This window comes from Salinibacterium sp. SWN1162, assembly GCF_015864675.1.
Taxonomy (GTDB): Bacteria; Actinomycetota; Actinomycetes; order Actinomycetales; family Microbacteriaceae; genus Rhodoglobus.
In genome coordinates, this window is sequence record NZ_JADYWT010000001.1 from 57672 (window position 1) to 113868 (window position 56197).

The 56197-nt window shown below is 63.4% G+C and carries 56 protein-coding genes (2 of these 56 only partly in view); 32 read left to right on the forward strand and 24 right to left on the reverse strand.

What is annotated here, in order from left to right:
- Window positions 1–1191 carry the 3' portion of an MFS transporter gene (locus I6E58_RS00290; RefSeq protein WP_197129109.1) on the forward strand. 147 nt of this gene lie to the left of the window's left edge, so only the last 1191 of its 1338 coding nucleotides appear in the window; the start codon falls outside the window, past its left edge; its stop codon occupies window positions 1189–1191.
- A 62-nt stretch (window positions 1192–1253) separates the two neighbouring features.
- Here the strand turns inward: I6E58_RS00290 and I6E58_RS00295 are convergent, their stop codons facing one another.
- From I6E58_RS00295 to I6E58_RS00305, 3 genes are read right to left on the reverse strand one after another with little or no spacing between them, the layout of a single operon-like run.
- Window positions 1254–2102, reverse strand: a complete 849-nt coding sequence (locus I6E58_RS00295; protein ID WP_197129112.1) for a transglutaminase family protein — start codon at window positions 2100–2102, stop codon at window positions 1254–1256.
- On the reverse strand, window positions 2099–3031 hold the full coding sequence (locus I6E58_RS00300) for an alpha-E domain-containing protein (RefSeq protein WP_197129115.1): 933 nt from the start codon (window positions 3029–3031) through the stop codon (window positions 2099–2101). Before I6E58_RS00300 ends, I6E58_RS00295 begins: the two co-directional genes overlap by 4 nt.
- Window positions 3025–4692, reverse strand: coding sequence for a circularly permuted type 2 ATP-grasp protein (locus tag I6E58_RS00305; RefSeq protein ID WP_197129119.1), 1668 nt, complete (start codon window positions 4690–4692; stop codon window positions 3025–3027). The genes I6E58_RS00300 and I6E58_RS00305 overlap by 7 nt, the downstream gene beginning before the upstream one ends.
- Before the next feature lie 85 nt (window positions 4693–4777).
- Between I6E58_RS00305 and I6E58_RS00310 the strand changes: the two genes are divergently transcribed.
- Window positions 4778–5422: an alpha/beta hydrolase gene (locus I6E58_RS00310; protein ID WP_197129122.1), complete on the forward strand. Its 645-nt coding sequence runs from the start codon at window positions 4778–4780 to the stop codon at window positions 5420–5422.
- A gap of 92 nt (window positions 5423–5514) precedes the next feature.
- Here I6E58_RS00310 and I6E58_RS00315 read toward each other — a convergent pair whose 3' ends face one another.
- A complete protein-coding gene (locus tag I6E58_RS00315; RefSeq protein ID WP_231595097.1) occupies window positions 5515–6213 on the reverse strand; it encodes a TrkA family potassium uptake protein in 699 nt (232 codons plus the stop codon).
- On the reverse strand, window positions 6206–7564 hold the full coding sequence (locus tag I6E58_RS00320; protein WP_129072827.1) for a TrkH family potassium uptake protein: 1359 nt from the start codon (window positions 7562–7564) through the stop codon (window positions 6206–6208). Before I6E58_RS00320 ends, I6E58_RS00315 begins: the two co-directional genes overlap by 8 nt.
- 90 nt (window positions 7565–7654) lie before the next feature.
- Here I6E58_RS00320 and I6E58_RS00325 point away from each other — a divergent pair, with 90 nt between their 5' ends.
- Window positions 7655–8236, forward strand: a complete 582-nt coding sequence (locus I6E58_RS00325; protein WP_129072826.1) for a CrcB family protein — start codon at window positions 7655–7657, stop codon at window positions 8234–8236.
- Window positions 8233–8607, forward strand: coding sequence for a CrcB family protein (locus tag I6E58_RS00330; protein ID WP_197129125.1), 375 nt, complete (start codon window positions 8233–8235; stop codon window positions 8605–8607). The genes I6E58_RS00325 and I6E58_RS00330 overlap by 4 nt, the downstream gene beginning before the upstream one ends.
- A 37-nt stretch (window positions 8608–8644) precedes the next feature.
- Here I6E58_RS00330 and I6E58_RS00335 read toward each other — a convergent pair whose 3' ends face one another.
- On the reverse strand, window positions 8645–9085 hold the full coding sequence (locus I6E58_RS00335) for a nitroreductase family deazaflavin-dependent oxidoreductase (RefSeq protein ID WP_197129128.1): 441 nt from the start codon (window positions 9083–9085) through the stop codon (window positions 8645–8647).
- Between the two features lie 95 nt (window positions 9086–9180).
- On the opposite strand from I6E58_RS00335, the gene I6E58_RS00340 reads away from it, so the two are divergent.
- Entirely contained in the window at window positions 9181–9672 is a 492-nt protein-coding gene (locus I6E58_RS00340) for a hypothetical protein (protein WP_197129131.1), read from the forward strand.
- A 43-nt stretch (window positions 9673–9715) separates the two neighbouring features.
- Here the strand turns inward: I6E58_RS00340 and I6E58_RS00345 are convergent, their stop codons facing one another.
- Window positions 9716–12286, reverse strand: coding sequence for a LuxR C-terminal-related transcriptional regulator (locus tag I6E58_RS00345; RefSeq protein WP_197129134.1), 2571 nt, complete (start codon window positions 12284–12286; stop codon window positions 9716–9718).
- 132 nt (window positions 12287–12418) lie between these two features.
- Here I6E58_RS00345 and I6E58_RS00350 point away from each other — a divergent pair, with 132 nt between their 5' ends.
- Window positions 12419–13336 carry an NAD(P)-dependent oxidoreductase gene (locus I6E58_RS00350; RefSeq protein ID WP_197129137.1) on the forward strand — a complete coding sequence of 306 codons (918 nt, stop codon included), beginning with the start codon at window positions 12419–12421 and terminating at the stop codon, window positions 13334–13336.
- A 36-nt stretch (window positions 13337–13372) separates the two neighbouring features.
- Here the strand turns inward: I6E58_RS00350 and I6E58_RS00355 are convergent, their stop codons facing one another.
- The gene (locus I6E58_RS00355; protein ID WP_197129141.1) at window positions 13373–16048 is read right to left on the reverse strand and encodes an alpha-L-rhamnosidase; all 2676 of its coding nucleotides are present in this window, start codon (window positions 16046–16048) and stop codon (window positions 13373–13375) included.
- A gap of 248 nt (window positions 16049–16296) precedes the next feature.
- Between I6E58_RS00355 and I6E58_RS00360 the strand changes: the two genes are divergently transcribed.
- The 3 genes from I6E58_RS00360 to I6E58_RS00370 all read left to right on the forward strand — a co-directional run bounded on the left by I6E58_RS00360 (window position 16297) and on the right by I6E58_RS00370 (window position 19463).
- Entirely contained in the window at window positions 16297–17607 is a 1311-nt protein-coding gene (locus I6E58_RS00360) for an ABC transporter substrate-binding protein (protein WP_197129144.1), read from the forward strand.
- A gap of 93 nt (window positions 17608–17700) precedes the next feature.
- Window positions 17701–18636 carry a carbohydrate ABC transporter permease gene (locus I6E58_RS00365; RefSeq protein WP_197129148.1) on the forward strand — a complete coding sequence of 312 codons (936 nt, stop codon included), beginning with the start codon at window positions 17701–17703 and terminating at the stop codon, window positions 18634–18636.
- Window positions 18633–19463: a carbohydrate ABC transporter permease gene (locus I6E58_RS00370; protein WP_197129151.1), complete on the forward strand. Its 831-nt coding sequence runs from the start codon at window positions 18633–18635 to the stop codon at window positions 19461–19463. Before I6E58_RS00365 ends, I6E58_RS00370 begins: the two co-directional genes overlap by 4 nt.
- A 93-nt stretch (window positions 19464–19556) precedes the next feature.
- Here the strand turns inward: I6E58_RS00370 and I6E58_RS00375 are convergent, their stop codons facing one another.
- Window positions 19557–20396 (reverse strand): AraC family transcriptional regulator, encoded by an 840-nt coding sequence (locus tag I6E58_RS00375; protein ID WP_197129154.1) that lies wholly within the window; start codon window positions 20394–20396, stop codon window positions 19557–19559.
- Between the two features lie 143 nt (window positions 20397–20539).
- On the opposite strand from I6E58_RS00375, the gene I6E58_RS00380 reads away from it, so the two are divergent.
- From I6E58_RS00380 to I6E58_RS00395, 4 genes are all read left to right on the forward strand, one after another.
- Window positions 20540–21508: a hypothetical protein gene (locus tag I6E58_RS00380; RefSeq protein WP_197129157.1), complete on the forward strand. Its 969-nt coding sequence runs from the start codon at window positions 20540–20542 to the stop codon at window positions 21506–21508.
- 65 nt (window positions 21509–21573) lie between these two features.
- Window positions 21574–21765: a ferredoxin gene (locus I6E58_RS00385; protein WP_129072814.1), complete on the forward strand. Its 192-nt coding sequence runs from the start codon at window positions 21574–21576 to the stop codon at window positions 21763–21765.
- A gap of 3 nt (window positions 21766–21768) precedes the next feature.
- Window positions 21769–23001 (forward strand): NAD(P)/FAD-dependent oxidoreductase, encoded by a 1233-nt coding sequence (locus tag I6E58_RS00390; protein ID WP_197129161.1) that lies wholly within the window; start codon window positions 21769–21771, stop codon window positions 22999–23001.
- Entirely contained in the window at window positions 22998–24206 is a 1209-nt protein-coding gene (locus I6E58_RS00395) for a cytochrome P450 (protein ID WP_197129164.1), read from the forward strand. Before I6E58_RS00390 ends, I6E58_RS00395 begins: the two co-directional genes overlap by 4 nt.
- A 59-nt stretch (window positions 24207–24265) precedes the next feature.
- Here the strand turns inward: I6E58_RS00395 and I6E58_RS00400 are convergent, their stop codons facing one another.
- Complete coding sequence (locus I6E58_RS00400; RefSeq protein WP_197129167.1) at window positions 24266–25288, reverse strand: LacI family DNA-binding transcriptional regulator; 1023 nt, start codon at window positions 25286–25288, stop codon at window positions 24266–24268.
- A gap of 208 nt (window positions 25289–25496) precedes the next feature.
- Between I6E58_RS00400 and rhaI the strand changes: the two genes are divergently transcribed.
- From rhaI to I6E58_RS00415, 3 genes are all read left to right on the forward strand, one after another.
- Complete coding sequence (rhaI, locus tag I6E58_RS00405) at window positions 25497–26663, forward strand: L-rhamnose isomerase (RefSeq protein WP_129072810.1); 1167 nt, start codon at window positions 25497–25499, stop codon at window positions 26661–26663.
- Window positions 26664–26716: 53 nt separating this feature from the next.
- Window positions 26717–28753, forward strand: a complete 2037-nt coding sequence (locus I6E58_RS00410) for a bifunctional aldolase/short-chain dehydrogenase (protein ID WP_197129170.1) — start codon at window positions 26717–26719, stop codon at window positions 28751–28753.
- Window positions 28754–28831: 78 nt separating this feature from the next.
- On the forward strand, window positions 28832–30229 hold the full coding sequence (locus I6E58_RS00415) for a rhamnulokinase family protein (RefSeq protein WP_197129173.1): 1398 nt from the start codon (window positions 28832–28834) through the stop codon (window positions 30227–30229).
- Window positions 30230–30314: 85 nt separating this feature from the next.
- Here I6E58_RS00415 and I6E58_RS00420 read toward each other — a convergent pair whose 3' ends face one another.
- Window positions 30315–31307 carry a Gfo/Idh/MocA family protein gene (locus tag I6E58_RS00420; RefSeq protein ID WP_197129176.1) on the reverse strand — a complete coding sequence of 331 codons (993 nt, stop codon included), beginning with the start codon at window positions 31305–31307 and terminating at the stop codon, window positions 30315–30317.
- A 118-nt stretch (window positions 31308–31425) separates the two neighbouring features.
- Here I6E58_RS00420 and I6E58_RS00425 point away from each other — a divergent pair, with 118 nt between their 5' ends.
- From I6E58_RS00425 to I6E58_RS00435, 3 genes are all read left to right on the forward strand, one after another.
- Complete coding sequence (locus I6E58_RS00425) at window positions 31426–32070, forward strand: GntR family transcriptional regulator (protein WP_197129179.1); 645 nt, start codon at window positions 31426–31428, stop codon at window positions 32068–32070.
- Between the two features lie 8 nt (window positions 32071–32078).
- Window positions 32079–33500 (forward strand): alpha-hydroxy acid oxidase, encoded by a 1422-nt coding sequence (locus I6E58_RS00430; RefSeq protein WP_197129182.1) that lies wholly within the window; start codon window positions 32079–32081, stop codon window positions 33498–33500.
- A 112-nt stretch (window positions 33501–33612) separates the two neighbouring features.
- Window positions 33613–34839 (forward strand): MFS transporter, encoded by a 1227-nt coding sequence (locus I6E58_RS00435; protein WP_307841910.1) that lies wholly within the window; start codon window positions 33613–33615, stop codon window positions 34837–34839.
- A 67-nt stretch (window positions 34840–34906) separates the two neighbouring features.
- Here I6E58_RS00435 and I6E58_RS00440 read toward each other — a convergent pair whose 3' ends face one another.
- The 4 genes from I6E58_RS00440 to I6E58_RS00455 form a co-directional block, all read right to left on the reverse strand.
- Window positions 34907–35755 carry an endo alpha-1,4 polygalactosaminidase gene (locus I6E58_RS00440; RefSeq protein ID WP_197129185.1) on the reverse strand — a complete coding sequence of 283 codons (849 nt, stop codon included), beginning with the start codon at window positions 35753–35755 and terminating at the stop codon, window positions 34907–34909.
- Between the two features lie 10 nt (window positions 35756–35765).
- Window positions 35766–36023, reverse strand: a complete 258-nt coding sequence (locus tag I6E58_RS00445) for a hypothetical protein (protein WP_197129188.1) — start codon at window positions 36021–36023, stop codon at window positions 35766–35768.
- Window positions 36024–36164: 141 nt separating this feature from the next.
- On the reverse strand, window positions 36165–37001 hold the full coding sequence (locus tag I6E58_RS00450; protein WP_197129191.1) for a M56 family metallopeptidase: 837 nt from the start codon (window positions 36999–37001) through the stop codon (window positions 36165–36167).
- 2 nt (window positions 37002–37003) lie between these two features.
- Entirely contained in the window at window positions 37004–37366 is a 363-nt protein-coding gene (locus I6E58_RS00455; RefSeq protein WP_197129194.1) for a BlaI/MecI/CopY family transcriptional regulator, read from the reverse strand.
- Window positions 37367–37479: 113 nt separating this feature from the next.
- Here I6E58_RS00455 and I6E58_RS00460 point away from each other — a divergent pair, with 113 nt between their 5' ends.
- From I6E58_RS00460 to I6E58_RS00485, 6 genes are all read left to right on the forward strand, one after another.
- Entirely contained in the window at window positions 37480–39069 is a 1590-nt protein-coding gene (locus I6E58_RS00460; protein WP_197129196.1) for a cytochrome ubiquinol oxidase subunit I, read from the forward strand.
- An 18-nt stretch (window positions 39070–39087) separates the two neighbouring features.
- Window positions 39088–40149: a cytochrome d ubiquinol oxidase subunit II gene (gene cydB, locus I6E58_RS00465; RefSeq protein WP_197129199.1), complete on the forward strand. Its 1062-nt coding sequence runs from the start codon at window positions 39088–39090 to the stop codon at window positions 40147–40149.
- Between the two features lie 15 nt (window positions 40150–40164).
- Window positions 40165–43566 carry a thiol reductant ABC exporter subunit CydD gene (gene cydD / locus I6E58_RS00470; protein ID WP_197129202.1) on the forward strand — a complete coding sequence of 1134 codons (3402 nt, stop codon included), beginning with the start codon at window positions 40165–40167 and terminating at the stop codon, window positions 43564–43566.
- Window positions 43567–43618: 52 nt separating this feature from the next.
- Window positions 43619–44170 (forward strand): hypothetical protein, encoded by a 552-nt coding sequence (locus I6E58_RS00475; RefSeq protein WP_197129205.1) that lies wholly within the window; start codon window positions 43619–43621, stop codon window positions 44168–44170.
- Window positions 44171–44286: 116 nt separating this feature from the next.
- Complete coding sequence (locus I6E58_RS00480) at window positions 44287–44451, forward strand: hypothetical protein (protein WP_197129207.1); 165 nt, start codon at window positions 44287–44289, stop codon at window positions 44449–44451.
- On the forward strand, window positions 44435–44824 hold the full coding sequence (locus I6E58_RS00485; protein WP_197129210.1) for a hypothetical protein: 390 nt from the start codon (window positions 44435–44437) through the stop codon (window positions 44822–44824). Before I6E58_RS00480 ends, I6E58_RS00485 begins: the two co-directional genes overlap by 17 nt.
- A 10-nt stretch (window positions 44825–44834) precedes the next feature.
- On the opposite strand, the gene I6E58_RS00490 is transcribed toward I6E58_RS00485, so the two are convergent.
- The 7 genes from I6E58_RS00490 to I6E58_RS00520 all read right to left on the reverse strand — a co-directional run bounded on the left by I6E58_RS00490 (window position 44835) and on the right by I6E58_RS00520 (window position 48189).
- The gene (locus tag I6E58_RS00490) at window positions 44835–45938 is read right to left on the reverse strand and encodes an acyl-CoA dehydrogenase family protein (protein WP_197129213.1); all 1104 of its coding nucleotides are present in this window, start codon (window positions 45936–45938) and stop codon (window positions 44835–44837) included.
- Between the two features lie 39 nt (window positions 45939–45977).
- A complete protein-coding gene (locus I6E58_RS00495; RefSeq protein WP_197129216.1) occupies window positions 45978–46382 on the reverse strand; it encodes a type II toxin-antitoxin system VapC family toxin in 405 nt (134 codons plus the stop codon).
- Window positions 46379–46636: a type II toxin-antitoxin system Phd/YefM family antitoxin gene (locus tag I6E58_RS00500; RefSeq protein ID WP_129072792.1), complete on the reverse strand. Its 258-nt coding sequence runs from the start codon at window positions 46634–46636 to the stop codon at window positions 46379–46381. Before I6E58_RS00500 ends, I6E58_RS00495 begins: the two co-directional genes overlap by 4 nt.
- A gap of 30 nt (window positions 46637–46666) precedes the next feature.
- Entirely contained in the window at window positions 46667–46990 is a 324-nt protein-coding gene (locus I6E58_RS00505; protein ID WP_197129219.1) for a hypothetical protein, read from the reverse strand.
- Between the two features lie 25 nt (window positions 46991–47015).
- On the reverse strand, window positions 47016–47288 hold the full coding sequence (locus tag I6E58_RS00510; protein ID WP_231595099.1) for a HigA family addiction module antitoxin: 273 nt from the start codon (window positions 47286–47288) through the stop codon (window positions 47016–47018).
- Between the two features lie 12 nt (window positions 47289–47300).
- Entirely contained in the window at window positions 47301–47690 is a 390-nt protein-coding gene (locus I6E58_RS00515) for a VOC family protein (RefSeq protein WP_197129226.1), read from the reverse strand.
- A 133-nt stretch (window positions 47691–47823) separates the two neighbouring features.
- A complete protein-coding gene (locus I6E58_RS00520; RefSeq protein WP_197129229.1) occupies window positions 47824–48189 on the reverse strand; it encodes a DoxX family protein in 366 nt (121 codons plus the stop codon).
- Between the two features lie 107 nt (window positions 48190–48296).
- On the opposite strand from I6E58_RS00520, the gene I6E58_RS00525 reads away from it, so the two are divergent.
- Window positions 48297–48707 carry a helix-turn-helix domain-containing protein gene (locus I6E58_RS00525; RefSeq protein WP_231595100.1) on the forward strand — a complete coding sequence of 137 codons (411 nt, stop codon included), beginning with the start codon at window positions 48297–48299 and terminating at the stop codon, window positions 48705–48707.
- Here the strand turns inward: I6E58_RS00525 and I6E58_RS00530 are convergent.
- Window positions 48619–49806: a low temperature requirement protein A gene (locus I6E58_RS00530; RefSeq protein ID WP_197129232.1), complete on the reverse strand. Its 1188-nt coding sequence runs from the start codon at window positions 49804–49806 to the stop codon at window positions 48619–48621. The genes I6E58_RS00525 and I6E58_RS00530 overlap by 89 nt on opposite strands.
- A 139-nt stretch (window positions 49807–49945) precedes the next feature.
- Here I6E58_RS00530 and I6E58_RS00535 point away from each other — a divergent pair, with 139 nt between their 5' ends.
- A complete protein-coding gene (locus I6E58_RS00535) occupies window positions 49946–51220 on the forward strand; it encodes an MFS transporter (protein WP_307841911.1) in 1275 nt (424 codons plus the stop codon).
- A 41-nt stretch (window positions 51221–51261) separates the two neighbouring features.
- Window positions 51262–51702 (forward strand): nitroreductase family deazaflavin-dependent oxidoreductase, encoded by a 441-nt coding sequence (locus I6E58_RS00540; protein ID WP_197129238.1) that lies wholly within the window; start codon window positions 51262–51264, stop codon window positions 51700–51702.
- A gap of 269 nt (window positions 51703–51971) precedes the next feature.
- On the opposite strand, the gene ddaH is transcribed toward I6E58_RS00540, so the two are convergent.
- Entirely contained in the window at window positions 51972–52808 is an 837-nt protein-coding gene (gene ddaH, locus I6E58_RS00545) for a dimethylargininase (RefSeq protein ID WP_197129241.1), read from the reverse strand.
- 103 nt (window positions 52809–52911) lie between these two features.
- On the opposite strand from ddaH, the gene I6E58_RS00550 reads away from it, so the two are divergent.
- The 4 genes from I6E58_RS00550 to I6E58_RS00565 form a co-directional block, all read left to right on the forward strand.
- On the forward strand, window positions 52912–53349 hold the full coding sequence (locus I6E58_RS00550; protein WP_129072774.1) for an Lrp/AsnC family transcriptional regulator: 438 nt from the start codon (window positions 52912–52914) through the stop codon (window positions 53347–53349).
- Window positions 53350–53538: 189 nt separating this feature from the next.
- Window positions 53539–54783, forward strand: a complete 1245-nt coding sequence (locus tag I6E58_RS00555) for an ABC transporter ATP-binding protein (protein ID WP_307841912.1) — start codon at window positions 53539–53541, stop codon at window positions 54781–54783.
- 12 nt (window positions 54784–54795) lie between these two features.
- Window positions 54796–55977, forward strand: coding sequence for a spermidine/putrescine ABC transporter substrate-binding protein (locus I6E58_RS00560; protein WP_197129245.1), 1182 nt, complete (start codon window positions 54796–54798; stop codon window positions 55975–55977).
- A 23-nt stretch (window positions 55978–56000) separates the two neighbouring features.
- Window positions 56001–56197 carry the 5' portion of an ABC transporter permease gene (locus I6E58_RS00565; RefSeq protein ID WP_371683533.1) on the forward strand. 754 nt of this gene lie beyond the right edge of the window, so 197 of the gene's 951 nt are visible here — the first part of the coding sequence; the start codon lies at window positions 56001–56003; its stop codon lies off the right edge, out of view.

The following is a 56197-nucleotide window of genomic DNA, read 5'->3' on the forward strand; positions in this document are numbered from 1 at the left end:
CTCGGGTTCACGATGGCGCTGCAGTTCGGTCCCCTGCTGTTGCTCATGCCCATCGCCGGCATCATCGCCGACCGCTTCGACCGCCGCGTCGTGTTGCTGTGGACGCAGTTCAGCCAGTTCATTCTGGCGCTCGGCCTCGGCATCCTCGTAATCTCCGGCCACGTCGAGCTGTGGCACGTGTACGTCTTCGCGCTGCTTCTGGGTGTCGCGACCGCGATCGATGCGCCCGTTCGCCAAGCCTTTGTCTCGGAACTCGTGAGCGACAAAGACCTGCCGAACGCGGTCGCCCTCAACTCCATGTCGTTCCAGAGCGCACGCCTCATCGGCCCCGCCATCGCCGGGGTGCTCGTAGCGGCGATCGGCTCCGGACCCGTGTTCCTCGTGAACGCCGCCTCATTTGCGGGCGTTCTCGCCTCGCTGTGGTTCATCCGCCGCAACCAGCTTTACCCGGTGGCCAAGCTTGGCCGAGCGAAGGGCCAGATTCGGGATGGGCTGCGCTACGTGCGCAATCGGCCAGACATCCTGATCGTGCTCGTCATGGTTTTCCTGGTCGGCACCTTCGGCTTCAACTTCCCCGTCTTCATCTCCACCATGGCGACCACCGAGTTCGGCAAGGGCGCAGCAGAGTTCGGCCTGCTCTCGTCGATGATGGCCGTCGGCGCAATCGTCGGCTCACTCTTGGCCGCTCGCCGCGAGCGCGCCCGCCTGGGTGTTGTCGTGGTCGGCTCCGCCTTCTTCGGCATCGCGTGCATGATCGCCGCTCTTGCCCCCAGTTACTGGACTTTCGGCGCCGCCCTCACGATCGTCGGCGTCTCGTCGCTGACGATGATGACGACCGCCAATGCCTACGTTCAAACCTCCACGACACCGATCATGCGCGGCCGAGTCATGGCGCTCTATCTCGCGATCTTCGCCGGGGGCACCCCGATTGGCGCCCCCATCGTCGGCTGGGCCGCCAACGAACTCGGCGCTCGCTGGGCCCTCGGCATCGGCTCCCTTTCGGGCCTACTCGCCGCAGCCGCCGCGCTCATCTGGTTGTTCTACAGTCGCGGGATGCGGGTCGGCCGCGTTCCCGAAAGCCGCTTCCGTCTCCGGTTGCGCTTCCCACCTGAGCCCACGCCCGACGAAGAACGCGAACTCGCGACGCAAGAGATCGCGATCGTCGAGACCACCACTCGCCGCACTAGCTAAACGCAGAGAGGGGCGGATGCTCGCAGCATCCGCCCCTCTCTGTCGTTATCGCTTATGGCCGCTTAGGCCTCGCGAGTGATTTCCACGCTCACGAACAGCTTTGAACCGAACGGCCCCGCGTACACACCACGGAGCGGCGGCACGTCGTTGTAGTCGCGACCGCGACCCACCAGCACGTGCCGATCGCCAATGTCGATGAGGTTCGTGGGGTCATAGCCGCGCCACTGCCCGGCGCAGAACCACTCGATCCACGCATGGGATTCGCCCGTGACCTTCTCGCCGATAGCAGCATCGGGTTTGGGGTGGAGGTAACCAGAAACATAACGAGCCGGGATGCCGACCGAACGCAGAGCGCCGAGCGCCAGGTGAGCGATGTCTTGGCAGACACCCTTGCCTCCGGCCCACGCTTCCGTGGCGGTGGTAGCCACACCGGTGACACCACTCATGTACTGGATGGCGTTACCGATGGCCTTCGCGATTTCGAGAGCGCTCTCGCAGGCGTCTTCGGACTTCGCCGCAATGTCTTTCGCGAGCGCGACAACCTCGGCTGGCGGCTCGGTACGACGCGTCTGGCTAAGGTTCTCAACCGCATCCATCGAAAGCTCGGCGGCCGCATGCAGATCGGCCCACGACATGCACTCCGAGTCGTGCTCGCGCTCATGAACCTCGACGAGGCTCGTGGCGGTCAACGACAACTCTTTGTGCCCGGTCAGCACCTCGAACGAGGCAACGCGCGAACCCCAGTAGTCGACGTAGTTGCTCTGGCTCGAGAGCGGCAGAATGTCGAGGTTGGAGAACAAGACGAGCTGGCTCTCGACACTGGCGGGCAGCATCCGGGCTTCGTTATACGACGCCGTAACTTCGCCGCCGTAGCTGAAACCGGTGGAATGGACGATCCGTAGACGCTTCATGAGATCTCTCCAACCCACTCGGGAGCAGCATTCGTGGGGAAGTAGCGCTGACGCACTGCCTCCGACGCCGCACTCGTTGCCGCCTGCACCCGATCCATGTGGTGCGGCAGGTCATCCAAGATTTCGGCAATCGGCCGATACTCCAACTCACTGCGAATCTTGCCGAGCAGCCGCTGGGCGGCGTCGTTCACGCCGACGCGATTTGTGCGGTGAGGTTCGAGCTCTCGCATGCAGTCCTCCGCCCGCGTCACCGAGAAGATGATGCTGCGCGGGAAGAGTCGATCGAGCAGCAAGAACTCGGCGGCGTTGCTCGCACTCGGCACACCACGGTACGTGCGCAAGTAGGGCTCATACGCGCCACAGGACCGCAGAATCGTAGTCCACGACGGACCGCTGGCTTCGGTGAGGCTTCGCGTCGCCAAGAGTCGTGCCGTCATGTCCGCACGCTCGAGACTGCGACCGAGAGTAAAGAACTGCCAGGCTTCGTCCCGACTCGTCGCGGACTCCACGATGCCCACGGCCAGAGCGGAGCGCTCGCGAACCCAGGAGAAGAAGTCAGAGACTTTGTCTCCGGAAATGCGGCGCGGCATCCGCGTCTGGGTGGTGTTGAGACACTCCCACAGTTCGGTGGAGACGATCTCGCGAGCACGACGCGCGTTCTCGCGAGCGGCGCCGAGCGAATAGGCGATCGAGGCTGGTTCGGTGCGGTCGACCGCGAGGATCGAGAGCACGTCACCGCGAGTGAGCGTGACGTCGGCCGGAGCCTCGCTGCCCATCACGCTCAAGAGCGCGCGGCAGGCGTCATCCTCTTCGATCCAAGGATCTTCGAGAAGCAGCTGAAGGTGAACATCGAGGATGCGTGCGGTACCGTCGGCGCGCTCAATGTAGCGACCGATCCAAAACAGTGATTCTGCGATGCGGCTCAGCATGATTGACCTCCTTCGGTGTCGACACTCTGTTGTTGTTGCTCTTCTTGACGTTGGCGCTGGGTAAGCGTTCGCGTGTTGTCTTGATCTTCGACGTGATCCTCATGAATCCCGGCTTCGAGCAGCATCTCTGGCGTGATGACGGTAATTGCCTCCGTATCGGCCTGGCGCTCGACGAGCCCCTGCACGGTGCTGTCGGATTCGGCGACCTTCTCGCGACCCACCACCCACGTGTCTTTCGAACCGCCACCTTGAGAGCTGTTGACGACCAGTTGGCCCTCGGGCAGCGCGACTCGGGTGAGGCCACCCGGCAGCACCCACACATCGTTACCATCGTTGACGGCGAAGGGGCGAAGGTCGGCGTGACGCGGGCGCATGCCGTCATCAATCACGGTCGGGATCGTCGACAGCTGAACCACGGGCTGCGCGATCCAGCCCCGCGGGTCCTTGAGAAGCTGCTTGCGGAGCGTTTCCAACTCTGGCTTTGTTGCGGCCGGGCCGATGACCAAGCCCTTACCGCCGGAGCCATCCACGGGCTTCACGACGAGCTCATCGAGCCGGTCGAGCACCTCTTCGAGTGCCCCCGGATCTTCGAGCCGCCAGGTATCGACGTTGGGAATGATCGCCTTCTCGCCGAGGTAGTAGTCGATGAGGTCGGGCAAGTACGTGTACACGAGCTTGTCGTCGGCAACACCGTTTCCGACCGCGTTGGCGATCGTCACGTTTCCGAGGCGAGCGGCGAGCATCATGCCCGGGCTACCCAACATGGAGTCGGCACGGAACTGCAGCGGGTCGAGGAACTCGTCGTCAACTCGGCGGTAGATCACGTCGACCCGAGTGGGACCGGCGGTGGTGCGCATCCAGACTCGACCGCCGGAGCAGAACAGGTCTCGACCCTCCACGAGCTCAACGCCCATGAGGCGGGCGAGCAGCGTGTGCTCGAAGTACGCCGAGTTGTAGACACCCGGAGTGAGCACAACAACGTTGGGTTCCTCCACCCCACCAGGAGCACTGGCGCGCAATGCCTGCAGCAGCTTGTGGGGGTAGTCGCCGACGGGGCGAACCCGCATCGAGACAAACAGTTCGGGAAGCGTTTGGGCCATGACTCGACGGTTCGAGATCACGTAGCTCACACCACTGGGCACGCGCACATTGTCTTCGAGAACGCGCCACGCACCCACTTCGTCGCGGATGAGGTCGATACCGCTGACCTGAATGCGAACGCCATTCGCGGGGTCGATTCCCGCCGCTTGACGATGGAAGTGGCTGGATGAGGTGATCATCCGAGCTGGAATCACACCATCTTTGATGGCATTCTGGGGCCCGTAAATGTCCGCCAAGAATGCCTCGAGCGCTCGAACACGCTGCTTGATTCCCGACTCGACCTGTTTCCACTCAGAGAGGTCAATAACTCGGGGAACTGCATCCAGAGGAAAGGGTCTCTCTTCGCCAGCAAAGTCGAAAGTAACGCCCTGAGCGAGGTAACTGTCGGCGAGTGCTTCAGTGCGGCCGCGCAGCTCTTCCTGCGTCATTTGCGCCAGCGCGTCGTGAATCTCGCGGTAGGGGCGACGTACCGCGCCCTCGGCAGAGAACATCTCATCCCACGCGGCTGGTCCGGTGCGTTTGGAGGCGCCTGATGTGTATCCGTCAAACAAATCTGCCATGTACAGACACTAGGCCGATTGAAGCATTTTCGCTCGCACGTGCGTTGATTCCACCGAAATGTCTTGCACAATTTACAGTTAAGTAATGGCTGCACACCTCCCCACAATTCTCGTTCTCCCCGGTGGAGGGTATTCGCGCCTCGCACCCCACGAAGGCGAGCCGGTTGCTGCCTGGTTGCGGTCAATCGGCTGGAATGCTCGCGTCGTCGAGTACCCCGTGAGCACGAAGCATCCCGCCCCGTTGCTGGCAATTCAGTCTGAAATTGCGAAGGAACGTGCACTAGGGGCCCCACTCGTGGGCGTTTTGGGCTTCTCTGCCGGCGGCCATTTGGCTGGCCACGCCGCCGTCGCCCCCGTCGCGAAAGACAACGAACGCCCCGACTTTGCCGTGCTCGGCTACCCCGTGGTCAGCATGGTGACACCCACGCACGCCGGGTCTCGCGAAGAACTCATCGGGCTGGATGCCAACGACTACCTTCGTCAGGACACCTCGATTGAGTTGTTAGTGACGCCCGCTACTCCACCCATGTTCATCTGGCACACGGCTGCTGACGCGCCCGTGCCTGTAGACGAGCACTCGTACCCGCTCGCTGCCGCGCTGGCGGCGGCCGGCGTGCGTCACGAACTGCACGTGTTCTCCGACGGCAAGCACGGGCTTGGCCTCGCCGAGGGAACGCCGGCGGAAGCGTGGCAGGCACTCTGCGAAATCTGGTTGAGCTCGCTGCGCTAGCGGGAGGCCGCTGCTCTAGCAGGAGGCCGCCGTGCTGCTCTGCTGCTGCGTCCGGAACCCCGGGCCTAACGGCGCAAACGCTGCGTCGCGCTCTAACGGCGCAAGCTGAAGGCTTCGGCCTTGTTGGTCGGGCCTGACACGAGAATGGTGTCGTCGGCGGCAATGACGGTTTTCTCGTCGGTGTAGGTCCAGGTGCCGCCGAGCGGGCGAACAGCCGTGACGGTGACTCCCGCCGTTGACCGCACGCGCGACTCCCCCAGCGTCTTGCCAATAATCGCGGCGGGCGGCGCCATCTTGACGAGCGAGAAGTTATCGCCGATCTCGAGGTAGTCCTGCATCGATCCCCGCACGAGGTGAGCGACGCGACGCCCCATTTCCTTCTCGGGGTAGATCACGTGACTCACGCCGAGCTGCTCGAGAATAGTGCCGTGCGCATCGCTGACGGCCTTGGCCCAGACGTGCGCCACATTGAACCGCAACAGCAGCGACGTCGTCAGGATGCTCGCCTGAATGTCACTGCCGATCGCCACGACCACGCGATCGAACTCGGGCACCGCCAACTGCTGCAGCACCTCCTCGCGGGTGGAGTCGGCGGCGACCACGTGAGTGAGTTGCCCGTTGAGTTCTTGCACGATCGACTCATCCGAATCGATGCCGAGCACTTCGGTGCCGTTAGCCATCAGCTCCAGCGCCAGAGCGCGACCGAAACGCCCCAACCCGATGACCGCCACAGAATCTGCGGCGGCCACGGTAGCGGCATCCGAACCAGAGAACATACGCAATTTAGCCAATGATCGGCCTTTCTTTGGGGAGTTCATACAGGACAGCGCGCTCACGCAGAGCAAGCGCGGTAGCGAAACCGATGGGGCCAAGGCGGCCCACGAACATGAGCACGGCCAAGATAAGTTGCGCGGCCACGGGCAGCTCGGGCGTGATGCCCTCCGAGAGGCCGACTGTGCCGAAGGCCGACACTGTTTCGAACAGCACGGGGCTGAGCGGCAGCCCGGAGAGCAACATGATGGTCACCGTGGATGTCGCGACAACGCCGACCGAGAGCAAGACCACCGCGATCGCCTGGCGGTGCACCGCGCGCGACAGTCGCTTACCGAAGACGTTCACGACGCCGTCTCCACGAACCTCCGCGAGGAGGATGAAGAACAGCACCGCGAAGGTCGTCACCTTGATGCCGCCGGCAGTGCCGGCGGGGCCGCCGCCGATGAACATGAGCGCGGTCATCCCGAACTGTGTTGCTTCACTCATGGCGCCGATATCGACGCTGTTGAAGCCAGCGGTGCGAGTTTGGACCGACTGAAAGAAGCCAGCCAAAAGCTTGGCAGGCCAGTCGAGCGGGCCGAGGGTGGCGGGGTTGTTCCATTCGATGAGGGTGATGTAGGCGGCGCCAGCGACCAGCAGCAGCGGAGTCGCCGCGAGAACGATGCGCGTGTTCATGCTCCACTTGAGGCGGTTACCCCCAAAGCGCAGCAGTTGAACGATCACAGGAAAGCCGAGGCCGCCCAGGATGATCTCGGCGCACAGTGTGAGTGAGACCACCGGGTCGTCAACGAACGAGATCATGTTGTCGCTGAAGAGCGCGAAGCCCGCGTTGTTGAACGACGACACCGCGTGGAAGAGTGCAAACCACGCCGCCTCCCCCACGCTGTAGCCATAGCGCAGCAAAAACCAGAAGAAGAGGATGAGTGCGCCGACGCCCTCGATGACGAGCGAAATCTTGAGCACACCAAGAACGAGGCTGCGCACGTCTCCAAAGCCCACGTTTTTGGTTTCGGCGGCGGCCGTAATGCGCGAACGCAGCGACAGTCTTCGCACAACCGCGATACCGATGATGGAGGCGAAGGTCATGACGCCGAAGCCGCCGACCTGGATCAGCACCATGATGACGACTTGGCCAAAGCCCGTCCAGTAGGTCGACGTATCGACGATCACGTGGCCGGTCACACACATCGCGGAGACCGCGGTGAAGAACGCCTCCACGAGGGTTGCGCCACCCGGACCGGTACGCGAAATGGGTAGCGCCAGCAGGGTTGTGCCCGCTGCGATACCAATCAAAAACCCGAGAAGAGTGAGCTGCGCTGGGTGAACCAGTTTTCGCTTGCTCCCTGTCCCGCGAAGGATGTTGTGCACCGGGATACAGTACGCCTGTTTCGGGCAAAGTCGTACGGTTTTCTTTCGCTACGCTTAACATCAACCACCGCAACGACCGGAGATCTCACCGTGCCCCACGCCCCGGACGACCGGACGCAGGCCGAGGAGCTTCGAGCGCCCGTGCGCCGCCCGTGGCACTTCCCCCGCTGGCGACGTCGCCTGCGGGCTCGCTTGCCGATGAACAGCGACATCGAGATCACTCGCACCGTCGTGGGCATGCCCGAGATGATCCGCATCCGCCCCCGGCATCTCGCGCTTGCCGCTCTCGGCGGCGGTCTCGGTGCGGCAGTGCGATTCATCATCGCGCAGACAACCCCGATCTGGGAGACGCTCTCGCTCGGCACGATCATCGTGAACGTGGCGGGGCCGTTTCTGCTCGGGTTACTGCTTCAAACCTTGGCCGAACGCCAAGAATCGAGACGGATGCGCGTCATCCGCCTCCTCACCGCCGTTGGCTTCTTGGGCGCCCTGACCAGCTACGCGCAGCTCGCGATCGACATTGTGATCGTCTCGGAACGCCATCACGTGCTGCTCGCCGTTGCTTACGGCAGCGCAACGCTCATTGCCGGAGCGGGAGCCGTGTGGCTGGGCGTCTTCACATCGAAGAGTTGGTTCCGCATTATTCGCCAACACGAACGGTTGGTTCGATGATCATCGGAGCGCTCTTCATCACCGTCGCGGGCGGACTCGGCGCCGCCCTGCGCCTGGCCGTGAATGCATTCGTGCACCGCCGCATCCGCACCAACTATCCCGTGGCGATGTCGATCATCAACATCACCGGGTCGTTTCTGTTCGGCCTCATCACGGGTATGACAGCGGGCCACTTCGTGCCCGAAGAGCTTGGCCTCTACGCTGGCGTCGGCATGGTGGGTGGCTTCACCGCGTTCAGCACGACGAGCTTTCAGACTCTGCGGCTGCTGCAAGAGAATCGCGTGTGGCTCGCGATTCTCAACTCGTTCGGCATGCTTGCCGTCGCCGTGCTGATGGCGGCGTTCGGGCTCATGCTCGGGCGGGCGCTCTAGCCGCAGCTGAGTCAGAGCGCAGCACCCAGCCGCTCGCTTAGGCGCTGATCGGCTCCAACACGAAGACGGGAATCTCGCGCTCAGTCTTGGCTTGGTAATCCTCGTAATCGGGGTAGGCCGCAACCGCGCGTTCCCACCAGAGCGCCTTTTCGTCGCCGGTCACTTCTCGCGCCTCGAAATCGCCCTTGAAGCCCACATCGTGCAGTTCGACATGCGGGTTGGAAACGATGTTGTAGAACCAGACCGGATGCTTGGGAGCCCCGCCCAAGGAGGCAACAACGGCATAGTGGCCGTCGTGCTCCACCCGCATGAGAGCGGTCTTGCGCAGCTTGCCAGACTTGGCACCAACCGTGGTCAGCACGATGATCGGCATGTCTCGCATGAGGTTGCCTTCGTGCCCATTGCTGGCTTCGAAAACGTCGGCCTGGTTGCGGGCCCACTCTGACGTGCTGGGTTCGTATTCTCCTGTTAGCGGCATGCTTCCACGTTACCTTCCGGCGCCTGAAGACATTACTCAGAGATAGGTAGTTTCTACTCACGCGCTCGCGTGGGTGTGAGGGCTTTACTGGTCTCATGATCACTTCACAGCGCGCGCTCACAAGCGCAACCGCCATCGCAATCGCGGCCGGCCTCAGCCTTTCCCTCTCCGGTTGCTTCGCCAACCCCCTCGAGAGCTTCACCGATAACCTCATCGAGGACACCGTGGAGAACGCGATTGAGGGCGCTACGGGAGTAGACGTCGACGTTGATGGGGATGGTTCCGGAGGATCGTTGCCCAAGTCGTGGCCGGCAGAAGTTCCCGCCCCCGATGGCAACATCCTCTTCTCGCTCGGCATCGACGATGGCTACAGCGCCACGATTCAGGTGGACTCCGACGCGGCAGCCGAGGCAGGCTACGAAGCACTCGTCTCGAGTGGCTTTGAAATGATCTCTGAATTCTCGCTGGGAGACGAGGGGGTCATGTACGGTCTCGAGAGCGACAGCTGGATCGTTCAGTACTCGTGGGGCACGAACGAAGAAGATGGAACTCTCGTGAACATGATTCTGACGGCCAATGAGGAGTAAAAACTAGCGCCGGTGGCGGCGCCCACTAAAAAGGGCACCACCACTAAAGCTCAGAAAGAGCTTCTTCGAGTTCCACCCGACCTTTGACGCCCAGCTTGCGATAGATGCGGGCTAAGTGGTTATCAACGGTGCGAACGGAAAGCCCGAGGTCTTCGCCAATTTCGCGACTTCGCCTTCGACCGGCAGCGGCTCGAGCGATTGTCCACTCCCGCTCGGTGAGCTCATCGGCGGGTACCTCGCCCGGTACGCGATCCATGTCGGCAGCCAGGCGGCGGGCGAGCAGCGTGGCTTTACGCTCCCACTCGCGGCGGTCTGCCTTGGCCGCGACACGCGCACCTTCGAGAAGGCCGTCGACCGCGAGCGCAGCCACTCCCGAGGCAGCAAGAGCAGGCGCGAGTTTACAGAGGCGGGCAACATCCGCTGCCGCTGCCGCTTCGGTCCATTCCCGGATGCGGGCAATCAGCGGTGACGGCGATAGTTGCGTCAGCAGTTGCAGTTGTTCGAGCGCGGCAGCCGGATGCCCGACCCGGATCGCCACGGTCAGTGTGAGGGCACTCAGCAGGAAGTGACCGAGCATGATCGCCTCGGCGACGGCCGCGACGATGACGCCCGCGGCCTCGTCATGGCGGCCTTCGGCGGCGAGCAACCAGGCCTCACACTCCGCGCGCTGCAGAATGACTTTGGCGTCACCCGCCTGTTCGGGGGAAACCTCGGAGAGCAATTCGCGTGCCGTTTCGGGATCGCCCAGTTGCGCGTCGACGGTGGCGTGAAGGGCTACGGCGGTGCCCAAGAGCCCGGTGAAGTCACGCCACTTGAGCTGTTCGACCGCGAGCGAAGCGAGAGTTTGGGCATCACCGACGCGCCCTTCGTGCAGGCGCACGATGGCCAGCGCATACGACCACACTCCCGCAGAGTCGGCAAAGCGGTCGAGGCGGCGCTGAGTTGCGAAATCACGAGCACGGCCAATTTCGGCATCAGCAACGAGCGCCAAGAACTCGGAAAGGTCGAGCAGCGAACCGGCAAAGGGAGCTTCGAACCGGTAGGCGTCGGCCAAGGGGCGGGTCTGCAGAATTGCCGCAAACGCGTCGGCCGGATTGCCGGCCATTGTCGCGATCATGGCGGCCGTGAGCCCGGCGTTCACAGCGCCGAGTCCGCCGTCGGGCGATACCGGGCCCGCGACCTCGGTCAGGGCATGAGCGTCTCCGGTCATGAGCTGCCATTTCGCGAGTTCCGGTCGCAGCACGGCTTGGGCGCCCGCATCCATTCTCGACAGCTCACACGTCACGCGATCGACGGCATCCGAGGGTCGGGAGAGGCGATAAACCATGTGCTGTCCCCAGCGGGCCAGAGCGATGGCACGCTGTTCCTCGTCCCGTGACAGCGCGATAGCGGACTCGAAAACAACCGACGAGCGCTCGGACTCGGCCAGCGCCGAGAGGGCACTCGCGAGAACGAGTTCGGGAGCAAAACGGCGTTCGGCGAGCTGAGCCCGTTCTGCGAGCGAAGCCGCCACCGCATGGTCGCCAGCCGCATGCGCGTAGCTGGCCACCCAATCCAGATCATCGTTACTGATTTCGGCATCAGTGGTGGTCAGCAACACGGTCGCGGTGAAGCGCAGTTGCTGATCGTGCATCGGCATCAGTCGCCCGGCGATGTCCTTCACAAGCTCGGCACGCGCGGCCTGTTCGAGATCGATCGTGAGCGCCTCGGCAAACAGCGGGTGAGCCAGGCGCACGAGCGGCGTGGCCTCGGTGCCGGCATCCTCGGCGATGCCCTCGCTGGTGAGATGAGCCAGTGCGTCGATTTCGTCGGCAGCGATTACCGAGCGAGGGATCGGTTGCGCGATCGCGATCAGTTGCGCCAATCGGCGCGGAGCGGAAGCGAGTTGCTCCACGCGGTCTGCAATGGTGGCCCGCACGTGCTTCGGCAGCGTGGCCACCGATACTTCAACACCAAAATCGCCGGTGCGGATGCCGCCCGCTCGCCCCGCCGCAAAGATCAGTTCCCGCAGCATCAGTGGGTTACCGCGGCTCGCCTCGAACAGGGCGCGAAGGCTCTCGGGGCGCACGGTGCCCCCTAAATACTGTTGGAGGATCGACTGGCTGTGTTCGAGGCTCAAGCCTTCAAGCTCGACAATGTCGATCAGATTTTCGTGCAATAACCGGGCGATGGGGCCGTCGACCTCGTGCGAGTCGCGAGCGGTGAGCAGCGTCGTGACGCCGAAGACTCGCACCAGTTGGTAGAGCACCCCGGCCGAGACGGCATCCAAGAGCGGAGCGTCATCGATGACGAGGACGAACTTGTGCGGGTTCTCCCCCACCACTCCGACGAGCGCTTGCACCCGATCGCTCACGCTTTCGATATCGTGCCTACCGGCGCTGGCCAGCACGGGAGCGAGGGCACCGAGCGGCACCTCCGCCAGCTCAGCGAGACCGATTATGGGGATCACGGTTCGGCCGTCGGCGCGCAGTGCATGCGAGATGTGGGCGCCCAATGTTGTCTTGCCGACGCCGCTCGGGCCGCGCAACATGACCGACCGCGAATGCGGGCCGCGAAGGGCCGCGAGCACAGCATCCCGCTCACTTTCGCGAGGGAGAACGGGCCAGCGAGCCATAATGTCCCCCTCCTGCACGCAATAGTCGACGTCGCCGCCAGCATAGCGGCCGGGTGTTGCGGACTAAATAACGATTGCGTGAGGCATGCTGGATACGCTGTTGCCCACCGCCTTGTTCAGGAGACCTGCGCCATGATCACTATCGCTCTTCCCGACCAGCAGACGTTCGACCGATTGGCGCCGCAACTGTCCGACGTTGATGTGATTGTGTGGGCTCTCGCCGATGGCGCACCGCCACGGCACATTGACTTGGCCCTTCTGGGCTACCTGGGTGCCTCCGGCGGCCTGAGAGGGTTTGCCGGCCTAGACGTCGCCGCGCTTCAATCGCAATCGCTCGGGTACGACGGCGTGCAGGGCCGCCTGCCCGCGGGCATCACCTATTGCAACGCTGTGGGAGTGCACGAATCTTCCACCGCGGAACTCGCCGTCGGCATGATGATCTCGGAACAGCGCGGTTTTCCCGAGCACTTTGCGAACCAGCAGACCGGCACCTGGAGCCAACACGAACAGCCCGGTGTCGCCGGCAAGACCGTCGTGATTGTCGGAGCTGGCGGCGTGGGAAACCAGATCGCCGACAAGCTGGCACCCTTCGAGGCCAACGTTGTGCGCGTCGCCCGCACCAATCGCAGTGACGAACGCGGAGCCGTGCAGTCGATGGATGCACTGCCCGCTTTGCTGGCCCGCGCCGACATCGTCGCTATTGCCGTGCCCCTCAACGAAGCCACCACGGGGCTCGTCGATGCCGCCTTCTTAGACGCCATGAAACCCGGCGCGCTGCTCGTGAATGTGTCTCGAGGCAAAATCGTCGACACCGACGCGCTCGTGGCGGCGGCATCCGCTGGCCACGTTCGAGCAGCGCTCGACGTCACCAACCCTGAGCCGCTACCCAGCGACCACCCGCTCTGGTCGATCCCCGGTGTGACCATCACGCCGCACATCGGCGGGGCAACCTCAGCGATGCACGCCCGAGTGGATGCCGTGATGCGCGAGCAAGTTCGCCGCCTAGTAGCCGGTGAAGCGCTCGCGCACGTGGTGATCGACGGGCGCTAGCGGTCTACCCCGCTAACGCCCGACCACTCCGTACTACTAGCTAGCGGGCTGAGCAATCACCGGCTGAGTGACAACGATGGCGTGAGTTCCGGCACTTAACGAGACGCCGTTCTCTACCGTGACGCCGTCGACGGTGATCACCGATGAATCGCCGACTGGGGCATCCAGTAGGCCGGTGCTTCCCATGGGAAGCGTGACCGTAGCCAGCAGCGAATCGTTCTCGAGACGCCAGTCGATGGCAACTTCACCGGCGCGCGATTCGACAGAGGCTCGTGCCCAGTCGATTCCCACTGCCGGGCGCGGAGCGACATGCACGAGTTCGTAACCGGGGCGCTCTGCGTCGGGAGCGATGCCGGCCACCGTGCGGTAAACCCAGTCAATTACTGCGCCATACGCATAGTGGTTGAACGAGATCATCGAGTCGCCCGTGTCCATGTCGCCCTGATGGATCGAACCATCGGGCTGGATGGCATCCCAGCGTTCCCAAATCGTCGTGGCTCCGCGGTCGACCTGGTACAACCACGACGGAGCATCGCGGCGCAGCAGCATGAGGAATGCTTCGTCGTTGTGGCCCGTGCGCGTCAGCGCCGGCAAGACCAATGGAGTGCCGAGGAAGCCGGTCGTGATGCGACCGGCGGTGTCCCGCACGAGCTGAGCGAGCTCGTTTCCGAGAGTCTCATGCTCAGCAACGGGCGCAATCGTGAACTCGATGGCCATCGCAAGTCCGGCGGCGCTGTTGCGCGCGTCGGTTCCCCAGCGCTTCCACGTCTCGGCCGCAACGGCATCAGCGAGCGCGTCAATCCGCGTGGCTTCGTCCGCGTCACCGACCAAGCGCTCAGAGCGAGCAAGCAGTCGAGCCGAGTGCGCGTAAAACGCGTTCGCCACGAAGTCCGCCGAGACCTTGGCTTCCCACGGACGGTCGCCCGGGGCATCAGGGTCGAGCCAGTCACCGAACTGGAACTCGGTCGACAGCACGATGCCGTCGCCCGCCCAGTTGGCCAAGTACTCCACCCAGCGGCGCATGCTCGAGAGCTGCTGCTCGAGAACTTCGGTCGAACCGTAGGACTCGTAGATCGACCACGGCACGATTGTCGCCGCATCGCCCCACCCAGCACGCCCCATGATCGACGTCGGAACGCCATCGAGAAGGAAGTCGGAGTCGATGAGCATGTTGGGCACCACGGCAGCGACCGCACCGTCATCATCCTGATCAATCTCAAGGTCGAGAAGCCAGGAGCGCCAAAAGCTTTCGGTGTCGAAGATAGTGTTGGCGGTCATGGCGAAGGCTTGGGCGTCACCCGTCCACCCCATGCGCTCATCGCGCTGGGGACAGTCGGTCGGAACTGAAACGAAGTTGTCTCGCTGCGACCAGAGCACATTCTCGTGCAAGCGGTTCAGCGCGGTGTGTGAGCTCTCGAAGTGGCCGCGGCGCGGGGTATCGGAGCTGATGGCGATGCCGACCGCACTGACGATCTCAACATTACCCAGCACATCCGCGTACCGGAAACCGTGGAAGGTGAAGCGCGGTTCGAGCGTGTGCTCGCCGTCGCGGTCGAGCACGTAGGTGTCTGTTGCCTTCGCCGAGCGGAGCGCCGCAACGTGCAGCGCGCCGTCGGGCTCGAGCACCTCTGCATGGCGAACCGTGACGGTATCGCCCTTCTTGCCGCGAACCACCAAGCGCACCCAGCCCGCGATGTTCTGGCTGCCGTCGAGCACGGTGCGTTCTCCGGTGGAGACCGTGGTCATCGAAAATTCGGCGATGGTGCGGATCGGGGGCGCAATGCGGGGAACGAAGAGTGCCGGGTCGACATCCAGAACCTGCACGGCGCTCCACGCGCTGTCGTCGAATCCGGGGCTGCTCCAGCCGGTGGGCTCCAACGAGAAGTCGATGTCGGTGCCGTCATAAATGCTCGACGCCGTGACCTCGCCCGTGGATGCTCGCCACGAGTCATCGGTGCGGAACTCCTCACGGCTGCCATCGGCGAACTCCACCTCGAGCTGAGCGATGAGGCCCAACTCGGTGCCGTAGATCGCGTCGCGGTCGCGCCAGCCGAGGCGGCCGCGGTACCACCCGTCGCCGAGCATCGCGCCGAGCACGTTCTCGCCTTCCGTGAGTAAAGCGGTGACGTCGTGCGTCGCGACAACGATGCGTTCTTGGTAGGCGGTCCAGCCTGGAGAGAGGTGCTCTTCTCCGACGCGAGTGCCGTTGATTGCGAGTTCGTGAACGCCGAGCGAACTCACGCGCAACCGCGCCCGCACGGGCTTGCTGGCCAGCGTGAGCGAGCGGCGGAAGTACGGCGAGACGCCGGCAAGTGGGGCTGGCACGCTAATGACGGCCGCGCTGAGAGTGTCAACGCCTGCTTCGACGGCGAGCTCGCTGCTCCACGCGGTCCAGCCGGCGGCTGTTGCAACGCGAACGCGAAAGTGACGCACCCCCGCAGCGGGAAGGTCTCCCCCGGGAGCGAGAACTCCGGATGTCCCTGCACCCTCGGTCGGGTCGGTCACCAACTCTTCGGTGTCGTTGCCGTTGCCGTTGCCGTTGCGCCAGGAAATTTGGTACCCGAGTACCGCCGCAGCTTGTTCGCCTTCGAGCGACCAGGTCAAGCGCAGCCCCGTTCGCGGTACGCCGATCAGGTCGTCGGTGTACTGGGTCCGCAGGTGCGTTGCCCGAAGTTGATCATCAGACTTATCAAAAGTCGGTAGGAATGCCAAAGGTGGGGGCCCTTTCGTTTACGTCGTTGTGAGTTCCAGCCTACATAAAACGTTTCAATTAAAATACGTTTATTACGGGTTTTTTGTCACGCGGGGAAGGATTATCGGGGCCGCGGAAGCTCATAGATTCTCATATTTATCGACTCCGATTGACAGCCTCGGGATTCGCCCGTATTCTTTCAGGACGTTGAACCGATTCAATTATGTACCACCAAGAAACATTCCGACTTTACAAGGAGGTAAAGCAGATGAACGCACTTACCAAGCGACGCAAACTCATGGCGGCACTCGTGACTGGAGCAGCAATTTCACTCACGATCGCCGGCTGTTCAACCGGCGGCGCATCGGCAGACGGCAAAGTTGAACTTTCGCTGCTCGTCGACAACACTGACGCCAACATTGCAACGGTAGAGGCACTCGCCGAAGCATTCACCGCTCAGAACCCCGACATCGAGATCGACGTTCAGACCCGCCCCGGCGGCGAAGAGGGCGACAACCTCATCAAGACGCGACTTGCCACTGGCGAAATGACGGACCTGTTCTGGTACAACTCGGGCTCGCTCATGCAGGCGCTGAACCCCGACCAGACCCTGCTCAACATCGCAGACGAACCGTTCATGGACACCGTCACCTCAACGTTCATCGACGGCGTCAGCACGCCGAACGGTGTCTACGCTGTTCCGGCTGGAACCGGCATGGGTGGCGGAATTCTCTACAACGAGGCCATCTACGCAGAACTCGGACTCGAAGTCCCCCTCACCTGGGATGACTTCATGGACAACAACGAAGCGATCTCGAACGCCGGCTACGACGCCGTCATCCAGACCTACACCGACGCGTGGACCTCACAGCTCTTCGTACTCGGCGACTTCTACAACGTTCTCGCAGAAGAGCCCAACTGGGCAGACGATTACACCGCCAACAAGGTGAACTACGCCGACGACGACGTTGCCATCCGTGGCTTCGAGCGTCTCCAAGAGGTATACGAAGCCGGCTACCTCAACGAGGACTTCGCCTCGTCGACCCTCGATGACGGACTGCGCATGCTTGCTCAGGGTGAGGGTGCTCACTACCCCATGCTGAGCTTCGCCGTCTCGACCATCGTTGAGCTCTACCCCGACCAGGCCGACGACATCGGCTTCTTCGCCCAGCCCGGAGACGGCCCGTCAAACGGTCTCACCACGTGGCTCGCAAACGGCATTTACGCTCCCGCCGACACCGAGCACCCCGACGAAGTCAAGAGCTTCATGGCATTCATCGCAACGGTAGAGGCCTGCGACGTGCAGTCTGACGCCGTCGGAGCAACCGGACCGTACTTCATCGAAGGTTGCGTGCTTCCCGATGACGTTCCGAACGCCACCGCCGACCTGCTCCCCTACTTCGAGACCGAAGGCGGAACCGCAGCAGCTCTCGAGTTCCTCTCTCCCGTCAAGGGACCGTCGCTGCCGCAGATCACTGTTGAAGTAGGTTCGGGCATCCGCTCCGCCACCGAGGGTGCAGCGCTCTACGACCAGGACGTCACCAAGCAAGCACAGCAGCTCGGACTCGAAGGCTGGTAACCAGCACTTCGGCAATACGCTGAAACAATCGCGGGGGTCGACTCGACTTCGAGTCGGCCCCCGCATTCATCCATCACAGTCAACGGAGACATCATGGCCATAACCACCGAGCGGCGGCTCGCGCGCCAGTCGAAACGACCGGGGCGCCTTCCCGAAAAACCCCGCAAAAGTCGCCAGAAGAGCCAGTACCCGATGTGGTTCTACATCCCGGCGGCCGTGCTCTTCTTCACGCTGTTTGTGGTTCCCACGATCGCTAGCTTTTACTTCAGCCTTACTCGCTGGTCACTTTTCGACATCGAGTTCATCGGCTTTGACAACTTCGTTCAATTCTTCCGTGAGCCCATGCTCGTTCAAGGGTTCGTCAACACCTTCATCTTCGGGTTCATCACCTCGGGGCTGAAAGTCGTCTTCGGCCTGCTACTGGCTGTGTTGCTTTCCAGCCAGATCATGGGTCGCACCTTCCTTCGCTCAGTCGTCTTCTTCCCCGTACTGGTCTCCGTTGTCGGCGTCGGCATCACCTTCCGTGTGCTCATGGATCCCTTCGACGGACTCATCAACACAGCCCTTGCCGGAATCGGCGTCGACGGCCCAGGCTGGCTCACCGACCCCAGCTACGCCCTGCTCTCCGTCGCGTTCGTTGAAGTCTGGCGCGGCGTCGGACTCGCGACTCTGATCTTCATCGCCGGAATCGTCGCTATCCCGGATGAATACTTCGAAGCGGCCACCACAGATGGCGCGAGCCCCTTCCAGAATTTCTGGCACATCACACTGCCGCTAGTTCGCCCCGCCATGGTGACCGTCGTCATCCTCTCCCTCATCGGTGGGCTGCGATCGTTCGACCTCATTTGGGCGATGACGAAGGGTGGCCCCGGCTTCACCAGCGACGTGATCGCCTCGGTGATCTTCAAGCAGTACCAAGCGGGGTTCTACGGCCTCTCGAGCGCCGGAAACGTGGTGCTCTTCGTTGTCGTCACCGCGATCATTGTGCCTATCTTCTGGTTCCTCAACCGTAAGGAGGCAGACCAATGAAACGTCGCACCCGCTCCATCCTGACCGGAACCCTCGCGATTGTCGCGTCGATCGTCGTGTTCCTGGTGCCGTTCACCTTCATCCTGATGACGGCGTCGAAGACCCGCCAAGAGTCTGCAGCCCTAGAGTTTTCGTGGCCCGAGCAGTTCGCTCTCTTCGAGAACATCGTGGAGGTTATCCAAACTCGCGACTTTATGCTCATCACGGCGTTCATCAACTCCACCGTGCTGACAGTGGCAAGCGTCACGCTCATGGTGCTGTTTTCCGCCATGGTGGGCTGGGTACTCCAGCGACGCCAGTCACGCTGGAACCCCGCGATCAACCTCATGGTTCTCGCTGGGCTCATCATCCCGCCGGCCGTCGTGCCGACCATTTGGGTGTTGCAGGGTCTTGAACTCTTCGGAACACTGCCCGGGCTCGTGCTCATTGAAGTAACCTTCGGACTGTCGTTCTCCGTGCTGATGTTCCGCGCCTTCATTGCAGCCATTCCTCGTGAACTCGACGAAGCGGCGACGATCGACGGAGCAGGCCCCATCCGGCTCTTCTTCCAGGTTGCGTTCCCCCTGCTGCGGAGCGTCATCGTCACGGTGATCGTGGTGCAGGCAGTCTTCGTCTTCAACGACTTCCAGAACCCGTTGTACTTCTTGCCCGGTGACGAAAACGCCACCGTGCAGCTGACGCTCTACAACTTCCAGAGCCAGTTCAACACTCAGTGGAACCTGCTGTTTACGAACATTCTTCTCATCACGATCCCACCCCTGATTATGTATATCTTCTTCCAGAGGCAGATCGTGGCCGGCATGACGAGTGGCGCTGTCAAGGGCTAGGTTGCATAACCACCACGTACGGGTGCTGTCCTTCGGGGCAGCACCCGTACGTCGTTAAGCTGCACTGACGTGGTTAATCTGCACTGACGTCGATCAGTCGAGAAGGTGGATGCCCGCCCGGTACTCCTTGGGGCTGATGCCGTAGGCACTGCGAAAGATGCGGGCAAAGTAGTTCGCGTCGTCGATCCCGGCCTGCTCCCCCACGCGCGCAACCGCCAGATCGGTCGACACGAGCAGCAGAGCCGCGCGCTCGAGCCGCACCTGCGCGATGAAGCGTGCGGGAGACGTTCCCAGCTCACGCCGAAAGATTCGCGTGAAGTGGGAGGGCGAGAGATTCGCCGCCGCGGCCACGGCAGGCACCGACCACTCGTGGGCTGGATCAGCGACGATCTGTGCCACGACACTCCACACCAGGTCACTCGACGAGGCCGCCACCTGCTCCACCCGATCCGGATCCCCGAAGTCGGTGAGCACCGCCATGATGCAGGTCAACAGGCCCACGCTGATCATGAAGGGCGCCTGCGGGCGTTGCTCGAGCGATGTCGCCCAGGCCACGGCATCGCCGAAGACATCGGCCGGTGCGGTCCAACTTGACGTGCCTGCCGAGAGTAGGCGCCGCGACGAGGTGGCATCGGTAAAGAGCCACGGCAAGTGCTCGAAAAGTACTCGCTCGTCGAAGTACACATTCACCACCGTCATGGTGGTGATGGGCTCGAACGAATGCCAGCTTCCCGGTCGCACAAGGAACACCGAACCCGCAACGGCATCATCCGTTCCCGTGCGCGAGATGTGCGTGCCGTGACCGCTCACGACGAGGGCGATTTCGACGAAATCGTGAGCATGTGGCTCGATCGTCTCGGGCACATCAACCGATTCTGCCCCGATTCGGCGGGAATCGGCGCCGAGAACTCCCGTGAGTGCGTAGCGGTCCATGCGTGCAACTCTAAAGCATCGCGCCCACAACTAAGCGCGAAAAATGCTAGTCCGTGACCAGCGGTTGCTAACAGTTGTGCGCGATGTGCGATCAAATCGAAGTATTGAACTTGGCTGGATTCAGCCCTGAAGGGTAGACAACGATGTCGGTATTGCACACGACCAGCACCACCGATGCGTCGAGCAACGGCTGGCGAGAAATTGCTCCTGAACTCACGCAGATCGCCGAGTGGTCGCATTCCGGCGTCGCCGTGCTGGCAGACGGCCGCATTGTCGTGTCGACTCCGGGCAGCGCACACGTCAGCGTGATCGCGCCCGACGGCTCCGTGACCACCCTCCCCTGTGGCGCTGGCATCTACCACGGCATGGCCACCGACCCCGGTGCTTCTAGCTCCGCAGTCTGGCTCGCCGACATCGGCGTCGAGGCTGACGGCGGCGGGCTCTTCCTCTTTGACGTCGACTCGAGGGAACTGACGGATGTCGGCCCCGACGACCGCACGACAGCGCACGTCGTCGGCTGGCGACCCACCGCCCTCGCCGTCGAACGCGGCATCACCGATCCGGCCGGTTCCGTGCTCTGGGTGGCGGATGGCTACGGTCACTCGCTGGTGCACCGCCTCGAAGACGGTCGCATCACCCTGACGATCGATGGCTCAGCCTCTGGCCAAGCCTTCGATTGCCCGCACGGTATCGCGCTCGACGATCGCGGCGACGAGACCCTCGTGGTCGTCGCCGACCGCTCGAATGAACGCTTGGTTTGGTTCGACCTCACCGGCGCGTACGTTCGCGAGCTGCGCAGCCCCCTCATCACGAGCCCGAGCTCAATCACCGTGTATGACAACCGTCTTATTGTCACCGAGCTGTTCGGCGGACTGATCGCTGTGGCATCCGACGACACCGTGACCGACCTACTGAACCGCTCCCCTCGTGAGCGCGTTGGCGCCTGGCCGAACGAAGGCGACAGCGACAACCTGCTGCGCCCGGCAGTCGTCCCCGGTCAGATCAACAGCCCGCACGGCATCGCCACGACCAAAGACGGCGTTGTGCTGACCGAGTGGATCATCGGCGGGCGCACTATCTTGCTCGGGCACGACATCGTCGGCACCCCCTAACCACAGCACCCTTAACCACAGCACCCTCACTGCACCTCAGTACGAACCAGAACACAGGAGTTCCCATGAAAATCGAAATTGATGCCGCTGCTTGCGTCGGTGCCGGCCAGTGCGTTCTCACGGCAGAAGACCTTTTCGACCAGGACGATGACGGAATCGTGTTGCTGCTCAACGCTGAGCCTGACGAATCTCGCTATGCCGCCGCTCGACGCTCCGCCGCGCTGTGCCCCGCACGCGCGATCACCATTCACGAGTAAATCGTGGAACTGAAGTCGCACTCTGATGTGCTGATCATCGGCGCCTCGACCGCCGGATGCGCCACAGCAGAGTCGTTGCGCCACGAAGGCTTTACGGGCTCGATCACCGTGCTCGGCAACGAGACCTCAGCACCCTACAATCGCCCTCCGCTCTCGAAGCACGTGTTGCTCGGGGAATGGGAATCGGAGAAGGCAGATATCTTCGCTGACGGTGCAGCGGAGCGTGCCAGCATCGACCTCCACACTGACGTGACCGCTCACGCGCTGAATACGGCCGAGCGCAGTGTCTCCACGAACCGCGGCGACATCTCTTACGGCACGCTTGTGATCGCCACCGGCGCCCGGGCTCGCCAACTACCGGCCAGCGTCGACCCAGACCACGTAGCGCTCACGCTGCGCACTCGCGAAGACTCGATGCTGCTTCGCGAACGCCTCGAAAACTCCCGCTCCGTCGTTGTCATTGGCTCCGGAGTTCTCGGGTCAGAAATCGCCGCGGCGGCTCGCAAGAAGGGATGCGCCGTGACACTCGTCGGCCGCTCCGGGGCCCTGACGTTGGGTTCGGTTCGCGATCTGTTGACACAACGTCTCGAACAACTTCACGCGCAGAATGATGTTGAGTTGCGTTTAGCTGAGGGCGTCGCCTCGATCGCGCACGACGGCACGACGGCCCACGTGACTCTAACCTCGGGTGAGCAGCTCGATGCCGACACCGTTGTCGCCGCTGTTGGCGCCATCCCGAATGTGGAGTGGCTCGAATCGAGCGGCCTCACCACCTCCCCAGCACTGAACTGTGACTCGCACGGACAGTGCGCGGAAAACATCTATGCCGTCGGCGACGTCGCCGCCTGGCACGACTCTCGCACCGGCCGCTGGCTCCCTGACGAGCACCAGCTGACAGCGCTCCAACACGGTCAAGCCGTTGCACGCCACATCGCTACGGGCGAGAAAGCTGAACCCCCGGTTCCCTTCTTTTGGAGCGAGCTCTACGGCGTCCGTTTTCAGGCCTACGGGCGATTCCCCGCAGAGGCCGAACTCGTCACGACGCACGGCGACCGTGAAAGCGGAGACTTCGTAGCCCTCAGCATGCTCGATGGGCTCCCCCACGGAGTCGTCGCCAGCAACATGTCCCGCGACTTTCGGCAGGCCAGGCCAGCCGTCGATGCCACCCTCTCGGGCACTCCCGCCCCAGCGACAACCACCACACCTTCGACCGCCCCTCCAGGAGGACAGTCATGACAACCACCCCCGCTGCCGCCGCCGGAGTGTGCCCCTTCACCGGGCGCTCCTCGGCACTTCCGCTCGACGGCAACCCGCACGTTCCCACCCCGGCTCTCGCCGAATTCCGCGAGAACGGCCCGGCCACGCCGATTCGTTTTGCCGATGACCACGAAGGCCTGCTCGTCACCCAGTTCGGGATGGCGCAGGCAGTGCTCGAAGATCCGCGCTTTACGCAGAACCCTCGCCGCTTTCTTCTGGGACCGCCGGAGGGCGAAGTCCACGACGTTGATCAGCGAGCGAAGGATGCCCTGGCCGTCGCCGACATCCTCTCTCTCGATGGGGACCAGCACCGTCGCATCCGTCGTTCGGTCACCGCTCGCTTCTCGGTGAAGGCCGCCCGCGGACGTCGTGAAGCGGTGCGCGGTTTCGTCACCGAAACGCTCGACGCCTTCTTGGCCGGCCCCAACCCCGGCAACGTGACCACCGACCTCGCCACCCCCATCTCGGTGCGGAGCCACTGCCTCGTTCTCGGCGTCCCCGACAGCCACGTGCAACTCTTCGGCGACACCTTCGCTAAGCCGACCACGACGCAGCGCAAGTTCGATGTCATCCGCGAACTTCTCGAACTCGTCCGCCTCTCCCCCGGCGACAACGTCTTCAGCGACCTCATCGCCTCTGACCTCACGGCAGCCGAAGTGGAAGGACTCGCGTGGGTGCTGTCCGTCTCCGGTCGCGACTCGGTGGCCTACATGATCTCCATGTCGGTCTTGACACTCCTGAAGCACCCGGAACAGTGGGAACTGCTCAAGCGCGAACCCGAACTTCTGCCGGGCGCAATTGAAGAGCTCGTTCGCTACAACACGATGTTCCTCACGGTCTTCAGCCGGACGGCGCTTGAGGACATGGAAATTCAGGGCGTGACGATCCCGAAGGGGCAATCCGTGACGGTTTCTCCGGTGGGCGCTAACCGTGACCCGGAGCGGTTCGACGACCCTTCGACCTTCGACATCACGCGCGACTCTGCCGGCCACCTCGGCTTCAGCCATGGCCCGCACGGTTGTGTCGGGCAGCAGTTCGCGCGCGTGCAAATTACCGAAGCACTCACACAGCTCTTGACGCGCGTGCCCGACCTCACGCTGATCGATGCCGAGTTCGAGTCGCCGTACCCGCTCGCGTCATACCTGCCCACCTACGAAGCGCCACCGGTTAACGTCACCTGGTAGCGTTCGCCCCGATCATCCCGCGCCGCGGCCCGCACGGGTCGCGGCTTTCTGGAGCGCCGCTACATCGATTCGATAGCGCTTGCTGAGGTGGAGCGGCGTACGACCAGCTCCGGCTGGAAGACAACGTGACGCGCGGCCATGTCGGGCGCTTCGACTTCTTCAAGCAAAATCTCTAGCGCGGTGTGCCCGATCATTCCTGCTGGCTGACGGATTGACGACAGCGGGACCACCGCAGCCGAGGCAAAGTCGATGTCGTCGTAGCCGATAAGGGCGATGTCTTCGGGAACCCGCACATCCGACCCCTGCAGCATGAGCGCTTGCAAAACGCCCATGGCTACCAAGTCATTGGCGGCGAAAACCGCGTCGGGCCGTTCGGTACGCGCGGCGATACTCGCGCCCGCTTTGCGACCAGCGATGACGCTGAGCGACTCAAGGTCAATCACCTCAAGGGTGACACCATCATGTTCGCGCACGGCCAGGCGAGCGCCTTCGAGACGGTCGGCAACTTGGTGGATCGAGAGCGGGCCACCCACGAAAACGATGCGAGTGCGCCCTTCGGCGATCAAATGTTCCACGGCCATTCGGCCGCCTGCCACGTCATCCACTGTGACCGAGCTGAAGCTGCGGTCGGGGCTTGCCCGGTCGACAAGAACGGCAGGAATGCCGCGATCACGCAGCACCGTCAACCGTGGCGTGATCTCACCGATCGGCGAGATCAGGACGCCGTGGGAACGTTGCTGTTCAAAGAGGTCGAGATAGGCGAGCTCGCGCGCGGGGTCTTCGTCGCTGTTGCCCAAGATGATCGAAAGACCCTCTTTGCCAGCGCGGGTTTCGGCACCGCGAGCGACATCCGTGAAAAAGGGGTTGCGCACGTCGAGGACGACGAGGCCTACCGTTTTGCTGTGGCCATCGCGCAGTTGGCGGGCGGCGTCGTTGCGAACGAACCCGAGGGCCTCGATGGCCCGCTGCACCTTCTTGACGGTGGCCGGCGCGACCTTGGCCGGATGGTTCATGACGTTCGAGACCGTTCCGACGGAAACGCCTGCGTGCTGAGCGACATCTTTGACGCTAACGGTACTCATTGAATCCCATTCCTGAGGGCGAAATCGCCCCATTTTATTGAATCGTTCAATTGTGCCACGATTCGCCAGTTCTTGACGGAATGAGGCAAAAGAACGTATTCTCGTGGGAACGACTTAAAACGATTCAATGACGAGTTGATGAGTGAGGCGTCTCGTTCTCCGCATCGGAGGGCGAGACGCGGCACTCCGCAGAACAAAGGACCCAGCAGTGACCAGCTTCAGTTCAATCGCATCCCGCCTCGAAGAGCAGGCCATCGAACTCCCCTCGTGGGCCTTCGGCAACGCGGGAACCCGGTTCAAGGTTTTCGGTACCCCCGGCACTCCCCGCACCCCCGAAGAGAAGATCGCGGATGCCGCCCAGGTCAACAAGTACACGGCACTGTCGCCGACCGTGGCTCTGCACATCCCGTGGGACAAGGTTGAGGACTACAGCGCCCTCCGCAGCTTCGCCCAGGACCACGGTGTCGACCTCGGAACAGTGAACTCCAACACCTTCCAAGAAGACGACTACAAGTTCGGCTCGCTCACCAACGTCGACCCCACAATTCGCCAAAAGGCCATCGATCACCACTTCGAGTGCATCGATGTGATGAATCAGACTGGCTCACGTGACCTCAAGATCTGGGTCGCTGATGGCTCGAACTACCCCGGCCAGGCCGACATCCGCGGTCGTCAAGATCGCCTCGCCGATTCGCTCGAGCAGATCTACGCCCGCCTCAGCGACGAGCAGCGTCTGGTGCTCGAATATAAGTTCTTCGAGCCCTCGTTTTACCACATGGATGTTCCCGACTGGGGAACAAGCTTCGCGCAGGTCACTGCCCTCGGCGAGCGTGCCCTCGTGTGCCTCGACACCGGTCACCATGCCCCCGGTACCAACATCGAGTTCATCGTCATGCAGCTGCTGCGAGTCGGCAAGCTCGGCTCGTTCGACTTCAACTCACGCTTCTACGCCGATGACGACCTCATTGTGGGTGCCGCCGACCCGTTCCAGTTGTTCCGCATCATTTACGAAGTTGTTCGTGGTGGCGGTTACGGCGCCGACAGCGGTGTGGCCTTCATGCTCGACCAGTGCCACAACGTCGAAGACAAGATTCCCGGTCAAATGCGCTCGGTGCTCAACGTGCAGGAGATGACGGCGCGTGCGCTTCTCGTCGACTCGGCAGCGCTTACCGCGGCCCAGGATGCCGGCGATGTTCTCGGCGCCAACGGAATTCTGATGGATGCCTTCTACACCGACGTGCGCGCTGACCTCGCTGCGTGGCGCGAGTCGCGCGGCCTGCCGGCCGACCCGATGGCCGCCTATGCGGCATCTGGTTACCAGCAGAAGATCGCTGAAGAACGCGTGGGTGGCGTTCAGGCTGGGTGGGGAGCCTAGCCCTCGCGGTCTTCCTCAGCCCTCTCACTTCACTGACCTCTTAGGAATCTCTCATGACGAACCCCACTGCCGCTGAGCTCATCGCACGGTCGAACCGCCTCGGTTCTGACCCGCGCGTTACCAACTACGCCGGCGGCAACACGTCGGCAAAGGGCACCGAAACGGATCCCGTTACCGGAGAGCCGATCGAGCTCATGTGGGTCAAGGGATCCGGGGGAGACCTCGGCACCCTGAAGGAAGCCGGCCTCGCCGTGCTGCGCCTCGACCGACTGCGCTCGATGACGAATGTGTACCCGGGCATTGACCGCGAAGATGAAATGGTTGCCGCGTTCGACTTCACGCTGCACGGCAAGGGTGGCGCGGCGCCCTCCATCGACACCGCCATGCACGGCCTTGTCGATGCCGCCCACGTTGACCACTTGCACCCCGACTCCGGTATCGCCATCGCGACCGCGAAGCACGGCGAAGAACTCACGGCGAAGGCCTTTGGCGACAAGGTTGTCTGGGTGCCGTGGCGTCGCCCCGGCTTCCAGCTCGGCCTCGACATTGCCGCCATCAAGGAGGCAAACCCCCAAGCAATCGGCTGCATCCTCGGCGGCCACGGCATCACCGCGTGGGGCGACACGAGCGACGAAGCAGAAGCCAACAGCCTCTGGATCATTAAGACCGCCGAAGACTTCATTGCCGCCGAGGGTAAGGATGCCCCGTTCGGCGAGGCAGTAGCCGCCAACGCTGCGCTGCCCGAAAACGAGCGCCGCGCCAAGGCCGCCGCCCTTGCCGCCACGATCCGCGGCATCGCCAGCCACGACCGCCCGATGGTCGGCAGCTTTACTGACGCCGATGTCGTTCTCGACTTCCTCGCCTCCGCCAATGCCCCTAAGCTCGCCGCCCTCGGCACGAGCTGCCCCGACCACTTCTTGCGCACCAAGGTCAAGCCGCTGCTGCTCGATCTTCCGGCTAACGCCTCGATCGAGAAGAGCATCGAGCGCCTCAAGGAACTCCATGAGGAGTACCGCAAGGACTACACCGCGTACTACGACAAGCACGCCACCGCTGACTCCCCCGAGATCCGCGGCGCTGACCCGCTCATCGTTCTCGTGCCCGGCGTCGGAATGTTCAGCTACGGAGCGAACAAGCAGACGGCCCGGGTTGCCGGCGAGTTCTACGTGAACGCCATCAACGTGATGCGCGGCGCCGAAGCACTCTCCACCTACGCCCCCATCAGCGATGCTGAGAAGTTCAACATCGAGTACTGGGCGCTCGAAGAGGCCAAGTTGCAGCGGATGCCGAAGCCCGAGTCGCACGCTACCCGCGTTGCCCTCGTGACCGGCGCAGCATCCGGTATTGGCAAGGCCATCGCTACCCGCCTCGCTGCGGATGGCGCCTGCGTCGTCATTGCTGACCTCGACCTCGAGAAGGCTCAGGCCGCTGCTGCCGAGATCGGAAACACTGACGTCGCGATCGGCCTCAAGGTCAACGTGACCGATGCCGCCGCCATCGAGCGCATGGTGCAGGATGCCGTGCTCGCTTTTGGTGGCATCGACATCGTCGTGAACAATGCCGGAGTTTCGCTCTCGAAGCCTCTGCTGGAGACCACCGAGAAGGACTGGGACTTCCAACACGACATCATGGCCAAGGGGTCGTTCCTCGTCTCGAAGGCCACCGCGCCAGTGCTCATCGACCAGGCCATGGGCGGCGACGTCATCTACATCTCGTCGAAGAACTCGGTCTTTGCTGGCCCGAACAACATTGCGTACTCGGCCACGAAGGCCGACCAAGCTCACCAGGTGCGACTGCTGGCAGTCGAGCTCGGCGAGCACGGCGTGAAGGTCAACGGCATCAACCCCGACGGCGTTGTGCGCGGCTCCGGAATCTTCGCTGCAGGGTGGGGCGCCAACCGCGCCAAGACCTATGGCGTTGAAGAAGAAGACCTCGGAAAGTTCTACGCTCAGCGCACGATCCTCAAGCGTGAGGTTCTGCCCGAGAACGTCGCCAACGCTGTATCGGTACTCACGGGCCCCGACCTCAGCCACACCACCGGTCTCCACATCCCCGTTGATGCTGGTGTTGCGGCAGCCTTCCTCCGATGAGCGCTGAAGCTATGGCAATCGCGCCAGCGATTGCGCGCCGCCAGCTCCGAGGGAGCCTGCGACTAAGGCGGTACTCGTATGTTTCCTAGAGCTGTCGCTGCGGTTGATCTCGGTGCGACCAGTGGCAGAGTCATGCTCGGCCTCGTGGGTCACAACGAGCTCAGCGTTCGCCCGGTAGCGCGCTTTCCCAATGGTCCGGTGCGCCGCGAAGACGGTTTGCACTGGGACATTGATGCGCTCTACGCGAGTGTGCTCGCCGGTCTGGCCGCTGCTGTTCGCGAAGAACCGCAGCTGTCGAGCATCGGTGTGGACTCGTGGGCGGTCGACTATGCGTTGATGGCGGGCGGGCAGATGATTGCTCCCCCGTTCCATTACCGCGATGACCGCACGGCGGCCGGCGTGGAGCGCGTGCACGCGATTGCCGACCACGCTGAGCTCTACGGCTCGAACGGTCTGCAGTTCCTTCCCTTTAATACGCTCTACCAGTTCGCGGCCGAGCAGAACCTGGCTGACGCCGATGGCTTCTTGCTCGTGCCTGACCTGATCAACTACTGGTTGACGGGCCGTCAGGTCGCTGAACAGACCAACGCCTCGACGACCGGGCTGCTGAATCTGGCGACCGGACAGTGGGATGACGCGCTCATCGAGAAGCTCGGGTTCTCCCGCAGCCTCTTCCCTGAGTTGGTTACTCCGGGCACGACGCTGGGGCCAGTGCGCGACGAGCTCGGCATCCGTGCCGACGTGGTCGCTGTCGGATCGCACGACACGGCATCCGCTGTCGTCGCGGTCCCGGCAACGAACGACGACTTCGCGTATATCTCGTGCGGAACGTGGGGGCTCGTGGGCGTTGAGCTGAACTCCCCCGTGCTCACCGAAGCTAGCCGAGCCGCGAACTTCACCAACGAGGGCGGCGTCGACGGACGCGTGCGCTACCTGCACAACGTCATGGGCCTGTGGCTGCTGAGCGAGTGCGTGCGCGACTGGCAGAAGGAAGACGCCAGCGTCGACCTTCTTGAGTTGTTGGCGGCGGCATCCGCTCTCACGACAACGGTGCCAATCTTCGACGCGAACGACCCGCGCTTCCTCGCCCCCGATGGCATGCCCGCGCGCATTGCCGCCTGGTGCACCGAGCACGATGTGGCTGTTCCGCAGTCGCGCGTGGAGTTTGTGCGCAGCATCATCGAGAGCCTCAGCGTTGCTTTCGTGGATGCCGTACACACGGCCTCAGATCTCTCCGGAAAGTCGGTGTCGGTTATCCATATCGTCGGCGGTGGCTCGCAGAACGAGGTGCTCTGCCAGCTGATCGCGGACCGCAGCGGAATGCCGGTGCTCGCCGGCCCCGTGGAGGCCACGGCCATTGGCAACGTGCTCGTTCAGGCGCGCGCCCAGGGGTTCGTCGAAGGTTCGCTGGAGGCGTTGCGCAGCCTGGTGGCTGCCGCGTTCTCGCCGAAGCGTTACTTGCCGCGGTCGCAGTAGCATCCAATTTCGCTTAACGACGTAGCGCCGACCACCGATCAATTCGGTAGTCGGCGCTTCGTCATTTAACGGGCGTCAGCTCGCCTTAGCCTTCGTCGAGCATCGGGTACGTGAGCCCGATCTGGCGACGGATTTCGTCGAGGGTGTGCATGATCTCGATGCTTTCGGTCGGCGAAAGGATGTCGTTGGTCAGTTCACCGGCGGCGACGAGGCGCTCGAGTTCGGCGGCTTGGAATTGCATGCCGCGACCCGTGGTGCTGCCGTCGAACTCTTCGACGAGGTTGCCCTCGCCGTCGAAGCGCGTGAAGGTCGTAGGGGCGTAGAAGGTCTCATCGATTTCGATGCGGCCTTCGGTGCCCACAATGACGGCGCGCGTGGGGCCGCGCAGGTCGAGGGTGGTCTGCAGCACTGCCTGAGCTTCGGTGCCGTAGCTGAAGATCATCGAGGTCTGGCGGTCGACATCCGTACCGGTCTTGGTGGCCACGGCCACGAGGCTGGATGGTGCGCCCAGAATGTCGTACGCGAACGACACGGGGTAAATGCCGAGGTCGAGCAGCGCGCCACCTCCCAAGAGCGGGTTGTTGATGCGGTGCAGCGGATCGCTGGGCAGGTTCTGGTTGTGGTCCGCAATCACGCTGCGAATCGTTCCGAGCGCGCCCTCGGCGATGAGCTCACGGATGCGCACCATGTGCGGCAGGTAGCGGGTCCACATGGCTTCGAGAACAACGAGGCCCTGTTCGGATGCTCGCGCCACGACGTTCTCGGCCTGAGCCGCGTTCATCGTGAAGACCTTTTCGACGAGCACGTGCTTGCCGGCGTTGAGCGCGAGCAGGGCGTGCTCTTCGTGGAAGGGGTGCGGCGTCGCGACATAGATGGCGTCGACGTTGGGGTCAGCAACGAGGTCTTCGTAGCTGCCGTGAGCGGTCGGGATGCCGTACTCGGCAGCAAACTTGTCGGCCGATTCTTGAGTGCGTGATCCGACCGCGACGACCTTGTGGCCGTGCTCGTTCAGGTCACTGGTTTGAAGGGTAGCGATCCATCCGGTGCCCAGAATTCCCCATGCCACTTGCTTCGTCATGCCATCTCCTTTGTTGCGCACGAAAACATACGTCGCCAATGTAGCAGGAGGCTATTTCACTTTGTCTTACATTCTGTTAGATTGTCTGACAATCCCCGTCAGCGTAGAAGGAGCAACCATGATCGAGAACGCCGCCGTGCTTCCCGAAACCGTTGCCCAAAAACTTCGCGCCGACATCATTGCCCAGCGCGATGCCCCCGGCGCAGCGATCACCGAGTCGGCCGTCGCCCTCCGGTTCGGCGTCGCCCGCCCCACCGCGCGCCTCGCGATCGATCGCCTGGTTGCCGACGGCATTCTGCGCCGCGAAGCGCACCGCGCCGCGCGCGTGCCCGAACTCAGCTACGACGACGTGCTTGACCTCTTCGATACTCGTACTGTCGTTGAGACGGCCGCGATGGCAGCGCTAGCCGAAGCCGGCGCGATTCCGGCGGAGGCGCTGGCAGCCCACCGTGCGCTCACCGCCACCGACGATTTCGCGCACCACGACATCCAGTTCCACCGCGCGCTTGTCGCCGGCCAGCCCAGCTCTCGCCTCACCCGCCTGCACGAGCTGCTCATGGGTGAAGTCGAGCTGTGCATCGGGCAGGTTCAGTCCGCCCAGCTCATTACCGCTCACGAGGTGGCCGAGCAACACCAGGGCATCCTCGATGCCATCACCGCCGGGGATGCCTCCACCGCAGAGCGCCTCACCCGCGACCACATTTTGGGGGCGCGCGATCGCCTCCTCACCCACCTCGACACCGACCTCGACACCGACAGCTAAGGCACCTCATGGTTAAGCGTCAATTTCCGAACCCCATAGAGCTTGCGAAGCTCATGAAGTTCAAGGCCCCCGAGCTCAACGGTAAAAAGCGCCGCCTCGACGGTGCGCTCACGATCTACGACCTCAAAGACATCGCGAAGCGTCGCACCCCCAAAGCCGCCTACGACTACACGGATGGCTCGGCCGAAGGCGAAATCTCGCTCAGCCGGGCGCGCCAGGCCTTCGAAGACATCGAGTTTCACCCGTCGATCCTGCGCGATGCCTCGAACGTTTCCACCACCACGCAGATTCTCGGTGGCACCTCCGCCATGCCCTTCGGAATCGCCCCCACGGGATTCACTCGCCTCATGCAGACCGAGGGCGAGATTGCCGGCGCGGGCGCAGCAGCGGCAGCCGGCATTCCGTTTACGCTCTCGACGCTCGGCACGACATCCATTGAAGATGTGAAGGCCGAGAACCCCAACGGTCGCAACTGGTTCCAGCTGTACTTGATGCGCGAGCGCGAGATCTCATACGGCCTTGTCGAGCGCGCGGCCGCCGCCGGGTACGACACCCTCATGTTCACCGTGGATACCCCGGTCGCGGGTGCCCGGCTGCGGGATAAGCGCAACGGCTTCTCGATTCCGCCGCAGCTGACAGCCGGCACGATCCTCAACGCGATCCCCCGCCCGTGGTGGTGGTTCGACTTCCTCACGACTCCCCCGCTCGAATTCGCGTCGCTCGCAACCACCGGTGGCACCGTGGGCGAACTGCTCGACTCCGCCATGGACCCGTCGATCAACTACGAAGACCTCGAGATCATCCGCGCCATGTGGCCGGGCAAGATCGTCATCAAGGGAGTGCAGAACCTCGAAGACTCGAAGCGCCTTGCCGCGCTCGGCGTTGACGGCATCCTGCTCTCGAACCACGGTGGCCGCCAGCTCGACCGCGCGCCCATCCCGTTCCACCTGCTGCCCGAGGTCGCTCGCGAAGTCGGCAACGACGTTGAAGTGATGGTCGACACCGGCATCATGAACGGTGCGGATGTCGTGGCCTCGATGGCGCTCGGCGCCAAGTTCACGCTCATCGGCCGCGCCTACCTCTACGGCCTCATGGCCGGAGGCCGCCAGGGCGTCGACCGCACCATCGAGATCCTCTCCGACCAGATCGTGCGCACCATGAAGCTGCTCGAAGTCACGAGCATCGAAGAGCTCGAGCCCAAGCACGTCACTCAGCTGCAGCGACTGGCACCCCGTGCCGTCGCGCCGAGCGCCGCCGCTGCGGTTCCCGCCAAGCGTGCTGCGCCGCGCAAGGCTGCGGCCTCGGCTCCGGCCACGGCGAAGGCTGCGCCTGCCAAGGCTGCGCCGAAAAAGACGGCCGCAGCGAAGCCTGCTGCCGCCAAGACCGCAGCGAAGAAGCCAGCCACAAAGAAGGTTGCGACGAAGAAGTAAGGCCACTCGTGCCGCGGGCTGTGGTGGGCTGCCGCGCGAGTTCTCTCCCCCGCCGGGTTTCAGCTTCTGACTGAGGTCGGTTGAAGCCCGGCGGGGCATAGGGTTAAGCATCGTGACTCAGAACTCTGTCGATGTCCCTCCTCCCGTCTGGCGAGCACCCGGAATGCCAGCACTGCTGGTGCTCACGGCCGCTGGCTTCGGAGGCTTTGTCGCCCTGATTCCCGTCGTGCCGTTGTGGGCCGTTCAGGGTGGCGCGACGGAAGCAGGTTCCGGGCTGGTCAATGGTCTTCTGCTGATCGTGACGGTCATGACACAGCCTTTCGTACCGCGCCTTCTCGATCGTTTCGGCACCGGCCGCGTGCTGGCGGTGGGGCTGGCCCTCCTCGGCGCTCCCGCGCTCTTGCTCATCATCTCGGATCAACTGGCGTGGATTCTCACCATCTCCGCCGTTCGCGGAATCGGCTTCGGCATCCTCACTGTCACGGGTTCCACGGTCGTGGCGAACCTCGTCGATCGCGCCCAGCACGGTGCCGCCGTCGGAATCTACGGCGCAGCGATTGCTGTTCCGCAGATCATTCTCGTACCGACCGCATCGTTCCTCGCCGACACCGTCGGGTTCTGGGCGGTTTTCGTGATCGGAGCCCTTCCCCTACTGGGCATTAGTTCCGCTCCGCGTCTCGCTCGAGTGCTTCGCGAGCAGTCCGCCGCTCGCGACCTTTTGCCACCCACCGACGCGACGCCGGTCGTCTCCGTTGATGGTGGAAAGTCTGAGCGCCGCTCTCTGGCGATCAGCCTTCTGCGCCCCATGATTCTGCTCAGCGGCGTCACCCTCGCCGGTGGTGCCCTGCTCACCTTCGCTCCGCAAATGAGTTCGTCGCCCGCAGCGACGGCGGGAGCGCTCGCGCTCCTCACCCTGAGCGCGGCCATCACGCGCTGGTCGATTGGCGGGATTTCTGACCGCTTCGGCGCCGAACGGTTCCTCTGGCCCTTGGTCGTGATCTCGGTGGTCGGCCTGTTGGCGATCGCCGCCGCCGTTCGAGACCCCAATGCGACCGGCATCCTGCTGTTCCTCGTCGGCATGACGCTTCTCGGTATCGCCTACGGTGGCCTGCAAAACCTCACGCTGGTGATCTCTCTCGCGGCGGTGAAGCGCAAGCAGTACGGCACCGCCAGCGCCGCCTGGAACATCGGTTTCGACCTCGGTACCGCGCTCGGCTCAGTTCTCATTGGAACCCTCGCCACCGCGTTCTCGTTCCCGCCCGCCGTCTTGGCTGCCGCCGCCATCGCGTTGCTCACCCTGCCGCTCGCGTTCCTACGCGGCCCGAAGGTCTCCGACTAGCCACCCGGCGAGAATGCGGGCCGAATTGGCTCGCCGCAGCAACCGGGCTGGCTTCGCGAGACTGCGGTCAGCAGTGCTCGAACACGTACTCCGCTGAGCCGGGCGGCGTGAGATCGCGATCCCGCAGCATCGTGATGCGCGGTGTCGCGGCATCCGCACACACCTCGCTGAACGGGCGACGCAGCTCATCGGTGTACTCGATGTCAATGACGGCCTCTCCGTAGAAGTCGGTGAAGTCGCCGCACTCTGAGTACTGGTCGCACTCCTCGACGATCGCGAAGTCAAAGCCGATGGCGGATGCCGCCTCCCCGAGCAACTCCGCCGAGTTCTTCTGGGCTACCGCGAGTCCGCTACTGTGGCCGAGCTGCACGAACAGCATCGCCATGGCCACCGCCTGCTCCCGCTCAAGAACCCCGGCGGAGCGCGCGTAGCTGTCGAGGTTATCGAACTCCACGGCCGCGAACCCCGCGCTCACGCAGCCCTCAATCAGTGGCGCGAAGCGTGCGGCGATAGCATCGCGATTGCCGGCGGTACGGATGTCGAGCAGCGTCTCGTCTGGCCAGTTCGCGTCAATGACCGGGTCGCCTGCAGCATCGCGCAGCAGCAGCTCGCTTGGCCACGACTCCCCCGGTTGCGACTGGAACCCGTTGAGATAGCAGATGGAGTACGCGCCGGCGAGAGGCTCCTCGCTCGCGTCACGCACGACGACCGAGACGGCAGCGTCGGGCTCGTACGCTCCGCCGAGTTGGTAGTCCGCGACGGCGCCCGCGGCGAAGACACTCGGTGAGGCGGTAGCGGTGGGAGTGGCGCTCGACGCGGCTGGCAGTGGTGCTGCAGTCGAGCATCCGGCCAGCATGGCGAACAGCACGCAGACAGCGAGCGTAGGCAACGGGGATCGCGGCGCGCGCACTGTCATGCCGTTGAGTTTAGGCTGCTCCGGTGCGATGCGAGATGTAGGTCGCACGCATATGAGAGCGGTGAGGAGGCAGCTCTGCCCGGATGAGCGCAATGCTCGAAACGATTGCCAGCAGAGCCGAAATAGCCAACGACAGGGTCGGGAGTGGAGGGATGCCCGCAGCCAGCTCAAGCCCAGCGCCGGCCACGATCAGCCAGACGGAAGCGCCCGCAGCGGCGGTGAGGCTCGCGAGAAGAACGACCACCCACCCGATTATTTTTCTGTTCATGACTGCCCCCTTGCTTTCAGTTCTGCTGGTTAGTGCGACTGTGTAGCGTGAGAAAAAGTCTGAAACTTTCTCTCTACTTGAACGCTAGACCCCAAACGGGGGTCTTTCTAGTCGTCATTAAGGCGGACTCGAGCGGAGAGGCTAAGCGAGCCGAAGAAGCCGAGCGCGCAGTTCCTTGGGCGTCGATTCCGGCAGGGCGGCGGAGAGTTCGCTGCGCTGGGGAAGAGCTCCGCCTTCGGAGACAACGGTGATGGCGCGGGCGAGGCTGCCGCGCGTGACGCGGGCGAGGGCGTTGTCGTCCGCGTGCATTTCAAGAAGAAGGGCCACTTCTCGCGAGGCATTTCGGGCGGTGGGAAGCCAGGGCAGTGACAGCTTCCACGCGGTGAAGAAGATCAACACGATGTCGTGGCGTAACCGCACGTGCGCACGTTCGTGTTCGATCACGGCCTGCAGCTCTTCTTCATCGAGCAGCTGCAGCAGGCCGGCGCTCAGCACGGTGATTGAGGTGAGCGCGCCGGGCAGGCAGTAGGCGACGGGGGCCGGAGTGTTGATCACGCGCGTGCCGGGGCGGTCAGTCATCGGTTCGCTGAGGAGCGTGATCAACTGCGAGTGGCGGGCGCGCTCGCGTTCGGCGTAGACGACAGTGACGAGCAGGTTGAGCAGCAGGTGCGCGGCGAGAAAGAGCGCTCCTGAGAGAGCGAGCAACGACCACACCGAGGAGCCCTCGGGGAGTTCATTGTGGGTGACGAAGCGCCACATGCCGGTTGCGGCATCCGGAAGGTCGGTGGCGAATGTCGCCGCCCCGAGCAGCACGAGAGAACCAATCATGCTGAAGCCACCGATGAGGGCCACGAGTTGCCACACCAGTAATCCGAGAGTCGGGCGACGGTAGGCCCACCGCGCGCCGGGCAGGATCGCCGGCACGGGCCACGCCAAGAGAATGGCAATGACTCCGAGAGTGATCGCGGCGGCGACCACTCTTAGCGTCCGGCGAGAATGCGGCGGAGGGTCTCGGCTTCTTCGTTGGAGACCTGGCCCACAAACCGTTCGAGCACAGCGGTACGGTCGTTCGCCCCGCCCAGCACCTCGTGCATGAGGTCGGCCATGTGAGATTCACGACCGGAGGCTGCACGATAACGGTGCGGCCGCAGGTCACGTTCCCGCACGACAAAGTTCTTCTTTTCGAGCCGCGAGAGCACGGTCAGGATGGTCGTCGCTGCGAGCTCGCGCCCAGTACCGTCTGGACCGGCAAGCTCGGCCTGCACATCGTAAGCCGAGAGGCCTTCAGCGCTCGCCCACAGCAGGTCCATGACGCTGCGTTCGAGTTCACCAAGGGAGTTCATGCAAGCAATTCTACCCTAAGTAGAAATAGTTTCTACGAGGGTGTAGAAATGTATACATAGAGGTTCTACGGGATGTAGAACTAGCGCGACAGTTCGCCAGAGAGAGGCCAGGAGTGGACCCCCTAGAGATCGCCAGATGGCAATTCGGAATTACCACCGTTTACCACTTCATCATGGTTCCGCTCACGTTGGGTCTCGGCCCTATCGTTGCGCTCATGCAAACCCAGTGGGTGCGCACCGGTGACGAAAAGTGGCTGCGCATGACCAAGTTCTGGGGCAAGTTGTACCTCATCAACTTCATCATGGGTGTGGCCACGGGCCTCGTTCAAGAGTTCCAGTTCGGCATGGCGTGGAGCGAGTATTCCCGTTACGTTGGTGACGTCTTCGGCGCACCGCTCGCGATGGAGGGCCTGCTCGCTTTCTTCTTCGAGTCTGTCTTCCTTGGCCTCTGGATCTTCGGCTGGAGCCGCCTCCCCAAGAAACTTCACCTCGCAACCCTGTGGATCGCTGTTGCCGGTTCGATCGTTTCCGCCTTCTTCATCATCGTGGCGAACTCGTGGATGCAGCACCCGGTTGGTGTTGAACTCATCGATGGCCGCCCCGTCATGACCGACATTTGGGCCGTGCTCACCAACAACACCGCCCTCTCCGCTTTCTCTCACACGGTCACCGGCGCTATCGCCGTCGGTGCTGGCTTCGTCGTCGGCATCTCCTGGTACCAGCTCTGGCAGCGCCGTCGCGACGGTATCGACACGGTGGATGCCACCGGTCGTGTCGTCGTCGGCGAAAACCTCAGCATCCCCGGCCGCGACCGCAAGGACCACAGCGTCTGGATCAAGAGCATCCGCATTGGTGCCGTCATCGCGATCCTCGGGTTCGGTGCGCTCTCCATCACCGGTGACCTGCAGGCCAAGCTCATGTTCGAACAGCAGCCCCTGAAGATGGCAGCCGCTGAAGCTGCGTGCCACGACGGCACGAGCTTCTCAGTGCTCTCGATTGGCCCCCTCGGAGGCCAAAACTGTGAAGATGTCGTCGGCATCATCGAAATTCCCGGCTTGCTTTCGTTTCTCGCGCACGGCGACTTCGATACCGAAATTCAGGGTGTGAACACCCTCATCCCGCAGTACCAAGAGTTGTACGGCACCAACCTCCCCGATGACCCGCTGTACGGCGAGCGTGCCGGCCAGGAGATCGACTACCTGCCGCTTATGGAGGTCACCTACTGGGGCTTCCGCCTGATGATCGGCTTCGGGATGCTCGCGGCAGGGTTTGCAGCCCTTACGCTCTGGATCGTTCGCAAGGGCACCGTGCCGCAGTCGAAGTTCCTCATGGGAACAGCGCTGCTCAGCATCGCAGCCCCCTTCGGCGCCAACATCGCCGGCTGGGTCTTCACCGAGATGGGCCGCCAACCTTTCGTGGTCGTGCCCAACCCGACGCCCGGTGGCATTGACGGTGTCTACATGTTCACCGCCGCCGCCGTCTCCCCCGGTGTCAGCGGCGAAGAGATCATCTTCTCGCTCGCCGCGCTTGCTCTCGTCTATGCCTTCCTGATGGTCTTCGAGATCAAGCTGCTGGTCAAGTACGTACGCGGTGGCGTTGCCTCGGCAATGCCTGAGCTCGGGCATCCAGAAGACGACGGCAGCGACCCTGACGATCCCAACAAACCAGACAAGCGCGACGACGTTCTCGCGTTCGCCTACTAAGCAGAAGGGCAGCTACTCATGGATCTTCCTACACTCTGGTTTATCGCGATCGCCGCTTTGTGGATCGGCTACCTCCTTCTTGAAGGCTTCGACCTCGGCGTCGGGATGCTGCTGCTGTTCAGCACCCGCAAAGACCGCGAACGTCGCCTCATGCTCAATGCCATCGGCCCGGTCTGGGACGGTAACGAGGTCTGGCTGATCACGGCCGGAGCCGCCACGTTCGCTGCATTCCCGTTTTGGTATGCATCGCTCTTCTCGGCGCTCTACATCCCGCTGACGATTGTGCTCGTGAGCCTGATCTTCCGCGCCGTTGCTATTGAATACCGCGGCAAGGGCTCGACCGACAAGTGGCGCATGTGGTGGGATCGCGCTCTCGGCCTCGGCTCGCTCGGTTCCGCTTTCGGGATCGGTGCGGCGCTCGCGCTGACCACCACGGGCCTGCCAATCAACGAGAACGGTGACCGCGTCGGCGGTGCCTTCGCCTGGTTCACTCCGTATGCCGTGCTCGGTGGCCTTGCCGTTGTCGGCTTCGCACTCGTGCATGCCTCCGTCTTCCTCGGCCTCAAGACCGACGGCGACGTGCGCGTTCGGGCCCGCAACTTCGTCGTGCGCTGGAGCCCCGTTGCTCTGTTGCCGATCGTGGCCTGGGTTCTCATCATTCAGTTCCAGAACGGCACCCCCATCACGTGGGCGCTCGTTGTTGTCGCGGTGATCGCGGTCGTCTTCGGTTGGATCAGTGCGCGAGCCGGGCGTGAAGGCTGGGCCTTTGTGGGCATCGCAGCGTTCTTGGTCGCGGGAGCGTCATCCATCTTCGCCGCGGTCTACCCCGTAGTGCTGCCGTCGACGATTGACCCCGCCTTCAACCTGACGATCTCCAACGCGGCGAGTGGCGAATATACCCTCGGCGTGATGAGTGTCGTGACTGCCTTTGGACTGCCGCTGGTCTTCATCTACCAGGGCTGGACGTACTGGGTGTTCCGCAACCGTCTGAGCGAACACCACCTCCCCGAGGCTCACATCGTGAAGCCCGCGGTTGCCCCCGCTTCGTCAGCTAGCACCTCCTCGTCTTCAGCTAGCTAGGGCACGATGGAGGGCATGAGAGCCAAACTCCACGAACGACTTGCAGCAGGCTTCGGCCCGGGCGGTGTGCACACACTGTTCGGGCTGGGTTTACTGGCTTCCCTCAAGGGATTGGCCCTCGTGCTCATGGCCGAGGCAGTCGCTCGCGGTGTCGTCGGCGTTATTGAAGCGGATGCCGCAGCCTGGCAATTTGCGATCGTTCTGGGTATTGCCGCCGGCCTTCTCCGCGCGGCTACCGCCTGGGCGACAGAAAGTTTCGCGACCCGCGCCGCGTTAGGCGCCAAGGAGTCTCTGCGCCACGAACTCGCGGAGCGAGTACTCACCGGCTCCGACGCCCGCTCGGGCGCAAGCACCGCAATCGCCACGGTCGGGCTCGATGAGCTCGATAACTACTTCCGTGTGGTGCTGCCGGCGATCGTCACGACCGCAACGGTTCCGCTGCTGATTGGCGCCCGCATCCTGTCGGTCGACTGGGTGAGCGCGCTCATCATTGTGCTGACCGTTCCGCTTGTTCCGGTGTTCATGATTCTCGTCGGTGGTCATACGCGCGAGCGTGCCGAGGCTGCTAGCGCGAGCCTGGAACGCCTCTCCGATCATCTCGTTGAGCTCGCCCGCGGCCTTCCCGTTCTTGTCGGCCTGGGTCGGGTCGCCGAACAGTCGAAGGCACTGCGCGCAATCTCTGCCGAGAATCGCACCAAGACAATGGAGACCCTGCGCACTGCGTTTCTCTCCGCTCTCGTGCTTGAACTTATCGCCACCATTTCGGTTGCGGTCGTCGCTGTCTTCGTCGGCGTTCGGCTTGTGGATGGTCAGCTCTCCCTCACCGTCGGCCTCATCGCTCTCGTGCTCGCGCCCGAGTGTTTCGCGCCCTTCCGCGATCTGGGTGCCGCGTTCCACTCCTCCGAGAATGGGCTCACGGCGCTGCGCCGCGCCCGCGCGATCATCGATGCGCCGCGCGCTCGGGAGCATCGCCAGAGTGCCGGCGGCTTCCGGGTCGTCGACCTCAGCATCTCTTATGAGGGTCGTGCGCGGCCCGCTGTGGACAAGCTCAGTTTTCGTGCCACCCCCGGCACCATCACGGCTCTCGATGGGCCGAGCGGTAGCGGAAAATCCAGTGTTCTTGAGGTGCTCGCAGGCAATCGCGAGCCCAGCGGCGGTAGCGTGTGGGGCATCGACGTCTCGCGTGTGGCATGGGTTCCGCAGCATCCGCACACCGTTGCTGACACCGTGATCGACGAACTTCGCCTCTACAGCAACGACGAGAAAGCCATCAAGTCGGTGCTGCTCGACCTCGGTCTCACCGGGGTCGCGGATGCCGACCCCCGCCAGGTGAGCCCCGGCGAGCTGCGCCGGATCGCCGTCGCGCGAGGACTGCTGCGCGTCGAAGCGGGCGCCACCCTGTTGCTGCTCGATGAGCCGACCGCACACTTGGATCCGTCATCCGCTGCCCGTGTGGAAGCAGCGCTAGCTGATCTTCGTGGTCGTCCCGTGACGGTGCTCGTCGCTTCCCACGAAACGGGAATCGCCGCGCTGGCCGACCAGGTTGTCGCCGTCGGCGCATCGGGCGGAACCCGCGCCGTCGAAGCTCGCGTTGATCCATTGACCGTGGGCGGCGACGTGGATGTTGACGCTCTCGACGCGCCGCGCACTACCCGCGCGACTCTCGCCAGCCTGCTCGAGTTTGTGCGCCCCGCTCTCGGAACCCTCGTGGGAGCGATCGCTCTCGGCACCGGCGCAAGCCTCTTCGCCCTCTCCCTCACCGCCCTCTCGGGCTGGTTGATCGTGCGGGCCAGCGAGCAGCCGCCGATCATGTTCTTGCTCGTCGCCATCGTGGGCGTGCGGTTCTTCGGAATCGGTCGCGCGGCGCTACGCTACGCCGAACGCCTCGCCACCCACCGCGCTGTGCTCGGGTCAGTCATCGAGCTGCGGGTCGCCCTGTGGAACGGACTGGGTGCTCGCGCTCTGGGCTCGCGCGCTCTCGCCAATGGCGGAGTCGCTCTCGACTATCTCGTTGCGGCCTCGGACCGGGTGCGCGATCTCGTTCCCCGGGTCGTACTGCCTCCCGCTGTTGCTCTCGGCACCTCGCTCGCGGCCCTGATCGCGGTGGGTTTGCTGCACGCGCCTGCCGTTCCCGTGTTGCTCGCTGGTCTCGCCGTCGGGCTCGTGGCGGCGCCCATTATTGCCGTGATCGTGGACCGCTCGGCCGCCAACGGCATCGCCGAAGTGCAGTCGCGCGTCGTGCGCGCCTTCGCCGCCATGACCGGTGCCGCGACTGACCTGCGCGCCAACGGTGTTGGTGGGCGGATGCTCGCCCGCCTCGATCACATCGACGCCGAAGCCGGAGCACTCTCCCGCCGCAGCGCTCGCGCCCTCGGAATCGGCAACGCCGTCGTCGTACTCGCCTGCTCGGTGACCGCCGTCGCGATGCTGCCCGTGGCCGCGCCCGCCGTCATCGCCGGTACCCTCCCCATCGGTATCGTCGCCGTGCTCGTGCTCATCCCCATCGGGCTCGTCGACTCGCTGATCTCCTTCGTCGACTCCGTGCAGCAGTGGCCGGCGCTCAGCGCGGCGCTGGCAAAGGTGCGCGGGGTTACGGCGGGGGTTGAGCGTGCGGATGGTGCTGGTGGTGCTGCTTCAGGCCGTGCTTCGGCAGACGACGCTGCGGCACGTAGCGCGGCGGGAAAGCGCCGCGGCGACCGCGCGCAGGCCGGAGCCGCGAGCGCAGACCAACCACTTGGTGACGTGACCGTTCTTGAACTGAGCGAGCTCGGCATCCGCTGGCCTTCGAGCCCCACGCTGGCGTTCTCGGGCGCGACCGCTCGGGTTGAGCGCGGCGAGTGGCTTGTCGTGGAGGGCCCTTCGGGGGCTGGTAAGTCGACTTTGTTGGCGGCGCTGCTCGGGTATCTTCCGGCGGCCGCTGGCTCGTGGAGCCTCAATGGGGTGGATGCCCGTGAGCTGTCGCCCGAGCAATTGCGCGCGGCGATCACGTGGTGTCCGCAGGAGTCGCACCTTTTCGATTCGACGATTCGCGCGAACCTGCTGTTGGGCCGCGCGCACGACGATCAGCCAACCGAGCAGGAGCTCGTTGCGGTGCTGCGCCAGGTGGGTCTCGGCCCGCTCTTCGATTCGCTCGACCGCGGCCTCGATACTCGTGTCGGCTCGGCGGGCGAAAGCCTCTCGGGCGGCGAGCGGCAGCGCCTAGCTGTTGCGCGCACCCTACTAACGCGGGCGGATGTCGTGCTGCTCGATGAGCCGACCGCCCACTTGGATGCCGCGAGCGCCGAGCAGCTCATCACCGACCTGCGCACGGCTCTCGCCGACAAGATCGTGGTGCTCGTCAGCCATCACGACGATGAGCGTCGCGACGACGATGTGAGCTTGCGACTCGGGGTGCGCGAGCCGGTCGCTTCGTTGTAACCTCGAGTGAGGACGAGTCACATTTCAGGGTGGCTCGAGGGGATGTGGGCCAGTGACGACTTCAGCACCAGAACAGCGCATCGATAGTGTTCCGTTCCCAGAGAGCGTGCACCCGCGCCGAAACGTTAAGGACATCTCCGCCGTCCTCGGCTGCGTCGCGGTGGCATTGGCTCTGGGCACAGCGCTCGTAGTGCTGGGAACCCACTATTACGGCTCGACGGGCTCAGAGCTGCTGCATGCTTTCGCCCGCGCAACTGCGGTGGGCCTCCCGGTAGCGGCGCTGTTCGGCGTGCCATTGTGGTTGTGGCTGAGCACACGGGTTCCCGCTCGCGCACTTCCCATCGCTCTTTTCATCGCGCTGAGCCCACTCTTCGGGATCGCGCCCGGTCTCGCCGTCCTGGTGACGGGACTCATTGCCCACCTAGACACTCCCGTGTTCCTGGGCATGTTCATGATCGCGGCGGGAGCGTGGACCGCCCCGATCGCGACTGCGCTGTACTACCTAGTTCTGGGCAAGCGACCGCGGATCGCAATCTCGCTCGGTGGCGTCGCTGTCGTTCTTGCGCTGCTGGGCTGGGTGAGCATCGCAATCAACGGCGGCTAGCACTCTCAACGGGCGGCTGCTCTCCACACTCTTCCACGGCGTGCTCGCTTGCTCGTGCCATAGTCGCTCTATCTACTAGTCTCAGCCGTCACGATAAACGCGAGAAGGAGAGCAGAATGAAACTCAGCGCCCAACCTCTCGTAGTTCTGGTGACCGTTCTGGCGATCATCATCCTCGCGGCCTGGCTCATCATTACTTCGGGGATTTTCGGTCTCGTGCTTGATACCGACGATGCATTGGTCTGGCATGGTACCGTCGAGCCTTATGAGCATAACTCGTAAACAATGGATGTGGATTGGCGCAAGCGCCGTCGTCACCGCCTTCGTGATCGTGTATTTGCTGCGTCTCGCGTATCTGACCGTTGCAATTTCAGAGTGGGAAGTTCCGCCGACTTCCGCGATCGCCCTCCCTCAGGGAAGTGAGATCGTTGCGGTCGACGAAAAGTGCGCCTCGGGCGGATGCTGGTCTCTCATCTCGGTGAGGCCACCGGACGGGATGACACCCGACGAGCTCTCCATCGAGCTAGGAACAACACCGCGAGAGTACATCGCAGGTTCGTTCTGGACTCCGTTCACCACCGAGCTAAGTTCCGAAGTTCAAGGTCAGCTTCTCGTCATCACCGCGGGCTACGCACCCGACAGCTACATCCCCTGAGCCCTCGCGCCTAACTCCCAAACAGGTCGCTCGCGACGGTCTTGTACACCGACTCCGGGTTCGAAGGGTGGTAGATGCCGGCGAGCACATCGCGTTGCAGGCGCGAGAGTTCGCTCGTGCTGCGGAAGGCCCCTCCCCCGGCTGAGCGCATCACTTGGTCAACGACATGGCGTGCGGTTTCGATGCTGCGGTGCTTCACACCGGTCAGTTTGCGGAACCACCCTGCCCCGTGATCCACGAGCCCATCAACGTCATCGACGATGCTGTGCAGCTGGGGTTCGATCGCATCGAGCGCGAGCGCGGCATCCGCCATGCGCCAACGCAGATCCGGATGCTCGGAGTATGCCTCTCCGCTCATGGCCGAGCTGCGCTGCTGCAGTGCTTCGACCCCGAGTTCGAGGGCGCGGTCGGCGAGGCCCGCATAGACGGAGGCGATGAGCGGCAAGAAGTTGGCGAACACCGCAAAGATGAACGGATCGGCGTTGGGGCCGACAGGCAGCACGCGGGCTACGCGATTCGCGGGAACGAAGGCGCCATCCAACACCGTCGTATGGCTTTGGGTGGCGCGCATGCCGAGGGTGTCCCAGTCGCCGAGGGAGCGCCAGCCGGGTTCATCGCGAGAGATGAAACCATGCACGAGGGTTTCAGTGCCATCGTCAGCGGTGTGCTTACCGAACAGGCCCAACTGGGTCCATGCCGGGGAGAGTGAGGTGAAGATCTTGGTGCCCGTGAACACGTAACCGCCCTCGACGGTTTCGGCGGTGGTGAGCGAGTCCCACATGACGAGATCGTTGCCGGGTTCGCTCAAGCCGAAGGCGAAGACTTCGCCGGCTTCGGCATCCGCCAACAGCCAGTCGAGGCTTGAGTCGCCGCGCTCGCGCAGGGCCCAGGCGACGCCGATCCACACGAGGTGCATGTTGATGGCGAGCGCCGTGGCCGGCGCGTAGGCCGCTAGCAGGCGCTGGTCATCCGACAGCTCACGCAGACTGCGCGGCTTCAGGTAGCCGACGGCACGCAACTCTTGCAGGTCTTCGGTGAAGAAGATGTTCTCGCGGTCGTAGCGTGCCGCGCGCGAGCGGATGCGATTGAGCAGTGCTGGGGTGAGTACCGTCATGGGTTCACGCTACCGCGCCAGCCGGAGCAACTACGAGGTTTACGAATTTGCGGAAGGCGAAGTGACGTTCATCGCCAAATTTTTTGCCGCCGAAGCAAGGCGATCGTCGTTAGTCCACAACTCGTCACACCCATGCATTTGGGCGGCGGCGAGGTGAAGCGCATCTGGCGTTTTAAGACCATAGCGGGCTCGAAGCTCAGCCGCTCTCATGTAGTGCTCGGCCTGCAGCGGAAGCGCCTTGAAGTTGCTGAGCGCTCGGAGGTAGTGGTCGTGGAGACCGAAGTTTTCGTCGCGAAGTGGTCCGACGAGACATTCGAGAGTGACAAGGGCACTCACTGCGACAACCGCATCGGCAGCGTCAGTAAGCCTCTGGCGCACTGCGTTGCCACGAGGTCCGTCATCTTCCACAGCGTAAATCACAATGCAGGAGTCGAGATAGATCACTCCCAGCCCTCACGCTCGGCCGCAATCTGACGGTCAAGTTCATCTGCGGAGCGCGCCGGGTGGCTAGGAACTGGGTTACGGGTAAGCCATTCTGCAGCTTGCGCCGCAGTGTGCTCGGAGACGATCTCGACAGCAGGGACCAGCCGCGCGACCGGCTTGCCTCGCTTGGCGATAACCACTTCGTCACCGTCGCTCACCGCCGCCACCAGCCGGGACAGCGTATTGCGCGCTTCAAGGATGTTCACAAGTCTCACTTAACGCCTCCACCATTATGGCTAGCTTTCCTAGCCATAATACGCTGATGTGAACTCGGGCTCAATAGCCCCAAGGCGCAACGTCGTTTGCGGCTTCCATTCTGCAGACAAGGCGTCGCTCGATCGGTCGAGTGTCTGAGGAATGTCGCGGGCCCCCAATTTTTCGATTGTCACCGTGACATCGATGATCTTTGGCTCGACGTCGAGACAAAGCCCGATAATTTCGCGGGCTACCGTGGTGCACTCTGTGACGCTCCGCGCTTGACCGACGGCGTCGAGTTCGGGCACCTCGATGAGCCACCAATCGCCGTCCTTGCGAGCGGTTGCTATGTAAGACTGTTTAGCGGGCGTCATGGATTTTCTCCTATCGCGCTCGGCGCTATGCCGAGCTGGCTAGCGACAATATTTCGGGGAGAGGCTTCTGGCGCTCGACCCACAGGTCGTAAGTGGTCTGCATGCCGAGCCACAGCTCAGCGCTGGTGCCGAGCAGGATTCCGAGGCGCACCGCCATATCGGCGGTGACGGACGCATGACCATTACGGATGCGCGACAGCGTCGCCCGCGTGACGCCGAGTCGGCGGGCAGCTTCAGCGAGGCTGACGTCGCCGAGGTAATCCTCCAGCAAGAGCCCAGGGTGGGGAGGGTTGTGCATGCTCATCGCCCGCTACGCCGCAATAACCGAAAGCACGTTCCCAGCGGGATCCTTGAACCACGCAATCTCGGACCCGTGCCCGTGCATGATTCCCTTCGCGTCGGTACCCATGCCGCCTAGGAGATCGTCGTCGCTGTAGATCTTGGTGACCACGCCACGCTCGTTGAGCGCGTCAACAGCAGCTTCGACATCCTCCACCGCGAAGTTCAGGATGGTGAAGCTCGCCGGTTCGTGGTTCTCTTTCGGGTAAATGGTCACTTCGGCGCCGCCGGGAAGTGTGAGCCGCAGCGTGCCCATCCCGCCATCGTCGACTGCGAGGCCGAGGCTGTCGCGGTAGAAGGCCGCAGCGGCATCGAGATCGTTGACGCTGAATCCAGAAAATGCGTTCTTCGGAGCGAACATCGTGCACCATCCTTGTCGCCGCTAGCGCGCACCGATGGGGCGCTGGGGCTAGCGTACGGTCACAGTCCACACCCGCTGCGAGTCAGGCGCAACCCTCAGTCGGCGCCCAGCGGCCCCGAACGGCAACGACCGCTTAGACCCCGGAGAACCGTGCGATCGCGACGAAGAGAGCGAGCAGCAACAGCACCGCGTTCACGGGGAGCGTCTTGAACTCGCCACGGCGAACGTGCAACGCCACAGCGACGACCTGCACGAGCACGAGGCCCACGGCAGCGATTGGGGTCAGGATGGGCAGTGTACCGATGAGCACCGGCAAGATCAGCCCGAGTGCTCCGAGGATTTCTACGGCACCGATCGCGCGCAGCATGCCGAGCCCACCGCGTTCAGCCCACGGGAACGTCACGAAGGCTTCGTCTTTCGCGATTCGAACTTTCTGGCCGCCAGCGGCGAGGTAGGCGAGGGCGAGAAGGGCGGAGGCGATCCATACGGCAATGATCATTGATGCTCTTTCTGAGTTGGTTATGATTGGTGCCTAAGGCACGATCAGTAACCTAGACTGGTTCGAGCAGCCTCACAAAAGGCACACCGAGGTAACCAAGGAGCAGAATGCCCGACCGCGAGCTCGAAGAAATGTGTCACTCGAACGACGGCATCGTTGTGCGCGAAACCTTCGACCGCATCGGCGACAAATGGACGCTGCTCGTCGTCGGCATGTTAGCTGCAGGCCCACTCCGGTTCACCCAGCTGCGCCATCAAGTTCCCGGAATCTCGCAGCGCATGCTCACTCGCACCGTTCGCCACCTCGAACGCGACGGGCTGCTTACCCGCACCGCCTACCCCGAGGTCCCGCCACGCGTCGAATACGAACTCACTGCACTCGGGCAAGGACTCCTCCCGCCAGTACGCGCTCTCGCCGAATGGGCGCTCGCTAACTCTCTTCAGGTTGAAGAGCATCGGCGTGCATACGACCACTCAGAAGCGCAACCGTCAGCAACACCACCGCAACCGCAGCAATAGCCACGGCCACCCCGATAGTGCCAATGGCGGATGCCGCGAACGGCAACGCCAACATCACGAGCACCGCAACGACGGTTGCCGATCGCGGAATCGACACCCGCTCCACCATCGGCGCGTGCAGCAGCCACAGCAGCAGAATGAAGAGCGCGACGGGCAATGCCAGGGAGTAGCCGACCACGAGCTCGCTCGACTCGAGGTCTGTCGTGACCGAACGCACAGACACTTCGATGCCGGTTCCGACAGCGGCGAGCGCCGCGAACAGGAAGTAGTGGCCATAGTTCCAGAACAGGTAGCGATCGCGTCTATTCTCGAGGCCCTCGGCGGCGGGCTCCGAGAAGTACAGCCACCACAGCGCGAAGAGCAGCACGAGGCCGGCGACAGACGCGACGATAAGCGACGGCGACAATCCCTCTTCGAGCGCTTCCTGCACCGCGAACGTCGACGCCAGAACGCTTTCACCGAGCAACAGAATGGTGAACTTTCCGTAACGCTCGGCGATGTGGTGCGGATGCCAGGAGAGTCGTTTCGCACGGTCAGCCCAGAGCGGCACGGCCAGTTCGGCGATCACGATGATCACGAACGACACCATGGCTAGCTCGGCGGGAAGCAACAACCGCAATAGCCAGCCGACCTGCACGACCCCAATACCGAGGGCGTAGCGCCCGGCGGTGGCGCGCGTTTCAGGGTCGTCTTTCACTGCACGCAGCAGGGTCGCGATAAGCCCGATCCGCAAGATCAAGTACCCCACGGTGACCGCCGCATAGTTGCCGTCGTCGAAGGCCATCGGAACTCCGGCGGCGAGAACGAGGATGCCACCCATCTGCAGCATCGTGAACAGACGGTAGGGAACGTCATCCGTGTCATACGCCGACGCCAGCCAAGTGAACTGGTTCCACGCCCACCAGATGGAGAAGAACACCATAAGGAACGGTGCGATTGCTTCGAAAGCGTGCCCCACTTCGACGGCGTGCGTCAGCTGTCGCACCACCGAGGCGACCGCGACCACGAAGGTCAGGTCAAAGAGCAGCTCGAGCGGAGTCGTTTTGCGGTGCGGCTCGTCAATATCTCGAGCCACTACCCGCGAGCGCAGTGCGTTCATGCAACAACTTTACGCACCCGCCGCCCCACGCGCCCGAATCTCAGCGCTCGAGAGGCGAGTACGATTTTGGCTAAGCGTTGCGGCAGAAGCAGCAACGGCGCGCGCTAGCCCGACGGTGGCTTCGAAGGGTTGAGTGGTTGTGGTTTCCTCTGACGTGAACGTGGTTCGCACTGGTCGCCGTTCGCCCGCACGGTGGTTGCCGTGGGTGAGCGTCGTCGCTGCCGCGGGCGTGATCTCGGTGATGACCGCTCCGGGCCAGACCGCCGGAATCTCCGTCTTCACCGACCCCCTGATTTCTGAACTCGACGTCTCTCGCACCGGCATCTCCGTCAGCTACTTCTTTGGCACGCTCGCCGGCGCCTCGGCTCAACCCTTCATCGGCCGCGCCCTTGACCGCTTCGGCGCCCGGTACGTCACCATCGTCATCGGCGCCCTCTTCGCGAGCGTGCTGCTTGCCCTCAGTTTCGTCGACGGCATCGCCGGTCTCACCGCCGGTTTTGTGGGCGTGCGGATGCTCGGCCAGGGCGCCCTCAGCCTCGCTGCCACCACGGCCGTCGCCCGCGCCATCACCCACCGCCGCGGGCTCGCGCTGGGCATCACCGCCGCGATCGGATCGGCCGGAATCTCCCTCGCGCCCGTCGGTCTCGAACGGCTGATCTCGACTGTCGGCATCCACGCCGCCTGGCGCTGGGAAGCCGCGATTGTGCTCGCCGTCGTCGTTCCCTTGGCGTTCATCCTGCCGAAGCGCAGCCGGGTTGCTGCCAGCGACGACGATCTCTCGACAGCGCAGATCGTCATCCAGAAGGAATCGTGGATGCTCGGCGAAGCAGCCCGCACCGGCATGTTCTGGGTCATCGCCGCCTCCCTCGCCGCCTCGGGCATGCTGAGCACGGCCCTCGCGTTCCACCAGATTGCGATCCTCGGCGAGCGCGGCCTGACCCCGTTCGAAGCGGCGGCCAACTTCTTGCCGCAGACCATCACCGGCATTGCCGCGACGCTGGTCGTCGGGGCATTCGTCGACCGCGTAAGCCCCAAGCTCTTCGTGATCTTCTCGATGCTCACGCTCGCGGGATCACTGCTGATGCTCTCGGTCGTCGGCCCCAACGGCACCGCCGTGCTCTACGGCCTCGTGCTCGGCGCTGCCGGCGGCACCCTGCGCGGGATGGAGGCCGCCGCCTACGTGCGCTACTACGGCACCGCCCACATCGGCTCCATTCGCGGCGTCACGACCGCGATCGCTCTGGGCTCGACCGCCCTCGGCCCCATCGCACTCTCGCTCGCCGTCGATGCCAGCGGCAACTTCACCGAACCGGCCTTCTGGTTCGCGAGCCTGCCCATTGCCGTCGCGGTGCTCGCGCTGTTCGTGCGTCCGCCGCAGCGTCGCACGGTTGTCCGAACGTCCGAACGCGCCTGACCCCGCACCGCGCACCCCAGCAGAAGCGCGACAATAGAACCATGAGTACCAGCAACCGCCTCAGCGACCTCGGCATGAAACTCATGAACGGCGTGCACCGCACGATCCTCGCCGTCTCGGGCGGTCGCCTCGGCTGGACCCTCGGGGGCATGCCCTCGCTAGAGCTTCACACCACAGGCCGGGTGTCGGGCATCCGCCGGTCGACCATGCTGACCGCTCCTGTGCACGGCAACGGGCGTTGGGTCATCGTCGCCTCCAAGGGCGGGGACGATCGCGATCCGCTCTGGTACCGCAACCTGCAGGCGAATCCGGATGCTGAACTCACCGTGCGCGGTCGCACTTTCCCCGTGCACGCTCACACCGCCAGCCCCGCCGAGAAAGCCGAGTTGTGGCCGCAGATTGTGGCGGTCAGTTCCCGCTACGCCGAGTACCAGACCAAGACCACGCGCGACATCCCCGTCGTCATCTGCGAAGAGCGCTAGGGCGAGGGCCCCGCGACCTCACAAGCTCAGCACCGCAGCACCGCGGCACCGCAGCACCGACAACCCGTTGGCGAGGACACGAATGGCCCGCGCTCGTGGCGCAGGCCATTCGTTCTGTTCAGTGCGCCAAGCGCATCTTCTCCGGTGAGCAGCGAAATCTAGGTATCGCGCCGCCCACCGGTGAAATCGAGGCACCCCACCGTGGAAAGCGGCGAAGTTAGAGAGACCGTACCGCGCTTAGCGGCGAAGTTAGAGAGACCGTACCGCGCTTAGCGGCGAAGTTCCAAGGTGCAGCACTTCACGCCGCCGCCGCCGAGCAGCAGCTCGGAGAGGTCGACGCCGATGGGGTTGTAGCCGCGTTCTTTGAGCTGGCGCTCGAAGTCTTTGGCGCGCGAGGCGATGACGACGTTATAGCCGTCGCTGTAGGAGTTGAGTCCGAGCACTGCCGCATCCTCTTCACTAGCGAGGATGGCGTCGGGATACAGTGCGCGGAGTTTCTCAAGCGAGGGCTCGTCGAAGGCGCTCTCGAGGTAGGCGATGTTGGTTTCGTCGAGCTTCGCGATGGCGGTGTCGACGTGGTAGAAACTCGGGTTGATGAGGTTGAGCGAGACAACGTTGCGGCCCGAGATCTCGGCAAGCTCACGGTGGCTCTCAACCGAGGTGCGGAATCCCATACCGGCCAGGATGTTGTCGCCAACAAGGAGGAAGTCACCCTCGCCCTCGTTAACGTTGGCGGGATCGAAGACTTCGAGGCCGTTGGCGCCGAACCACTCCATGTAGGCGGGGCCTTCTGCTTTGCGCTCGTCGTAGGTGAAGAGGGCGCCGTAGGCCTTGCCGTCAATGACGAATCCGCCGTTGGCCGCGTAGACCATGTCGGGCAGACCATCGATGGGGTCGATCAGCTCGACGGTGAAGCCGAGGTCGATGTAGGTGTCGTACAACGTCTGCCACTGCTTCACAGCGAGGCTGGTGTCGGTGGGGTCGTTGGGATTCATCCACGGGTTGATGCTGTACGTGACCGTAAAGAAGTCAGGACGGCACATCAGCACGGTCTTCGGAGTGGCCTGGCGTGCAGGCGTGGTCGATTCGGTGTCAGTGATCGTCATAGCCCCAGTGTTTCACGCACCTATCCGCAATGTCTCCGCAATCTGCGCACTATTTACGCGCATACCCTAGCCAGCGCACAACAATTCGCCGTACGCTGAGGAGATGGACAAGCTGGACGCAGGAATCATCGACATGCTCCGCCTCAACGCCCGCGCTGGCTATGGAGATATAGGAGAAGCCGTGGGGCTTTCGGCCTCCGCCGTTAAACGGCGCGTCGATCGCCTCGTCGCCAACGGCACCATCCGCGGCTTCACCGTGCAGGTCGATCCCGCGGTCGATGGCATGGGCACCGAGGCGTACGTCGAGCTCTTTTGTCGCGGCAATGTGGCTCCGCACGAACTCAAGCGAATCCTGAGCGCCATCCCCGAAGTGGTGGATGCCGGAACAGTCAGCGGGTCTGCCGACGCTGTCGTTCACATGCGCTCGCGCGACATCCACTCGCTTGAAATCGCCCTCGAACGACTGCGCACCGCCACCAACATCGACAACACCCGCAGTTCTATCGTGCTGTCGCGCCTCATTCACCGCCGCTACGAATAACGACCGGAACGCGACTAGCGGGCTTCTTGGTAAATCCTTAGATTTGCACCGTGAAATGGCCTGAAAACGACGAAATCCGTTCCGTAACACGATCTTAACCATGCAAATCGTTGCGTCTCAGTCGTTTTTCCGATTGACTACACCAACAGTTGCGAATAAGTTTTCGCGATTTTGGAGGTACGTAGCGTCGTGACAGAGTCAAACCCGAACATCGCCCCCGCCGGTTCAGCCGCCGGGGCATCCACTGTAGAAGCCACGAGCGCCGCCGAACCCGAGGGTTCTGTTGTCATTGAGGGCGTGACCAAGAAGTTTGGTGGCGCCGTCGCTGTCGATAACATCAGCCTGAACGTGCGCCCCGGTGAGTTCCTCTCTCTGCTCGGCCCCTCGGGCTGCGGTAAGACGACAACCTTGCGCATGCTCGCCGGCTTCGAAGAGCCGACCTCGGGCAGCATCCGCATTTCTGGTCAGGATGTCGTGGGCATTCCGCCCCACAAGCGCAACGTCAACACGGTTTTCCAGGCGTACGCTCTCTTCCCGCACATGAGTGTCGCCGAGAACGTGGCCTACGGGCTTCGCCAAAAGGGCACCCCCAAGTCGGAGATCCGCGAACGCGTCACGGAGTCACTCGACCTCGTGCAAATGCGCACCTTCGCTGACCGCAAGCCCACGCAGTTGTCGGGCGGCCAGCAGCAGCGCATCGCGCTCGCCCGCGCTCTCATCAACCGCCCCGCCGTTCTTCTCCTTGACGAGCCGCTGGGTGCGCTTGACCGCCAGCTGCGCGAAGAAATGCAGATCGAGCTCAAGCTTCTGCAGTCGCGTCTCGGCATCACCTTCATTTTCGTGACTCACGACCAGGGCGAGGCGCTCTCGATGAGCGACCGCATCGCGATCATGCGCAAGGGGCGCATTGAGCAGCTGGATGATGCTGACTCGATCTATGACTCCCCCGCGAGCGCGTACGTTGCGGGCTTCATCGGCCAGCAGAACTTCATCCCGGGACTGATGACGAACGATCTCAGCGTCATGGAGTCCCGATTCGGAGTGCTGCGGTCGACAACCACTCATCCCGAACTCGACGCCGGTCTGGATGCCCAAGCCGCCGTTCGCCCGGAGGCGGTTACGGTCACAGCGACCGGAAACACCAGCGCCGCCGATGCCGCCACCACTGAAAACCGCATCGCGGGCGAGGTGCTCGGAGTCTCTCACCAGGGCGAAACGCTGCAGTTCTTAGTGTCAATCGGCAACGATCAGACCCTGCTGTCGCGGGTTCCGCGCCCGAACGCGCCGCGACTTGCTATCGGCGACGCTGTCATCTGCACGTGGGACGCGTCATCTGTTCACCTCTTCCCCAGCGAGCAAGCAACCCAGGCTCAGGCCGACATTGCTCGCGCTGTTTCCAACCCCGCACCACCGACCAGCTCGATCTCGCTTTAAGGGAGCAACCTGATGTCACACGAAAATTCCATTCGAATTCTTGCCTCAACCTCGGCAACAAAGATCATGAAGAGCGAACTGAACCGTCGTCGCTTCCTCGCCCTCTCGGGCGCAGCCGCAAGCGCTGCGGCTCTCGCCGCGTGCAGCACCGATTCCGGCACTGGCTCGGCAACGCAGGCGACCGGTGGCGATCTGGAAAGTTCGCTCTCGATCTACAGCTGGGGCGACTACGACGACCCTGATCTGGTCAGCGAGTTCAGCGACGAGCTAGGCCCCACGGTCACGTTCGATGCCTTCAACTCCAACGAAGAGCTCATCTCTAAGCTCGTAGCCGCCCGCGGCACGAGTGGCTACGACATTGTCGTTCCCACCGGCCCGTTCATCCCGCAGATGATCGAGAACGGCCTGCTCAGCAAGTTGAACCTCGACCTCATCCCGAACATTGCCGACATGGACCCTGATTTCTTGGCGCGCGACTGGGACCCGAAGAACGAGTACTCGATCTGCAAGGCGTGGGGCACGACGGGCTTCGTCTACGACAAGACCAAGATCACGCGTGAGCTCACCACCTGGGCTGACTTCATCGATGCCGCACAGAACGAGGCCAGCGGCAAGACGTCAGTTCTTGACGACCCCGCTCCCCTGCTCGGCATTTACTACTGGGCCAATGGCATCGACTGGAACACCACCGACGAAGCTGACCTCGCTGCGGCCGAAGAGTTTCTCACCACGCAGCTCGCACCGCACATCTCCGCGTTCGACTCCTACCCCGGCGGCGCCGCCATCCCGCAGGCGCAGCACATGCTCATGCAGTCGTGGAACGGTGACGCCCGCATCGGCATCATGGAGAGCGAAGACCCCGACCGCTGGCAGTGGGTTCTCGGTTCGCCCGACACCGAACTGTGGATGGACAACTGGGCTATCGCCGAGGGCGCACCCAACCCTGAAGCCGCTCACGCCTTCATCAACTACGTGCTCACCCCCGAGGCATCGCTTCGCGAGCTCGACTACATCGGCTACCACACCGGTGGTGCAGACATCGAAGAGACCGCTCGTGCCGAGGGCCTCGAAATGCTCGACCTCGTCTTCTTCGACAGCGACCAGGTCGACACGATGCACACGCAAACCATTGGCGACGCGCAACAGCGCATCGTAGAAATCTGGGACAAGACGAAGGCATCGGCCGGCGCCTAACCCGCGACCATCCGGATCTAACTATGACCACTACCCTCGAGCGCCCCACGGCACCGCCGCGAAAGGCGCCTTCGAAGCGCCCTCGCTGGTTGAAGATGCCCAGCTTTGCCCTCGCCATCCCGGCGTGGGCCTGGCTGTTTGCTTTCTTTGTGGCGCCCGTGGCGCTCGTGGTGTGGTTCAGCTTTGGCTACAAGCCGGGCATCTTCGGAACCCACGCCAA

Coding starts and splice junctions, on each gene's coding strand:
- I6E58_RS00295 (WP_197129112.1), bottom strand. CDS start 2,102: ATGAAGCGTCTACGGATCGTCCATTCCACCGGTTTCAGCTACGGCGGC.
- I6E58_RS00300 (WP_197129115.1), bottom strand. CDS start 3,031: ATGCTGAGCCGCATCGCAGAATCACTGTTTTGGATCGGTCGCTACATT.
- I6E58_RS00305 (WP_197129119.1), bottom strand. CDS start 4,692: ATGGCAGATTTGTTTGACGGATACACATCAGGCGCCTCCAAACGCACC.
- I6E58_RS00310 (WP_197129122.1), top strand. CDS start 4,778: ATGGCTGCACACCTCCCCACAATTCTCGTTCTCCCCGGTGGAGGGTAT.
- I6E58_RS00330 (WP_197129125.1), top strand. CDS start 8,233: ATGATCATCGGAGCGCTCTTCATCACCGTCGCGGGCGGACTCGGCGCC.
- I6E58_RS00335 (WP_197129128.1), bottom strand. CDS start 9,085: ATGCCGCTAACAGGAGAATACGAACCCAGCACGTCAGAGTGGGCCCGC.
- I6E58_RS00340 (WP_197129131.1), top strand. CDS start 9,181: ATGATCACTTCACAGCGCGCGCTCACAAGCGCAACCGCCATCGCAATC.
- I6E58_RS00345 (WP_197129134.1), bottom strand. CDS start 12,286: ATGGCTCGCTGGCCCGTTCTCCCTCGCGAAAGTGAGCGGGATGCTGTG.
- I6E58_RS00350 (WP_197129137.1), top strand. CDS start 12,419: ATGATCACTATCGCTCTTCCCGACCAGCAGACGTTCGACCGATTGGCG.
- I6E58_RS00360 (WP_197129144.1), top strand. CDS start 16,297: ATGAACGCACTTACCAAGCGACGCAAACTCATGGCGGCACTCGTGACT.
- I6E58_RS00365 (WP_197129148.1), top strand. CDS start 17,701: ATGGCCATAACCACCGAGCGGCGGCTCGCGCGCCAGTCGAAACGACCG.
- I6E58_RS00370 (WP_197129151.1), top strand. CDS start 18,633: ATGAAACGTCGCACCCGCTCCATCCTGACCGGAACCCTCGCGATTGTC.
- I6E58_RS00375 (WP_197129154.1), bottom strand. CDS start 20,396: ATGGACCGCTACGCACTCACGGGAGTTCTCGGCGCCGATTCCCGCCGA.
- I6E58_RS00380 (WP_197129157.1), top strand. CDS start 20,540: ATGTCGGTATTGCACACGACCAGCACCACCGATGCGTCGAGCAACGGC.
- I6E58_RS00385 (WP_129072814.1), top strand. CDS start 21,574: ATGAAAATCGAAATTGATGCCGCTGCTTGCGTCGGTGCCGGCCAGTGC.
- I6E58_RS00395 (WP_197129164.1), top strand. CDS start 22,998: ATGACAACCACCCCCGCTGCCGCCGCCGGAGTGTGCCCCTTCACCGGG.
- I6E58_RS00400 (WP_197129167.1), bottom strand. CDS start 25,288: ATGAGTACCGTTAGCGTCAAAGATGTCGCTCAGCACGCAGGCGTTTCC.
- I6E58_RS00410 (WP_197129170.1), top strand. CDS start 26,717: ATGACGAACCCCACTGCCGCTGAGCTCATCGCACGGTCGAACCGCCTC.
- I6E58_RS00415 (WP_197129173.1), top strand. CDS start 28,832: ATGTTTCCTAGAGCTGTCGCTGCGGTTGATCTCGGTGCGACCAGTGGC.
- I6E58_RS00420 (WP_197129176.1), bottom strand. CDS start 31,307: ATGACGAAGCAAGTGGCATGGGGAATTCTGGGCACCGGATGGATCGCT.
- I6E58_RS00425 (WP_197129179.1), top strand. CDS start 31,426: ATGATCGAGAACGCCGCCGTGCTTCCCGAAACCGTTGCCCAAAAACTT.
- I6E58_RS00430 (WP_197129182.1), top strand. CDS start 32,079: ATGGTTAAGCGTCAATTTCCGAACCCCATAGAGCTTGCGAAGCTCATG.
- I6E58_RS00440 (WP_197129185.1), bottom strand. CDS start 35,755: ATGACAGTGCGCGCGCCGCGATCCCCGTTGCCTACGCTCGCTGTCTGC.
- I6E58_RS00445 (WP_197129188.1), bottom strand. CDS start 36,023: ATGAACAGAAAAATAATCGGGTGGGTGGTCGTTCTTCTCGCGAGCCTC.
- I6E58_RS00455 (WP_197129194.1), bottom strand. CDS start 37,366: ATGAACTCCCTTGGTGAACTCGAACGCAGCGTCATGGACCTGCTGTGG.
- cydB (WP_197129199.1), top strand. CDS start 39,088: ATGGATCTTCCTACACTCTGGTTTATCGCGATCGCCGCTTTGTGGATC.
- cydD (WP_197129202.1), top strand. CDS start 40,165: ATGAGAGCCAAACTCCACGAACGACTTGCAGCAGGCTTCGGCCCGGGC.
- I6E58_RS00480 (WP_197129207.1), top strand. CDS start 44,287: ATGAAACTCAGCGCCCAACCTCTCGTAGTTCTGGTGACCGTTCTGGCG.
- I6E58_RS00485 (WP_197129210.1), top strand. CDS start 44,435: ATGAGCATAACTCGTAAACAATGGATGTGGATTGGCGCAAGCGCCGTC.
- I6E58_RS00490 (WP_197129213.1), bottom strand. CDS start 45,938: ATGACGGTACTCACCCCAGCACTGCTCAATCGCATCCGCTCGCGCGCG.
- I6E58_RS00505 (WP_197129219.1), bottom strand. CDS start 46,990: ATGACGCCCGCTAAACAGTCTTACATAGCAACCGCTCGCAAGGACGGC.
- I6E58_RS00510 (WP_231595099.1), bottom strand. CDS start 47,288: ATGCACAACCCTCCCCACCCTGGGCTCTTGCTGGAGGATTACCTCGGC.
- I6E58_RS00515 (WP_197129226.1), bottom strand. CDS start 47,690: ATGTTCGCTCCGAAGAACGCATTTTCTGGATTCAGCGTCAACGATCTC.
- I6E58_RS00520 (WP_197129229.1), bottom strand. CDS start 48,189: ATGATCATTGCCGTATGGATCGCCTCCGCCCTTCTCGCCCTCGCCTAC.
- I6E58_RS00525 (WP_231595100.1), top strand. CDS start 48,297: ATGCCCGACCGCGAGCTCGAAGAAATGTGTCACTCGAACGACGGCATC.
- I6E58_RS00530 (WP_197129232.1), bottom strand. CDS start 49,806: ATGAACGCACTGCGCTCGCGGGTAGTGGCTCGAGATATTGACGAGCCG.
- I6E58_RS00540 (WP_197129238.1), top strand. CDS start 51,262: ATGAGTACCAGCAACCGCCTCAGCGACCTCGGCATGAAACTCATGAAC.
- ddaH (WP_197129241.1), bottom strand. CDS start 52,808: ATGACGATCACTGACACCGAATCGACCACGCCTGCACGCCAGGCCACT.
- I6E58_RS00550 (WP_129072774.1), top strand. CDS start 52,912: ATGGACAAGCTGGACGCAGGAATCATCGACATGCTCCGCCTCAACGCC.
- I6E58_RS00560 (WP_197129245.1), top strand. CDS start 54,796: ATGTCACACGAAAATTCCATTCGAATTCTTGCCTCAACCTCGGCAACA.